The sequence below is a fragment of the Microcoleus sp. LAD1_D3 genome (genome assembly GCF_036702135.1).
Taxonomy (GTDB): Bacteria; Cyanobacteriota; Cyanobacteriia; order Cyanobacteriales; family Microcoleaceae; genus Microcoleus.
In genome coordinates this window covers 1-57,671 of the sequence record NZ_JAUBSB010000015.1, presented here as the reverse complement: position 1 = coordinate 57,671, position 57,671 = coordinate 1, and the positions used below count along the sequence as shown (strand labels likewise).

Annotated in this window: 52 protein-coding genes (1 of these 52 running past the window's edge); 29 read left to right on the top strand and 23 right to left on the bottom strand. The window is 46.0% G+C overall.

The window, feature by feature from the left end:
* A protein-coding gene (locus QUA74_RS11540; protein ID WP_333328399.1) for an alpha-mannosidase crosses the window boundary here: on the bottom strand, positions 1–680 show its 5' portion. 3,040 nt of this gene lie to the left of the window's left edge; the window shows 680 of its 3,720 coding nt (coding positions 1–680); its start codon is at positions 678–680; its stop codon lies off the left edge, out of view.
* Positions 681–862: 182 nt separating this feature from the next.
* Between QUA74_RS11540 and QUA74_RS11535 the strand changes: the two genes are divergently transcribed.
* The 4 genes from QUA74_RS11535 to QUA74_RS11520 all read left to right on the top strand — a co-directional run bounded on the left by QUA74_RS11535 (position 863) and on the right by QUA74_RS11520 (position 6,639).
* Positions 863–2,842, top strand: coding sequence for a hypothetical protein (locus tag QUA74_RS11535; protein ID WP_333328396.1), 1,980 nt, complete (start codon positions 863–865; stop codon positions 2,840–2,842).
* A gap of 78 nt (positions 2,843–2,920) precedes the next feature.
* The gene (locus QUA74_RS11530) at positions 2,921–3,037 is read left to right on the top strand and encodes a photosystem II reaction center protein I (protein ID WP_039887172.1); all 117 of its coding nucleotides are present in this window, start codon (positions 2,921–2,923) and stop codon (positions 3,035–3,037) included.
* Between the two features lie 293 nt (positions 3,038–3,330).
* Positions 3,331–5,859: a DUF3769 domain-containing protein gene (locus QUA74_RS11525; protein ID WP_333328394.1), complete on the top strand. Its 2,529-nt coding sequence runs from the start codon at positions 3,331–3,333 to the stop codon at positions 5,857–5,859.
* Between the two features lie 27 nt (positions 5,860–5,886).
* Entirely contained in the window at positions 5,887–6,639 is a 753-nt protein-coding gene (locus QUA74_RS11520; protein WP_333328391.1) for a hypothetical protein, read from the top strand.
* Between the two features lie 25 nt (positions 6,640–6,664).
* Here QUA74_RS11520 and QUA74_RS11515 read toward each other — a convergent pair whose 3' ends face one another.
* Entirely contained in the window at positions 6,665–7,180 is a 516-nt protein-coding gene (locus QUA74_RS11515; RefSeq protein ID WP_333328388.1) for a phycobiliprotein lyase, read from the bottom strand.
* A 693-nt stretch (positions 7,181–7,873) separates the two neighbouring features.
* Between QUA74_RS11515 and QUA74_RS11510 the strand changes: the two genes are divergently transcribed.
* Entirely contained in the window at positions 7,874–10,117 is a 2,244-nt protein-coding gene (locus tag QUA74_RS11510) for a hypothetical protein (RefSeq protein WP_333328566.1), read from the top strand.
* 113 nt (positions 10,118–10,230) lie between these two features.
* Here the strand turns inward: QUA74_RS11510 and QUA74_RS11505 are convergent, their stop codons facing one another.
* The 4 genes from QUA74_RS11505 to QUA74_RS11490 all read right to left on the bottom strand — a co-directional run bounded on the left by QUA74_RS11505 (position 10,231) and on the right by QUA74_RS11490 (position 15,279).
* Entirely contained in the window at positions 10,231–10,947 is a 717-nt protein-coding gene (locus tag QUA74_RS11505) for a Uma2 family endonuclease (RefSeq protein WP_333328386.1), read from the bottom strand.
* A 126-nt stretch (positions 10,948–11,073) separates the two neighbouring features.
* Entirely contained in the window at positions 11,074–11,856 is a 783-nt protein-coding gene (locus tag QUA74_RS11500; protein WP_333328383.1) for a Uma2 family endonuclease, read from the bottom strand.
* A gap of 236 nt (positions 11,857–12,092) precedes the next feature.
* Complete coding sequence (locus tag QUA74_RS11495; RefSeq protein ID WP_333328380.1) at positions 12,093–13,502, bottom strand: (Fe-S)-binding protein; 1,410 nt, start codon at positions 13,500–13,502, stop codon at positions 12,093–12,095.
* A gap of 361 nt (positions 13,503–13,863) precedes the next feature.
* Positions 13,864–15,279, bottom strand: a complete 1,416-nt coding sequence (locus tag QUA74_RS11490) for an FAD-binding oxidoreductase (RefSeq protein ID WP_333328377.1) — start codon at positions 15,277–15,279, stop codon at positions 13,864–13,866.
* Positions 15,280–15,365: 86 nt separating this feature from the next.
* On the opposite strand from QUA74_RS11490, the gene QUA74_RS11485 reads away from it, so the two are divergent.
* From QUA74_RS11485 to QUA74_RS11475, 3 genes are all read left to right on the top strand, one after another.
* Positions 15,366–16,841 (top strand): ATPase domain-containing protein, encoded by a 1,476-nt coding sequence (locus QUA74_RS11485; RefSeq protein WP_333328373.1) that lies wholly within the window; start codon positions 15,366–15,368, stop codon positions 16,839–16,841.
* 418 nt (positions 16,842–17,259) lie between these two features.
* Positions 17,260–17,631 carry a response regulator gene (locus QUA74_RS11480; RefSeq protein ID WP_333328371.1) on the top strand — a complete coding sequence of 124 codons (372 nt, stop codon included), beginning with the start codon at positions 17,260–17,262 and terminating at the stop codon, positions 17,629–17,631.
* Positions 17,628–18,788, top strand: coding sequence for an ATP-binding protein (locus QUA74_RS11475; RefSeq protein WP_333328368.1), 1,161 nt, complete (start codon positions 17,628–17,630; stop codon positions 18,786–18,788). Before QUA74_RS11480 ends, QUA74_RS11475 begins: the two co-directional genes overlap by 4 nt.
* Before the next feature lie 145 nt (positions 18,789–18,933).
* On the opposite strand, the gene QUA74_RS11470 is transcribed toward QUA74_RS11475, so the two are convergent.
* The 3 genes from QUA74_RS11470 to QUA74_RS11460 form a co-directional block, all read right to left on the bottom strand.
* Entirely contained in the window at positions 18,934–19,170 is a 237-nt protein-coding gene (locus QUA74_RS11470) for a hypothetical protein (RefSeq protein WP_333328365.1), read from the bottom strand.
* 48 nt (positions 19,171–19,218) lie between these two features.
* Positions 19,219–20,751 (bottom strand): MFS transporter, encoded by a 1,533-nt coding sequence (locus QUA74_RS11465; RefSeq protein WP_333328362.1) that lies wholly within the window; start codon positions 20,749–20,751, stop codon positions 19,219–19,221.
* Between the two features lie 306 nt (positions 20,752–21,057).
* Positions 21,058–22,038 carry a DALR anticodon-binding domain-containing protein gene (locus tag QUA74_RS11460; protein WP_333328359.1) on the bottom strand — a complete coding sequence of 327 codons (981 nt, stop codon included), beginning with the start codon at positions 22,036–22,038 and terminating at the stop codon, positions 21,058–21,060.
* Positions 22,039–22,404: 366 nt separating this feature from the next.
* Between QUA74_RS11460 and QUA74_RS11455 the strand changes: the two genes are divergently transcribed.
* From QUA74_RS11455 to QUA74_RS11435, 5 genes are all read left to right on the top strand, one after another.
* On the top strand, positions 22,405–23,238 hold the full coding sequence (locus QUA74_RS11455; RefSeq protein WP_445251655.1) for a Crp/Fnr family transcriptional regulator: 834 nt from the start codon (positions 22,405–22,407) through the stop codon (positions 23,236–23,238).
* Between the two features lie 112 nt (positions 23,239–23,350).
* The gene (locus QUA74_RS11450) at positions 23,351–24,031 is read left to right on the top strand and encodes an HAD-IB family phosphatase (RefSeq protein ID WP_333328356.1); all 681 of its coding nucleotides are present in this window, start codon (positions 23,351–23,353) and stop codon (positions 24,029–24,031) included.
* Between the two features lie 271 nt (positions 24,032–24,302).
* A complete protein-coding gene (gene mtnB / locus QUA74_RS11445; protein ID WP_333328353.1) occupies positions 24,303–24,932 on the top strand; it encodes a methylthioribulose 1-phosphate dehydratase in 630 nt (209 codons plus the stop codon).
* A gap of 84 nt (positions 24,933–25,016) precedes the next feature.
* On the top strand, positions 25,017–26,051 hold the full coding sequence (locus QUA74_RS11440; protein WP_333328350.1) for a patatin-like phospholipase family protein: 1,035 nt from the start codon (positions 25,017–25,019) through the stop codon (positions 26,049–26,051).
* A gap of 216 nt (positions 26,052–26,267) precedes the next feature.
* Positions 26,268–27,080 carry an MlaE family lipid ABC transporter permease subunit gene (locus QUA74_RS11435; protein ID WP_333328346.1) on the top strand — a complete coding sequence of 271 codons (813 nt, stop codon included), beginning with the start codon at positions 26,268–26,270 and terminating at the stop codon, positions 27,078–27,080.
* A 166-nt stretch (positions 27,081–27,246) separates the two neighbouring features.
* Here the strand turns inward: QUA74_RS11435 and QUA74_RS11430 are convergent, their stop codons facing one another.
* Positions 27,247–28,755 carry an SGNH/GDSL hydrolase family protein gene (locus QUA74_RS11430; protein ID WP_333328343.1) on the bottom strand — a complete coding sequence of 503 codons (1,509 nt, stop codon included), beginning with the start codon at positions 28,753–28,755 and terminating at the stop codon, positions 27,247–27,249.
* Between the two features lie 206 nt (positions 28,756–28,961).
* Here QUA74_RS11430 and QUA74_RS11425 point away from each other — a divergent pair, with 206 nt between their 5' ends.
* Complete coding sequence (locus QUA74_RS11425; protein ID WP_333328342.1) at positions 28,962–29,306, top strand: Dethiobiotin synthetase; 345 nt, start codon at positions 28,962–28,964, stop codon at positions 29,304–29,306.
* A 49-nt stretch (positions 29,307–29,355) separates the two neighbouring features.
* Here the strand turns inward: QUA74_RS11425 and QUA74_RS11420 are convergent, their stop codons facing one another.
* Positions 29,356–29,553, bottom strand: coding sequence for a hypothetical protein (locus QUA74_RS11420; RefSeq protein ID WP_333328339.1), 198 nt, complete (start codon positions 29,551–29,553; stop codon positions 29,356–29,358).
* Positions 29,554–29,813: 260 nt separating this feature from the next.
* Between QUA74_RS11420 and QUA74_RS11415 the strand changes: the two genes are divergently transcribed.
* A complete protein-coding gene (locus tag QUA74_RS11415; protein ID WP_333328336.1) occupies positions 29,814–30,206 on the top strand; it encodes a hypothetical protein in 393 nt (130 codons plus the stop codon).
* A 136-nt stretch (positions 30,207–30,342) separates the two neighbouring features.
* On the opposite strand, the gene QUA74_RS11410 is transcribed toward QUA74_RS11415, so the two are convergent.
* Entirely contained in the window at positions 30,343–31,629 is a 1,287-nt protein-coding gene (locus QUA74_RS11410; RefSeq protein ID WP_333328333.1) for a glycoside hydrolase family protein, read from the bottom strand.
* A 288-nt stretch (positions 31,630–31,917) separates the two neighbouring features.
* Positions 31,918–32,577, bottom strand: a complete 660-nt coding sequence (locus QUA74_RS11405) for an NAD(P)H-binding protein (RefSeq protein ID WP_333053110.1) — start codon at positions 32,575–32,577, stop codon at positions 31,918–31,920.
* A gap of 121 nt (positions 32,578–32,698) precedes the next feature.
* Here QUA74_RS11405 and QUA74_RS11400 point away from each other — a divergent pair, with 121 nt between their 5' ends.
* The 4 genes from QUA74_RS11400 to QUA74_RS11385 all read left to right on the top strand — a co-directional run bounded on the left by QUA74_RS11400 (position 32,699) and on the right by QUA74_RS11385 (position 37,360).
* Positions 32,699–33,412 (top strand): DUF1997 domain-containing protein, encoded by a 714-nt coding sequence (locus QUA74_RS11400; protein ID WP_333328330.1) that lies wholly within the window; start codon positions 32,699–32,701, stop codon positions 33,410–33,412.
* Positions 33,413–34,290: 878 nt separating this feature from the next.
* Positions 34,291–36,504: an ATP-binding protein gene (locus QUA74_RS11395; protein WP_333328327.1), complete on the top strand. Its 2,214-nt coding sequence runs from the start codon at positions 34,291–34,293 to the stop codon at positions 36,502–36,504.
* A gap of 168 nt (positions 36,505–36,672) precedes the next feature.
* On the top strand, positions 36,673–36,972 hold the full coding sequence (locus tag QUA74_RS11390; protein WP_333328325.1) for a type II toxin-antitoxin system HigB family toxin: 300 nt from the start codon (positions 36,673–36,675) through the stop codon (positions 36,970–36,972).
* Positions 36,956–37,360 (top strand): transcriptional regulator, encoded by a 405-nt coding sequence (locus tag QUA74_RS11385; protein ID WP_333328322.1) that lies wholly within the window; start codon positions 36,956–36,958, stop codon positions 37,358–37,360. Before QUA74_RS11390 ends, QUA74_RS11385 begins: the two co-directional genes overlap by 17 nt.
* An 82-nt stretch (positions 37,361–37,442) precedes the next feature.
* On the opposite strand, the gene QUA74_RS11380 is transcribed toward QUA74_RS11385, so the two are convergent.
* Both QUA74_RS11380 and QUA74_RS11375 read right to left on the bottom strand, forming a co-directional pair.
* Positions 37,443–39,257, bottom strand: coding sequence for a GmrSD restriction endonuclease domain-containing protein (locus tag QUA74_RS11380; protein ID WP_333328319.1), 1,815 nt, complete (start codon positions 39,255–39,257; stop codon positions 37,443–37,445).
* 313 nt (positions 39,258–39,570) lie between these two features.
* Complete coding sequence (locus QUA74_RS11375; RefSeq protein ID WP_333328316.1) at positions 39,571–39,801, bottom strand: helix-turn-helix transcriptional regulator; 231 nt, start codon at positions 39,799–39,801, stop codon at positions 39,571–39,573.
* 178 nt (positions 39,802–39,979) lie between these two features.
* Here QUA74_RS11375 and QUA74_RS11370 point away from each other — a divergent pair, with 178 nt between their 5' ends.
* Both QUA74_RS11370 and QUA74_RS11365 read left to right on the top strand, forming a co-directional pair.
* A complete protein-coding gene (locus QUA74_RS11370; RefSeq protein ID WP_333328313.1) occupies positions 39,980–40,177 on the top strand; it encodes a hypothetical protein in 198 nt (65 codons plus the stop codon).
* Between the two features lie 595 nt (positions 40,178–40,772).
* Positions 40,773–42,230, top strand: coding sequence for a response regulator (locus tag QUA74_RS11365; protein WP_333328311.1), 1,458 nt, complete (start codon positions 40,773–40,775; stop codon positions 42,228–42,230).
* A gap of 145 nt (positions 42,231–42,375) precedes the next feature.
* On the opposite strand, the gene hisG is transcribed toward QUA74_RS11365, so the two are convergent.
* Positions 42,376–43,020: an ATP phosphoribosyltransferase gene (hisG, locus tag QUA74_RS11360; protein WP_006633153.1), complete on the bottom strand. Its 645-nt coding sequence runs from the start codon at positions 43,018–43,020 to the stop codon at positions 42,376–42,378.
* Between the two features lie 183 nt (positions 43,021–43,203).
* Between hisG and QUA74_RS11355 the strand changes: the two genes are divergently transcribed.
* The 3 genes from QUA74_RS11355 (at position 43,204) to rppA (ending at position 45,018) form a co-directional block, all read left to right on the top strand.
* Positions 43,204–43,464: a hypothetical protein gene (locus tag QUA74_RS11355; RefSeq protein WP_333328308.1), complete on the top strand. Its 261-nt coding sequence runs from the start codon at positions 43,204–43,206 to the stop codon at positions 43,462–43,464.
* A gap of 157 nt (positions 43,465–43,621) precedes the next feature.
* Entirely contained in the window at positions 43,622–44,272 is a 651-nt protein-coding gene (locus QUA74_RS11350) for a glutathione S-transferase family protein (RefSeq protein ID WP_333328306.1), read from the top strand.
* A 59-nt stretch (positions 44,273–44,331) separates the two neighbouring features.
* Positions 44,332–45,018, top strand: coding sequence for a two-component system response regulator RppA (rppA, locus tag QUA74_RS11345; protein WP_333328303.1), 687 nt, complete (start codon positions 44,332–44,334; stop codon positions 45,016–45,018).
* A gap of 220 nt (positions 45,019–45,238) precedes the next feature.
* Here the strand turns inward: rppA and QUA74_RS11340 are convergent, their stop codons facing one another.
* The 4 genes from QUA74_RS11340 to tmk all read right to left on the bottom strand — a co-directional run bounded on the left by QUA74_RS11340 (position 45,239) and on the right by tmk (position 49,060).
* Positions 45,239–46,075 (bottom strand): metallophosphoesterase, encoded by an 837-nt coding sequence (locus tag QUA74_RS11340; RefSeq protein WP_333328300.1) that lies wholly within the window; start codon positions 46,073–46,075, stop codon positions 45,239–45,241.
* Positions 46,076–46,646: 571 nt separating this feature from the next.
* Entirely contained in the window at positions 46,647–47,120 is a 474-nt protein-coding gene (gene msrA, locus QUA74_RS11335; protein WP_333328297.1) for a peptide-methionine (S)-S-oxide reductase MsrA, read from the bottom strand.
* A 39-nt stretch (positions 47,121–47,159) separates the two neighbouring features.
* On the bottom strand, positions 47,160–48,122 hold the full coding sequence (locus tag QUA74_RS11330) for a DNA polymerase III subunit delta' (protein WP_333328294.1): 963 nt from the start codon (positions 48,120–48,122) through the stop codon (positions 47,160–47,162).
* Positions 48,123–48,391: 269 nt separating this feature from the next.
* On the bottom strand, positions 48,392–49,060 hold the full coding sequence (gene tmk, locus QUA74_RS11325) for a dTMP kinase (protein ID WP_333328291.1): 669 nt from the start codon (positions 49,058–49,060) through the stop codon (positions 48,392–48,394).
* 105 nt (positions 49,061–49,165) lie between these two features.
* On the opposite strand from tmk, the gene QUA74_RS11320 reads away from it, so the two are divergent.
* Complete coding sequence (locus QUA74_RS11320) at positions 49,166–49,513, top strand: hypothetical protein (RefSeq protein ID WP_190659999.1); 348 nt, start codon at positions 49,166–49,168, stop codon at positions 49,511–49,513.
* A gap of 197 nt (positions 49,514–49,710) precedes the next feature.
* Here the strand turns inward: QUA74_RS11320 and QUA74_RS11315 are convergent, their stop codons facing one another.
* Entirely contained in the window at positions 49,711–52,344 is a 2,634-nt protein-coding gene (locus QUA74_RS11315) for a heavy metal translocating P-type ATPase (RefSeq protein ID WP_333328288.1), read from the bottom strand.
* 299 nt (positions 52,345–52,643) lie between these two features.
* On the opposite strand from QUA74_RS11315, the gene QUA74_RS11310 reads away from it, so the two are divergent.
* Positions 52,644–52,850, top strand: coding sequence for a DDE transposase family protein (locus QUA74_RS11310; protein WP_333328285.1), 207 nt, complete (start codon positions 52,644–52,646; stop codon positions 52,848–52,850).
* Positions 52,851–53,167: 317 nt separating this feature from the next.
* On the opposite strand, the gene ctpC is transcribed toward QUA74_RS11310, so the two are convergent.
* Both ctpC and ispG read right to left on the bottom strand, forming a co-directional pair.
* A complete protein-coding gene (ctpC, locus tag QUA74_RS11305) occupies positions 53,168–54,523 on the bottom strand; it encodes a carboxyl-terminal processing protease CtpC (RefSeq protein ID WP_333328282.1) in 1,356 nt (451 codons plus the stop codon).
* 315 nt (positions 54,524–54,838) lie between these two features.
* Positions 54,839–56,059: a (E)-4-hydroxy-3-methylbut-2-enyl-diphosphate synthase gene (gene ispG / locus QUA74_RS11300; RefSeq protein ID WP_333328279.1), complete on the bottom strand. Its 1,221-nt coding sequence runs from the start codon at positions 56,057–56,059 to the stop codon at positions 54,839–54,841.
* A 337-nt stretch (positions 56,060–56,396) separates the two neighbouring features.
* Between ispG and QUA74_RS11295 the strand changes: the two genes are divergently transcribed.
* Genes QUA74_RS11295 through QUA74_RS11285 form a run of 3 tightly spaced genes read left to right on the top strand, consistent with a single transcriptional unit; the run spans position 56,397 to position 57,571 of the window.
* Entirely contained in the window at positions 56,397–56,663 is a 267-nt protein-coding gene (locus QUA74_RS11295; protein WP_333328276.1) for a hypothetical protein, read from the top strand.
* Between the two features lie 57 nt (positions 56,664–56,720).
* The gene (locus QUA74_RS11290; protein WP_333328274.1) at positions 56,721–57,131 is read left to right on the top strand and encodes a hypothetical protein; all 411 of its coding nucleotides are present in this window, start codon (positions 56,721–56,723) and stop codon (positions 57,129–57,131) included.
* Positions 57,131–57,571 (top strand): hypothetical protein, encoded by a 441-nt coding sequence (locus QUA74_RS11285; protein WP_333328271.1) that lies wholly within the window; start codon positions 57,131–57,133, stop codon positions 57,569–57,571. The genes QUA74_RS11290 and QUA74_RS11285 overlap by 1 nt, the downstream gene beginning before the upstream one ends.
* Positions 57,572–57,671: the final 100 nt, after the last annotated feature.

Sequence of the window (57,671 nt, the reverse complement as noted above, 5' to 3'; positions counted from 1 at the left end):
CACACCGCCGACCAATCAATCAAACCCATCGCCAAATCAATCTCAGATTTCAGCGTTTCCCCCTTGACAAACCCGGGGCGATTTGCTATTGTTTCGGTGGAGAGGTATTGGGAATTTAAATTTTCTAAATTGTGAGTTAGCGAATTTTGCAAAATCTCTAATTCGGCAGCAACAAAACCCGGATCGAAACAAGAAGAGTCAGCAGCTTCGTACAAACAAATCGATCGCACTAAAGCACCGTTATCGTGACCCGGACTTACCAACCGCAAAATAACTAAAAATTCATCTCCGGGATTTGCCGACGAACTCAACAAAACTCGATCGGCAAAATCAAATAAATCTCCCTGTCCGACTAACTCGCCGTTCACAAAAATTTGAGCATCTTCTGCCCACCAAGTCAAACCCAGCAGCAACCGCAAACCAACCACAGGATAGCCGTGCAAATTGTCAGGAATTACAAATTGCTGGCCCAAATACAAAACTTGTTTCCCCGACGGCCAAGCAATATGTCCTTTGCTGTTAAGTTCAGCAACAGGGCTGTTACAAATATTTACTGAAGAAACAGCAGAGTCAGAATCGCAGTACCTCCAACCAGACTGAACCTCCACTTGGCTGAGGCGGCGCAACTTTTCTACAACTTCAGAAATATTGTTGCTAGCAGGTGACACAGAAGCGCTCATATTTCGCTAAAATAGGATTTGTGTAGGAATCAAAGATCGGATTGAACCGCGAAGACGCAAAGGACGCTAAGAAATAGAGGTTTCAGAGGGTTTGAAGCTGCGATTAAGATCTCGCTTTGATTTTACAGCAATATTCAGCAATTCCGGCGCGAATCAAAAATCTGAATTCAAGAATAAAACTTATGTCTAACGGTTACTACGGCCCATACCAAAGCCGGCTATTAAATTTTATATCGAAACAGTCCCGCCAAGTCGCTGACAATTGCGATCGAACTTGGCGTCAAATTAAAGAAGCAACTCTCACCGCCACCCAAATTCTGCTTTATCCAGCTTATTTGCTGGTGCAAAGTTCCCGACTGCTAGGCCGACAGTTGCGGGAATCAAGTCAAAAAGTAGATTTACCGGAACTGCAAGAATTTGGGGGCGACGAAAATCCCGATTTGCCACAAAATTGGTATCAGGGGGAAATTTCCGAGGAAAGTTCGATAGCCGAAATTTTGCACCTAGCCGAAAATTTACTAAACTCGTCGCAAACTGCGAAAACTTTAGCCAGCTTCCCGCTGTTAATTAATAATCAGGGAAATACTGGTAACGATTTACCTCCGGCAATCACTTTTAAGGGACAAATCACCAAGCATCAAACCACTTCCGTCTTAGAACACCCACTTGCTAAAACTCAATTAAAACCGCAACCGAAAGTGGAGGGAATTGCCAGTTTTATCCCAGCCCGCACTTTAGTATTGGTCGGAAAAGAAAATCAGATATTAGATATTTTGACACCCGAACAGCAGGAAATGCTGGAAGGTCGCATAACTTGGGAAGTAGCAAACTGCGGACCCGAACAACGGGAAATTACCCAAAAAGAATTAAAATTTAATCTCGGTTTGGAGTCAGCGGCGAAAAAAGCGCAGTTGCCGCCGATGCGTCGTTTTTGGGAATTGATGGCATGGCTTCAGACGAGTCCGGTTGCTCTGAAAAGAAATCAGTTTGGAGAATCAATCCTCGCAGTTAAAAAATCCATCGACCGCAATGCCATCCTAGTCCAAAAAGCCCGCGCCCAAATCGAAGCAAAAACCGCACTGCAGTCAATTGCGCCATCGAATTCGATCGACCCCAATACCCCAAAACTAGAAACTAATTTTAACAGCAAGTTCGATCGACCCGCTAATCCTCTCTCCTTTGTTACATTACTCGATCGCGCCGCCGTCAACATTGAGGAATTAACCCTGCCGCCATCGGCAAAAACAATCGCCGCACCCACAGAAGCCCCCGGAGTAAAAATTAATACATCCGGCACAGAAGCCAATGTAGATTTTTCCGCCCGCGAAATCCTCGAAAAATACGCTCGAAACATCGAGGGAATTATTTGGTCGTCAGTAGATCACCTTCTGGGCAAAGAAACGGCAGCCAGTGATAATACTGAGAAATCAGTTGCCATTCAGTATTATTTGAAACAGCGACAAGAAAAAGAAAACACGCAAATAAGCCCAGAGGTCGATCGACCGTGGCTGAACTGGCAAGACTTATTTGGGGAACCAGCACCACAGCATTTAATCGACGACAGTTCCGAACCCCAGGCAGCAGCTCAAACCCATGCAGCACAAGCTAGTCCAAAAGTCAAGCAAGAAATTGCAGAATTAGGAGAATTGTCAGAAGGTCGATCGACCGCAGTCTCAATATCCCCGTACCCCGAAGCACTTCACCGCCTGCTGGGGCAGCTAAAACAGAGCTTGCTGACAAAAAGCCCAACAAGTCAACCCCAAACAGCATCTGATTTAGCAGTTACTCAAAAAAATAGCTCTGCACTCGCAGCAGAATCAACCCCAGGGCGTGCACAGGAAACCCAAGTGCCAAAAAACACAAACCCGAACACCGCACAAAACAACCAATCCCCAGCAGCAATCACCGCCCAAACTAGCAGATACACGGCCGCAACCCCCGCCGCAGCCGAGCCCAAAAATCCCAGCGCAGGCGTCCAACCCGAGGGCGACTACTTAGAAACAAAAGCCGAATCGATGGGATATATTAAGCACCCCCTAGAACAAGTGCTCGAATGGCTCGATCGAGTTATGCTGCGGCTAGAAAACATCGCCGAGCAACTCTGGAATTGGGCAAAAATCAACTTGCCAAAAATCCTCAAAAGCAAAGATAAAATTGACTAATCTTTAGCTTATGATAAAAAAGTTGCTGCAACAGCAGCAAATCAGCTCAGTATTATGCCATCTTTGGAGACTCCCACAGTGCTAACCCTCAAAATCGTAGTTAATGTAGTTGTTTTATTTTTTGTTTCCCTGTTCATATTTGGATTTTTGTCCAATGACCCAGCCCGGAACCCCAACCGCAGAGACATGGAATAAACAAGCTATCCCGGCCGCTTGCTGGGGGCGCGTCACCGCAGCCCCTGCAACAGCCGACAAACCCGCAAAAATTAGTTGAACAATACTTGACCTCGCACCAGCAGCGAGGTTATGTTGTGGCGAAAGCAAGTTCTGAAAGCAGCCAGGTTTCGGCGCGCCAAAGCCACTGCAAATTTTAGATATCAGATGAATGTTTAAACAGTTGCCTTATTAGATGCAAAATTTTCAATAATTTGCACCCTATAAAATCTAAAATCTAAAATCTAAAATCGGATGACTTACCTATTGTAACTATGCCCTATCCGGTACCGCCGCCAGAACCCCCTGGCATCATCTACATCGCAAAGCCCAAAAAAGTCGCTCTCACTGTCGCGACCGGCGATGGAGACACCCGCAGCAACCCCGCAGAAATACCGGAACCAAGCCCAGATATCGTTCAGCCAGAACCCACACCAGCCCCAGCAGAACCAGCAGCCACACTCCTCGGCACTACGCCAGCCACCGACCAGCCTCCAGAAATCGCCGACCCCCTAGCAGCAGTGGAAAGCGGCGACGCAGTGGTGGGATTTCAGCGTCGGCCTTCTGTGGGAGAACCCGAAACAGCGGAAACTCCGAAAGATTCCTCGTTTACGGCTTACCAATTAGGTTCGGTAGAAAATGCCGTTGCCATTCGCAATCGAAAACGAACCGCAGAGGCGCAGAAACAACAGCAGAGAAATCTTGTCGGAAAGCAGGAAAGTTGGTATCAGGCCCAAGGCCGGCAGTTAGAAGATAACTCTCCCGAACCTGCGGAGATTCCCGTCCCAGAACCCGCGCCAGAACCAGCACCAAGCGGGCAACAGCAGTTGGACATTCCCACACCAGGCACGGCCCCCGCACCCAGTACGCCCCCTGCGCCGACACCGAAGCCTAAACCAGCCACGCCGGGAGTCCGCACCGCACCTTCTGGGCGGACGGTTCCGTTTCCGGTGAGTCCGGCCGATACTATTGAAGTTAAGGCCGACAGCCAAGAATTTGACGACAAGCAGCAAATTGTGACGGCGGTTGGTAATGTCGTCGTGCGGTTCCGGCAAACTGTGATTGATGCCGATCGAGCGATCGTCAACTTAGTCACCCGCCAAGTGGTAGCATCCGGCAATGTCGCCTATACCCGCGGCCAACAAGTAGTGCGCGGCCAGCGGATGGAGTTCAATCTCGGCCTCAACAGCGGCGCAGTCGAACAAGCCAGGGGGGAAATATTCCTGCCCGCAGCAGGTAGCGAATTGACCCCCACACTGCCTACAGATATCAGTGCTGGGACGATTCTGGAACAGCCCCTGAGCGATCGAATTACCAGCCAGCAGCCCCTGCGCGGAGTCAAATCCCCCGGCGCTGCAACAGTCACTCTCGGCGGCGGCGGACAGCTAGCGGCCCCCCAAGTGGTCGGCGCCGTCAACCGCATCCGCTTTGAAGCAGAACGCATCGAACTGCTGCCAGACGGCGCGAGGGTAGCAACCAACATTCGGCTTACTAACGACCCGTTTTCCCCGCCGGAATTTGAATACAGGGCCCGGACGGCGACGATTAGAAGGATTTCGCCCACGGCTGAGGAATTGGTCACAACTAAACCCCGCTTGGTGTTCGACAACCGCGTGAAAATACCCGTGTATCCCCGCAGGCAAGTGTTTGACAGCCGGCAGCAAAACGGCCCGTGTTTGACCTTTGGCTACGACGGGGGCGAAAGAGGCGGTTTGTATGCCGAGTGCGGTTTTGAGGTGTTGCAAAACGGGCCAGTGCGGCTGACCCTGACGCCCCAAATTTACCTGCAGCGGATCGTGGCAAAGAACGGCGGTAATCCGTTTTCTCCCGATAGCTACGGGCTGAAAGCGAGGTTGGGGGCTAGTCTGGGCCCGCGCACCAGGCTCGACGGATCGGCAATATTTCTGAGTTTTGAAGATTTCCCGAACTTGCCGGAAGACAGCTTTCGGGGCAATTTGCGCCTGCGACAGTTGATCGGCACTCACACTCTGGCAGCAGAATACAGTTATCGCGATCGACTGTTTAACGGTTCTCTGGGCTATCAAACCGTGCAGAGTAGCCTGGGGGCAGTCCTCACTTCCCCAGTCATCCCACTCGGAAGCACTGGTATCAATCTCAGCTACCAAGCTGGGTATCAATTTATCAATGCTGACACCGATCGAGCAGACTTGCTCGAACCAGTGCGGGAAAACAACCGCATCGATCTGGGGCGTTCCCAACTCAGCTTTGCCTTGAGTCGCGGCTTCAACCTGTGGGAGGGCGAACCGCTGCCCCGCACTCCCACCCAGGGTTTGAGGTATACGCGGACGCCGGTGGTTCCTTTCTTGCAACTGGCCTTGGGAGTCCGGGGAGTTGGCACTTCTTACAGCAGTGGCGATCGACAAAATTCGATCGCCGGCAGCGTCGGCATTCAAGGGCAGTTCGGTCATTTCTCCCGCCCTTTCCTCGATTACACTGGGTTTAACCTGACTTATACCCAGGTGGGCCGGGACGGTATATCGCCGTTTTTATTCGATCGCTTAGTAGATTTGAGAGTCCTGTCTTTTGGGCTTGTCCAGCAAGTTTACGGAGGCTTTCGAGTTGGATTTCAAAGTGCTATTAATTTAGAAAGCGGGGAAGCAATCAGTACGAATTACACTTTAGAATACAGTCGCCGCAGCTACGCAATTATTTTGCGTTTTAATCCTGAGCGTCAAGTCGGCAGCCTGACTTTTAGAGTTAGCGACTTCAATTGGAATGGGACTCCCCAACCTTTTTCCGGGGACGCGCGAACTGTAGAAGGAGGCGTGCGTTTATCCGATTAATTCAATTGTCTAATTGGGAATTGGTCATTGGGAATTGGTCATTGGGAATTTGGAACCAACAGAAAGCAGTCAACAGTCAACAGACAACAGTCAACAGTCAACAGACAACAAATGACAGAAGTGACGGCAATATCTGCACAAGCAGCGGCTCTGCTGGTTCACTACGGTTTTGACCTAGGTGGCAAAAAAGCCGAGAAATTGGCGGGTGAATGGCTGACCAAATATCCCGGCTATTGGCTGCGTTTAGCAGTGGTTGAAGCGCTTTACCAAGGCCGCTACAAGGCTGTTTCTGTGGGACAGCTATTGAGTATGTGGCATCGGATAGGTCAACCTCTTTATCATTTCAATCGCGAGTTTGAACGCTTGGTATGCAATAATTTTCCTCAAAATTTAACCGGAGAAAGTGCTGCTCAACTACCACCGGAAGATATACTTTTATCGAACCAGGAATCGGAAGTAACTGTCGCAGAGTTAGATTTGGTTGAGCCGTCCGAACCGCCGCTCGATCGCACACCAGATGCAGAAGTACCGAACACAGAAGCCCAGGAAACAGGAAAATTGCCCGCCGACGATCGCACAAAAGAAAATACAGAATTTGTAGTATATGAAGATGTGGCTGTTACCGCCCTCGCCGATCGAGCCGAAACTGAGCACAAATTAGCGGACAAACCTGTGGCCAAATCATTCCCAGTTGTCAAACACACTGATTTTCATACCAAGTTAAAAGCGATTGCCAGAGAAGGCAGAAGAAAGAAGGGAGAAAGCAGAAATAGGGTGTAAACTTTGAGAACTAGATAGTTATTTGTCACTCTTCACTTTTAGGAGTGCCTCCCATCCGAATTTCCGAACAAAAAGATGCTTGTTCAGTACCGTTAGCTTGCTTAACAACGCTAGTCCGCAGTCGCAAGTTAGGCATGAGATACCACAGCCTTTCTTCTGCATGGAGGGTGTCTGATTCTGTAATCAATGTCAGTACGTCGTCGCCCATCACGTAGCGGCTATTACCCTTGTCTTGCAACACTTGGCCTTCGCTGGGATTGCCGGGATTTGGTACGATCGCTAATATTGTAGAACCGATTTGTTTAGCTTTGTCGCGATCGGGAATACCGTCCCAACTAATCCGAACGCCCTTTAGCCCAGTTGAAGCCGGGTTAATCGAGTGTTGTTGGCAAAGTTTGACGACTGCTGCATCGCTAGCTGTCAGTATTTCTATTTTGAGGTCAGATTTACCGGCCTGCAATTCCCCAGAATTGAGATTGTGTACGGTACGCTGGGAAAACCATTTGCCTGCACTTAACTCGAAAAACTCAATAACATCCATGAAATTTGTCTCTAAACTCAATACTGCTTTATTTGCGATCGTGACTTGCGCGCTATGGAGTCAGAAACCCGGTTTCTTCCTGCGTACCTAGCGGTCAAACCAATGATTTTGTCTAGAAACCCGGTTTAAGAGTGCAAGTCCTTTTCTATATTTTAGAGGAAGGGGGCGCACCTGCAAAGCTTTCTGAGAGCTTTGGGTGAAACAGATTGCAGATGCCGTTGAGGTACGAAACCCAACCAGGGGGACATCTGCCTTGCTGATGCGGCCGACTTGACAGAAAATTAGAGCATCCGCCATCATATTTCGTTATAAAAAGTCTTTTTCGCACTTTAAATAGGATTGCGATACCTAAAAATTATTAGCTTTGACAGTGTTGATCGATCGACTCTCGTCGCCAAAATACCAGCTATGTTAAGAAAAACAACGATATATGTAAGCTTTTGTAGATTGCTCGGTAAATTGGGCGTTGCTGAGTTGAATTATATTTGCGGGAATTTATTGTAATCGCACTGCTTGAAAATTCTCAAAGCAGACTGCGACTAAAAAACCAGCAATTCATCGAACCCTCACTAAACCGAGGACAGCAAGCCCGTAGCACATAGCATTCAAATATGTCATGCTAAGTCAAGAGAAAAAATTCTCGCTCGGATTTCCAGTAGGTGCAGCTAGCGATCGTATACATTTAAAAAACACATCCGTAAATTTATGACCGAGTTTACACAAGGGCTGGATAAAATGCAGCCCGCAGAACAGACGCACTACCTGGGAATCCTGCCAAGTCAGCTAGCAGCGACTTCTGACTCAGAAAAATTATACAGCTTACTAACAGATTACAATTTTATTGAAGCCAAGCTGTCCGCATCGGGAGTACAGGCGCTAATAGAAGATTACGATTTAGCAACAAGTTCCGATATTATTATCTCCGATCAAAAAGCCGACCAACTCAAATTAATCCAAGAAGCAATTCGGCTGTCGGCCCACATTCTAGCCACAGATAAAACCCAACTAGCTACCCAACTAATAGCCCGATTGATGTGCTTTGAAAGTCCAGAAATTCAAGCACTGTTAACACAAGCAAAACAACAAAAAAAACCGTGGCTGCGACCGATAACTGCCAGTTTTACCCCTCCTGGCGGGAGATTGCTACGCACCCTCACCGGCCATACAGATTGGGTACAAGCTGTAGCAATCACCCCCGACGGCAAGCGGGCAATTTCTGCGTCCTCCGACCACAATCTCAAAATTTGGCACTTAGAAACAGGAGAAGAACTTTCCACCCTCAAAGGTCATCTTACCTACGTCAATGCTGTAGCTGTCACCCCCGATGGTACTAAAGTAATTTCCGGTTCTTGGGACAATACCATTAAAATTTGGGATATAGAAACTGGGACAGAAAGATTTACCTTTGCAGGCGATACTTTTGCCGTAGAAGCAGTAGCAGTAACTCCCGACGGCAAGCGAGTAATTTCAGGTTCTTGGGATGGCAGTATTAAAGTTTGGGATTTGACAAGCAGGGAAGTAATTTTTAACTTCAAAGGTCACAGCAGTTTTGTGCAGTCCGTAGCAATAACTCCTGATAGCAAAGGGTTGATTTCTGGGTCAGGCGACAATAGCATTAAAGTCTGGAACATAGAAACCGGAAAAGAACTTTTTACTCTCACGGGTCATGAAGACTGGGTAAAAAGTGTAGCAGTTACTCCCGACGGCGAACACATAATTTCCGGCAGTTACGACGGAACTGTTCAAGTCTGGAGTTTGTCAGAAAGAAAGCAACTTTTCACTTTAGGAAAACACGGCAGTTTCGTTCAAGCTGTGGCAGTCAGTCCCGACGGCAAACGGGTAATTTCGGCTTCCGGCGACAAAACGCTGAAAGTTTGGAATCTGGAAACAAAAGAAGAACTTTTCACTTTTACCAATCACATCGCCCCAGTGAATGCTGTGGCTGTTACCCCCGACGGCCAGCGGATAGTTTCTGGTTCCTCTGACAAAACTCTCAAAGTTTGGCACTTAGAAAGAGGCAAAGAAAATTTATTATTTGCAAGTCATGCTGACTGGGTAAATGCTGTAGCAGTGACGGCGGACGGTACGAAAGCGATTTCCGGTTCAGGAGACAACAGCATTAAAGTCTGGAATCTCAAAAACGGACAGGAAATTTTTACTATTCCCGGTCATAAAGATTGGGTAAAAGCGATCGCAATCACACCGGATAGCAAGCGAGTAGTTTCGGGTTCCGGCGACAAAACTGTGAAAGTTTGGAATCTAGAAACCGGAAAGGAAATCTTTACTTTTACTGGTCATACAGACTGGGTAAATTCTGTGGCAGTGACGGCAGACGGAACGATGGCGATTTCCGGTTCTGGAGACAAAACTATTAAAGTTTGGAATCTAGAAACAGGAGAGGAACTTTTTACTTTTTCAGGTCATGATGACGGGGTAAAATCTGTGGCAGTTACTCCCGACAGCAAGCGAATTATTTCGGCTTCCGGCGACAAAAATCTGAAAATTTGGAGTTTGGGAAAAGAAAAGAATATTTTGGCATATTTATGGAATTTAGCCGTCAAAAATCTACTTTTTACTCTCAAAGGTCATGAGAGTTTTGTGAATGCTGTGGCAGTTACGGCGGATGGCAAATGGGCGATTTCTGGCGGGCGGGAACACAAGTTGAAAGTTTGGGATTTGTCAAGTAGAAAAGAAGTTTTTACTTTGGCAGGTCATGCTGATGCGGTAACATCTGTGGCGACTATGGGAACAAAGGCAATTTCTGTTTCGGACGATAATACTCTCAAAGTTTGGGATTTGTTAAATCGAGAAGTAATTGCTAGTTTCAGGGGAGATAGTGCTTTAAAAGCTGGCGCTATTGCACCTGATGGGGTGACAATCGTAGTGGCGGAAGCTTCGGGACAGGTGCATTTTTTGAGGTTAGAAGAGGGGAAATAGTCATTAGTGAGCAGTCATTAGTCATTAGTCATTAGTCATTAGTTATTAGTTATTATGCCGATCGCACTTTTGCTAAAATTTAAAAGTGCGATCGCTCTTTTCCCCCGTCTAGTTTACAATTGTTCCGGGTCAATTCCCATCGATCGCAGTCTTTCTGCTAGGACAGCAGCCCGCTGTTCGGCTTGTTCTGCCCGCACTCGTTCTTGTTCTGCCCGCTGTTCGGCTTGTTCTGCCCGCTGTTCGGCTTGTTCCAAGCTGCGAGAAACCTCCTCATAACTTGCAAACGGTTCCCCGTCAGGGCGATAAATTTGCAACTCTTCACCCGACAAATCAAAGCGAATTCCTAGTCGGGGACTGACCCAATTTTCGATCGCATCAATTACGTCCAAACGCCCCTGTGAACGCATCCAACCACTAAAATCGTTGCGTTCCGGGTCGTACAGGTAATATTCCTCTACGCCGTGGCGATCGTAAAATACCTGTTTTTTATTCATTTCTGTTAGCCTGTTACCGGGAGAAAGAATTTCAAACACTACTTGCGGCGCGATATTTTCTTCTTCCCACTGCTTGTAAGAACCCCTATCTCCTTTCGGTCTGCCGAAGACTACCATCACATCCGGGCCGACGCGAATCTTGTTATCTCCTTCGACGGGATACCACAGCAAATCCCCCGCGACAAATACATTCGGGTCATCGGCAAATAGCCACGCTAAATTTTGTTGGATGATGAGTATCCAGCGAAATTGTTTGGTATTGTCAGACATTGGTTTGCCGTCGCTGTCGGGGTAAATTACATCAGGTTTTTGAGGAGACTTGAGTTGAGTTACCATAACTGTTGTCCGGGGTTAGGGACTGTTTAATTTAATTTTAGCTTGTGGGAAGGGTGAGAAGTGCGATTCCCTACGGGATAGCTACGCTTCACGAACTTTTTCATCCAACCCAAAATACCCAAATTTTTAACTTAATTCATCTGGGTTAATGCCCATTTCTCGCAACCGTTCCATCAAAATCTGCGATCGGCGTCGTTCCTCTTCTAAAACGGTTTCTGCAAGTTCGGCCCGCTGACGTTCTTCTGCTAAAACGGTTTCTGCAAGTTCGGCCCGCTGACGTTCTTCTGCTAAAACGGTTTCTGCAAGTTCGGCCCGCTGGCGTTCTTCCTCTAACAGTTGACAAATCTCAACGTAGGAGAAAAACCTCGTTCCATCCGGTCGATAAATTTGCAATTGATCGCCCGATAAATCGAAGCGAATTCCCAATCGAGGACTCGCCCAATTTTCCATTAGTGCGATCGCATCTAACCCATCTTGTCCCCGCAGCCAGCCTCGCAGTTGGTTATTGCTAGGATTGTAAATGTAATATTCTTCAACTCCGTGGCGATCGTAAAATAGCAATTTCTTGTCCATTTCATCCTGCGTGTGGCCAGGAGATAGAATTTCAAACACAACTTGCGGTGCAATTCCTGACTCATTCCACTGCTGGTAAGAACCGCGTCTCCCTTTCGGTGTGCCGAACGCAACCATCACGTCGGGCGCGTTAACAATATTCGGTCTTCCCTCGATTGGATACCAAAACAAATCACCCGCTACGAATACATTCTCGTCATTAGCATACATCCATTCTAAATTTTGTTCGATGACGAGAATCCAGCGAAATTGGTCAGTATTATTTGCCATTGGTAAGCCGTCGCTGTCGGGGTAAATAACTTCTTGCTGAGGAGGGGATGGGATTTGAGTTACCATAACAGTTGTCCGGGGTCAAAGACTGTTGAATTTAATTTTAGCAGTTTGGGAAGTAGTCAGAAGTGCGATTCCCTACGGGATAGCTACGCTTCACGACTTCTCAATACAAAAGCCTATTCCTCCTTCTCTTTTATCTCTCTATTCTCGAACTCTGCGCCCTCTGCGCCCTCTGCGGTTCATTAAAAAACATCTCACTCAGCATCAAAAGCAGGGCGGACACCGCCCGCCCTACAAAACTACTTCCTCAGCAACTTCACCCCGCGAATCGAATAATCCAAAAGCTCAATTGGGTGCATCAAAGTAACTTCCTTTCCCTGCAACTCCAAATGCTTCTTAATTTGCAAAGAACAACCCGGATTAGAAGAAGCAATCAACTCCGCCCCAGTATTCAGCAAATTTTCCACCTTTTGCACTCCCAATTCATCAGCAACCTCCGGCTGAAGCATATTGTAAACCCCCGCACTCCCGCAGCACAAAGCCGCATCCACAGGTTCTTTCAACTTCACCCCCGGAATTTGTTGCAGCAACTGACGCGGCTGCAAACTAATCTTTTGGCCGTGCAACAAATGACAAGCATCCTGATACACAATTGTCAAATCTCCGTCAATCAAAGGATTGAGTTTCGCCGTAATTCCCGCACTTGCCAAAAACTCTTGCACGTCCTTCACATTAGCAGCAAATTTTTCAGCTTTCTCCCGATATTGCGGGTCATCTGCTAAAATATGACCGTATTCTTTCAAAGTGTGACCGCACCCAGCAGCGTTGATAATCACAAAATCAACACGCGTATTTTCAAAGCTATCAATCATTTGTCTCGCCAAAGCTTTTGCCTGTTCCGCTTGGCCTTGGTGTTCCGGCAAAGCAGCACAGCATCCCTGACTTTTGGGAACCACAACCTCGCAACCGTTAGCCGTCAAAACACGCACAGTAGCCTCATTAACAGGCGAAAATAACAGCCGCTGCACGCAGCCTAAAATCACGCCGACTCGATAGCGTTTTTCACCTATTGCCGGAATTACCTCTGGTAAATTATCCCGGAAAGAATCGACAGTAACTTTCGGCAAAATTGATTCCATCGCCGCCAAGCGGGGAAATACTTTTTTCAGCAAACCTGTTTTGCGGACAAGTTTTGGCAGTCCTAATTTTTGATAAATAAACAGCGGTACAAGCAAAGGCCGCAATCTGTGAGGATAAGGGAAGAGATTAAAAATCAGAGTACGAATTACATTGTCGGAAAAAGTGCGTTCCTGATTTCTAGTAACTTGGTGGCGTGTTGCGGAAATTAATTTGTCGTATTGAACTCCAGAAGGGCAAGCTGTTACGCACGCTAAACATCCCAAACAAGTATCGAAATGCTGTGAGGTTGCTTCGTTTAAAGGTGCGTCGCCTTCGTTAATTGCATCCATTAAATAAATGCGGCCTCTAGGCGAATCCATTTCTTTGCCGAGTACGCGATAACTCGGACAAGTTGATAAGCAAAAGCCGCAGTGCACGCAAGTATCGATTAATAGGGGATTCGGCGGATTATTAGCATCAAAGCCCTGTAGTTCGGGAGTTTGTAAATGGGGATTTTGTGCTAGAAAATTGCTTTCTTTAGCAGGTTTTAACTCGTCGCTGGGAACTTGAGATTTTTCTGAAGTTTGCATATATGGAAGAAAGAAGAAGAAAGTTCGGCAACGGATTCTGTAACGGATGTAACGGATGTCACGGATGTCAGGAAGAAGAAAGAAGGAAGAAGAAAAAAGGATTTAGTTATCTAGGAGAGAAGTCAGAAGCAATCGACCGCTTATATTTCAGCAATTAAGAAAAGAACTTCCTAACAGTCAGGCGCGGTTGCTATGCTTAGCAAGCCTAAATTCCTCAAGCAAACAAAAACTTCTCTTCTTTTCTCTTTCTTCGGGGTCTAGCGCTAACGCGCCTTCGCGGTTCGTTAAAAAACAAGTCTAGTTAACAAATGAGTTAGACCGGGATTCAATAAAGACCAAACTCCTGACTACAAACTTTAAATTAAATACCGCTTATAAAACGACTGGGACTCAAAAGATTTTCCGGGTCAAACTGCTGTTTAATCCGGCGCATTAAATCGATCGCACTTCCAGTATAGCCCCAAACATCTAACTGTTGCTTGATGTCGGTCGGCGCTGCTAAAACAGTCAGAAAACCGCCTTTCGCTTCGCACCCTCTGCGTACCTGCAACAGCGTTTGGGCCGTCGCATTCTCAAACCGCAAAACCCCCAAACCGCTGCCTGCATGAATCAAAGCGTCCTGTACCGGCAATTCGTTAATTGCTGTTACAGCTTCCGAGGGTCTGATTCCTATTTTGCAAATAATTGCCGACTTTGTGCCAGAATCCCACATTGTTTCTGGCAATCTTTGCCATAACTGATGCTCATCATTTTCGCAGCAGCTAGTGCCTTGCAAACCCAACTTTTTGCCAACTTCCAGTAAGCGGGCTGATTGTTGTTTAACACTTTCTGCGATACTTTGAAATCTGACGATTAATCCCGTGCCCTTTCCTAAGCCTAATTGTGCTACTAAATCAGGTGACACCAAATCAACGGCTGTTGGTGTCAAAGCAGAGGATAATAAGATTTGAGCCGTTTGGGACAAAGCATTAATTTCCCCTGTCAGCACTACGGTTCCCGATGATTCAGGCAGCGGATAAACTCGGAAAGTTACTTGACTGATGACGCCCAATGTGCCGTAAGCACCAGTAAACAGTTTCATCAAGTCGTAACCGGCGACATTTTTAACAACTCGACCTCCGGCTACCGCAATTTTACCGTCCGATCGCACAAAGGTAATTCCCAACAGCAAATCGCGCACCCCGCGATAGCGATGCCGCAAGGAACCCGCATCAGCAGTAGCGACAATGCCGCCCAAAGTTGCCTGTTGCGGATACGCTGGGTCGATCGGCAAAAATTGACCGGCAGCAGCTAAAATTTGCTGCAAATCCGCAAACTTCATCCCCGCTTCTGCAGTCACGGTTAAATCGCCCACAGCGTGTTGTACAAGTCGATTGAGGCGCGAAGTGCTGACAGCCACAAGGCCCGCTGCATCAGGAGATTCCCTTAAATCCCCCTTAAAAAGACCCACTTTGACAACATCTTGCTCCTCCCTTGTTAAGGGGGGCCGGGGGGGATCGGAGTATAATTTAACTAAACCGCCCCAATCAAGTTTGCTGCCACTGCCACAAGGCAAGACTGCACAGCGATTTTGCTGTGCCCAAGCAATGACAGCCGCCAGTTCTTCCTGAGTATTCGGGTAAACGGTACAATCTATTTTCGTGTCGGGAACAACTGCTTTTTCTACCCGTTCTTCCCAAAATGGCTCTGAATCTTGCCAGCGACAGATGCCAGCAGTGCCGACAATACTTTCTAATTCTTGTGTGCTAACGTAATTTTCGGTAGAAAAAGATTTCATGAAGGTTATGAGACGCCCGGTAAAAAAAAATTATCAAAACACTGCCTAAAACCATTAAATATTAATACGGGCCGGATATTCAAAACATGAAAAAACAAATGTCTCAAAACCGACTTTCTGTAGGAATTACCGGTCTCAACGAAGTGATTGGCGGCGGCCTAATTCCTCAACGCTCTTATTTGGTGCGCGGCGGCCCCGGTACTGGCAAGACTACACTGGGCTTTCACTTTTTGGCAGCAGGTGTGGCTCTGGGAGAAACGCCCCTGTTTATTACTTTAGGAGAACCGGAAGCGCAATTGCGCGCCAATGCCGCAAGTCTCGGTTTTGATATGGATGCGATGGCGTTCCTGGATTTGAGCCCATCGTCAGAATTCTTTACAGAAGTTCAGACTTATGACATTTTCTCCCCATCTGAGGTTGAGCGAGAACCGACTACACAAAAGATTATCGAGCGAGTCCAAGCTGTCAAGCCACAACGGGTGTTTTTGGACGCGATCACTCAATTTCGCTACTTAGCTGCGGATGAGTTCCAATTCCGCAAGCAAGTTCTGTCTTTTCTGCGGTTTTTGGTGGAAGGGGGGGCGACGGTGGTGTTCACCTCCGAAGGCACTTCAAGTGCTCCCGATGACGATTTGCAATTCATCAGCGACGGAGTAATTTACTTGGAACTGCGCCCTGAAGGGCGCACCCTGTCTGTCACCAAGCTGCGAGGCTCCAACTTCCGCATCGGCCGCCATTCGCTCCGCCTGACTCAGGCTGGTATGGAGGTATTTCCGCGACTGCTTCCGGACAACTTTCAACAGGATTTTGTGGCTGAAGCAATTTCTTCTGGGGTGCCAGAAATCGACGAACTGCTGCACGGGGGACTGGAACGGGGGACTGTCACGGTGATTACCGGGCCTAGCGGCGTGGGTAAAACGACGGTGGGGGTTCAGTTTATGAAGGAAGCTGCAGGAAGGGGGGAGCGATCGGTAGTTTACATTTTTGAGGAGTCAAGTTCTACTCTGCTGCAGCGCTGCGAATCAGTTAACATCCCGGTTGCGGCGATGATTGGGCAAGGAAGTCTTTCCGTGATACCCGTGGAACCTTTGCTGTACTCCCCGGATCAGTTTGCCTGTATGGTACGCCAGGAGGTGGAGCAGGAAAAGACGCGGATTGTGATGATTGACAGTATTTCTGGCTATCAGCTTTCGATGCAGGGGCAAGATTTGGTGAACAATTTGCACGCTTTGTGCAAGTATCTGAAGAATATGGGAGTCACCGTTATCTTGATTAATGAGGTAGAAGCCATTAGCGGAGATTTTCGGCTGACCGAGATCGGGATTAGCTATTTGGCGGATAATCTTGTGTTTATACGCTATCTGGAACGCCAACTGCAGAATAGGACAGAAATCCGCAAGGCGATCGGAGTAATTAAAAAACGAGTCAGCAACTTCGAGAGAACTCTGCGAGAACTCGAGATTACTCGCTACGGCATCAAAGTCAGCAAACCGATAGCGGGGCTGCGCGGCATTTTGAGTTCGGCGCCGGTGTGGATTGAGGAGGGAGGGGAGGAAGATTGAATCGGGGTTTGTCCTGCTGTTTCTGGGCAATTGGAGCTAATTTTGCAGTCGTGAATCTACTAATCAGTAGGGTGCGCGACGCGCACCTCACCACTAGCCTAAGTCCTGGACAACTTAAATATATGGGTAAATTTGTGTATTTTTCGACTTTTATAGCAGTTTTCACTTCTATGAAATACAGTAGGGGAACAGGACACGGGGCCGTGTCCTGTTCCCGAGCATCTGTACTTTATTCAACTGAAAACCAATGTAATCCCTCCCCGAAAAATAAGCTAATACCAGATAAAAAAAGAATCCAACTTTAGGCCACCTCCCCACCCATATATAATCACTCACTCCCCATTCTAAAATCTAAAATCTAAAATCTAAAACCTAAAATCTAAAATGGTTATAACCCGTATTCAGAGGAAGCTGATAAATGACTGGCAACTCAATAATTTTAGCCGTAGACCGCAATCATCGAAACTTGGAACTATTAGCACAATTTCTTAACAAAGAAGGATACCAGATGATCGCGGCTTATAACTTTGAAGATGTTGCACAAGCTATCAGTCAGCCTGCTAGGATCGGGATGGCTTTAGTAGATATTTCTGGTTTCGACCGCCGGATTTGGGAGTGCTGCGAAAAACTGCGAAATCACCAAATCCCTTTTCTAATACTCTCGCCCAAACAAAGCGCTGCCATTCAGCACGAAAGCCTCTGCCACGGTGCTCGGAATATGTTGGTAAAACCTTTGATCGTTAGAGATTTGCTGGGAATTGTTCACAGCTTGCTAGGAGAATCTGCGTGAGTCAAATTTTATTGCTTGTCGAACAGAAAGAAAATCGCCGCCTGTTATTAGAATGGCTAGCTGTTTACTATGAGGTATTGCTGCCCAACTCCACAGAAAATAGTGAGGAGTTTTTACCTTTTAATCAATCTTTTGACCTGGGGATAATTGACGCTCTTGCCTTGAAACGCCACTGGCAATGGGTGGCAGCCCAAAAAGAGGCAGAACACCCGGTATGCTTGCCTTTTCTTTTGATTACATCGCGCTCGGATGTAGGGATGGCAACGCAATTTATTTGGCAAAGTATTGACGATTTGATTATCGCTCCGATCGAGAAGATTGAATTGCAAGCGCGGGTGGAGATTTTGCTGCGATCGCGCCAGTTGTCTTTAACTCTCAAATTGTCTCACGACCAACTCGATCGCACTTTGCAAACCGCCCAAGAACTCAATGAGATGAAAACATCTTTGCTGTACATGATTGCCCACGACGTTCGCAATCCTTTGAATTTCATCATTGGCACTACACAACTTCTTAGCAAGTACAAGTTGACATTAACAGATGAGAAAAAACAAGAACTTCTAGACAAAACTCAAGCAGCCGCAAAAGGTATAGATTTGTTATTAGATGATGTGCTGCTGCTGGGGCGTGTTGAGTCAGGAAAAACAGGCTTTTCCTTGCTACCCATAGATTTAGCCAAGTTTTGTTATGAGTTGGTAGGGGAATTTCATAGCAGCCTGAAGTTGAAACCTGAAAATGATCGGGTAACGCTGATTTTTGTAAATCACAGTCCATCGGCGATGGCGTGTTTGGAGGTAAGCTTGCTCCGGCGAATTCTGGGCAATTTGCTGTCCAATGCTATTAAGTATTCTCCCCCAAATACCGAAGTAATCTTTGAATTAAAACTTACTGAAACCGAGGCAGTTTTTTCGGTACAGGATGCAGGAATTGGCATACCTGTAGCAGACCAAGAACGGCTGTTTAATTCATTTTACCGCGCCAAAAATGTCGGTCGCATTCCCGGTACTGGACTGGGGCTGAGCATTGTTAAAAAATGCGTGGACTTGCACGGTGGTGAAATTACTTTGATCAGTGAAGAAGGCGTCGGCAGTACATTTACCGTAACGCTGCCGATCGCAAAACCTGGAAAAAATAAAATCTCGCCTGCAACGCCTTAAACTAGATGCAGGCCTTATCTTGGGATAGTCATCGATGAATTTGACGCCCGGGTGAGGCTATACGTGGTAGTGTGAGCATGAGATGTATCCTCAAAAAACTTAAGAAAACTCTCGCTATTTTACCCGGCAAGAATTTGAAGAAACATTAACGACCGATCGTCAACTGATGAAATTGAGCATCGTCGTTCCAGGAGCGATAGACGAGCGGGAGAATTGGCGATCGTTCCTCAAAGCTCGATCGCCATCCTAAAAAATTTTGAACGCACCCAAAAATAATTAGATACCATTCAAAACTTATCCCGAGTTGTCCGATTTTATATTTCTGAAAAAAAGCTACCCAACAACCGTCACATCTGAGATTATCTGAGGAGTATTTTAACACTTTAAAAATGGTTAATCAACTCTTTTATGAATTATTGTCGGACTACAATCAATCAAGAGTTGAAGAGCGATCGCATGAGCTTTCAGGCGGACAGTGCAACTCTTCAACTATTAATGGTTGAAACCTGATGTCTCCAGGTTCAATCGCCACTCTTCTCCACCAAGCTGGCAACAAGAGCAGCCAAAACTTACCCAAAGACACAGAACGCTGCTCGCGAACAAAAACCAAGGTCAGGAGAGCCACCAGTCGTAAAACGGCTGAGAGGGCAAACACCCCTGGCAAGCCACCGAGATTGGTCAAAGTGGCGAGAAAGCCACCAACGGTGATTCCCATTGCCCCCGTAACACCAGGAACCGCGGCTGCGATCGCAAAGTATATCGACTGATTCAACAGCGGTGCCACTCCCATAAGAAGATTGTTGCTGCACAGGTCGATCGCCGCCCACGTCCCACCGCCGATTATGTGCAACAGCGGGAACCAGACCCATAGGAAAATTGGAGCCGTTCCACCTTCTAGCCAGAGTAAAGGGGTCAGAGCCACCAAAACTCCCACTACTAGCATAATCGGGCGATTCCCAACCCGGTCAGCCAGCTTCCCCCAAAAAACCAGCATCAGCAAGTTAGCACCAGCACCTAAGCTGCTATAGAGCGTTACCACGCTGACATCTATATTTAGGTCATCCAGCAAGTAAAGGTTAAAGAAGGGCGCGCTGACGTTAACGGCAAAGCTCCATAGACCAGAGTAAAGCAAAAACTTTAAAAAATTGGCTTCCTTGAGAAAGCTAAAAATTGTCCCTGTGGATGATTTTTCGCCTGTATCTAAATGGACGTGTACAAGCTTTGGGTTCACATCGGTCATAAAGAACTGACAACCTATACTGATGAGGCCAAGCACAATTCCTAAAACCAAGATGGCGCTGTAACCTTGGAGCTTTCCACCTGGCCAGTTCGATACCGCTAGAGCCATCAACGGCACACCCATGAGATTTGTCAAGCTGACAGCACTATTGCGAAAGCCAAAATACCGCCCGCGCAACCGCTGAGGTACTAACGCCGCCAACCAGCTCAAGAAGGAAGCACGACCTAAAGATTCTAAGACTTGACTTACCCAGATGATTGCCAATGTCAACTGCACTAGCTGATGTCGGGCCAAATGAAATGAGCCTCCCAACCAAAGGGCTGGCACGAGAATCAGCCACAGCAGTCGCGACATTCCGAAAATCCAGAAGGAATACCAGTGGCGGCTCTGTGTTCGGTCTGCTATATAAGCTCCGAACGGTTGGAGCAAATTTACCAGTTGAGGAATGGAGGCGAGCATACCAATTTCCACTGGACCAGCCCCCAAATCGAGCAAGAAATTACTGAGCAACGCGCCACCGATGATGCTGTAAAAAAGCGTAGCGAACACACCGTCCAAAGTTAGTGCTCTGAGGCTTGACCGAGTTTCCGGTTTGGAAAGTTTTAGAGGTCGATTGGTCAGAAGTACCGTCTCTGGTAAGGCTATATCCTCTTGGATTTCTTCCTGAAGAGGGAGAGGATTCGTTCCTACTAAGCTGTAATCTTCTTCTTGTTTTTCGAGCATACTGGATAGCCAATAGATAAGCTGCTACGCAGCTTAATTGTATAATATAAGATTAAGTATTTTAAGGAGCACAGCCATAGATGCCAGCTAAAAATTCTCGGTCTAAAAAGCAAAAACAAAGATTACTTAAATAAATTAGATAAAATAAAAAGGCCTAACTTAGAGATTTTTTTTTTAATTTTATTAATGAAGGATCGTTCATGGTGTTCTCGATAAAATAGAGATTTTTCCGAGGGAATAAGTCAAGTAAAATTTCGGAAATCCACCTCTGAGTATGAATAAATGTTGCTAAGAATGAGGATAAAATCAAAGTTCTAAAGGAGCAATAGCGCTCAATGACTCTTTTAGGATAAATCGCAACAAAGATTGAGTTGCTAATATTAAACCTAATCGGGCTTGCGCGAGTTTTGGCTGTTTTATTTTGACTTCTCCCCAAATTCGGCAGTGGCTATAAAAAGTCTGAAATGATTCACTCAAACTATTGGCTAATTTGAAATAATTGACAGGTTTTTCGCCGTTTTTTACCTCATAAATAGGATATAAATTGTCTAGCACAGTTAACAGTTGCGAAATTAAATTGCATTCGGCTGGATGCACTAACCGCAGTCGATCGCCCTCGTCAATCCAAGGGATAGGATTTGGACTCGCCAGCGACCAAATTTGCGAGGCTGTAGTGACATCTGGCTGCGCGATCGAAATTATGCGATCGCGGTGGGCCATTCGCAGCAGGGAACAGCAGCGCGCGTGGCTGTACTGAATGGGAAATAGCAGATCGGCACACACAACAGGAGATATTACTCTAGATTCTGGAACTGGGAGGTTCGTTTGAGCTAAACGCTGCAACCAGACGGCTAAACCTGCATCAGTCAACTCCAACTCAATAATTCCCGTCGGCGCGACTTTAACTGCGAAATCTGGGCAGCACAGCGGTTCGAGTGTTTCGGCCAACTGTGCCGCAATTGTCTGCGGTGTCTGCTGCCAAGTTTTAGCCAATTTCAGGGCGATCGCAGACACGTACAGCACCCGCGCGCTATCTTTACTCCGATTTAACGGAAATATTGCACCATTCTCAATTACTTGTTTAGGAACAGGCAAGATGCCTGTTCCACAAGAAAATTCATCTCTTGTGGAACAGGCATCTTGCCCGTTCTTGAGAATGGTGCCACCTATGAGATTTAACGGAATTTGGGCTAGTGTTCCCTGCTGGGCGATCGCGCTTTGGAACCTTGAAAGCAAGAAACACTTCACTGTAACTTCCGGGCACTGCTCCATATTTGTTGTATCCATATCGGCTCATCCTACCGTAACAGCGATGATCGACTGTTACCGCTTGCATTGTTGTTCTACGTTAAACCGCTGATGTCAGAGATGCTCGATCTGCTCCCCCAAGCGGGGCTACATCGAATTAATCGGCTTTCTAGCGATTTGTTTGCTAACTATACAATAATTTACGACAAATTTTTTGCTGAACTCTACCATTTTGATGTATTTTTTGCTACATTGAATCTTTCGGTAAAACACAGAAAAGTCAGCACAGTTCAGCACAGTTAAGAAGCGTGCAAGCTCGATCGGGGGTTGGTTGTCTCACTTTGTATCGCGCTGCTAGCAAAAGCCGTTTTTCTCACTGATTAAATATATCCCAGAGCCTTACCTATGCAATCAACTTCCACACCTCTAGATACTATCGATCGACCTTTTATCACTTGGCAGCGAATTATCGACTGGGCCCAGGAACACTACCGCTGCCGGACTTTTAGCAAAGATGAGCGGATTCCCGCAAGACCCGGACTGCTGTATTTAGTCCAGAAAGGTTCTGTGCGACTCGTAGGTAGCGCTCAAGTTAGCGCTGCGGCGGCGAAGTCGAAATCCGTTGACAAAACTACAGAAGAAGCTTTTTTGGGCTTCGTCGGCGCAGGCCAGCCCTTTGAACTGGTTGCTCAGTCTCCGTTTACTCTCCAAGCTTACGCCCACGCCGATCAAACTCACGTAGTGTGGATGTACTGGCACGACTTAGATAATTGGCCTCACTTCCGCAGGGAAATTTTGGATGCGTTTCGCTACCAACACCAGCGGAAACTTCTCTGGCTGAGCACTTTGGGACAGCGCCGGACGATCGACCGACTGTTGGGATTTCTCACATTGTTGATTGAGGAGTTCGGCGAACCTTACGTAGGTGATGGCGAACCGGATGTGGTTCGGGGCTACCGACTGCCTTGGGCATTGACTCACGCTCAAATTGGCAGCGCGATAGGGTCAACGCGGGTGACGGTGACGCGGCTGATGGGTAAGTTGCGATCGAAAGGTTTGATTAATACTGAGGATGATAATTTAATCTGTTTGCCGGCTAAGTCTAACCCCCAAAAGACAAAAAACCAACAGCAGGACTTAGAAGATTCTCTGGAAGATTCCCTGGAAGATTCTCTGGAAGATTCCCTGGAAGATTCCCTGGACGATTCCCTGGAAGATTCTCTCGAAGAATCTGCATAAAATTCTGCGGGAAATTGCCACCAAACAGCACGTCACTATTAGTTTCGGGGCGTCGCGCTCGTTCGCTAGACAGTGTACGATGAATTGTGTAAATTTTTCCCGTTCTTGAAAGATGCGACTGACAATGACCGATGACAAGCAAAAATCTTCAATCCCGAACAATCAGCAACGGGTGGTATTCTGCGACTTTGACGGCACGATAACTGTTGAAGAAACTTTTGTCGCAATGCTCAAGCATTTCGCACCGGAACTGTCGTCTCAACTGATGCCTGAAATATATGCTAGAAGGCTGAGTTTGCGATCAGGAGTGCGGCAGTTAGTAGAGTCTATTCCCTCGGAATGTTACGGGGAAATTGTGGAATTTTCTAGGGGAAAGCTGATGCGACCGGGATTGTTGGAATTGCTGGATTTTTTGGACGAGAAACAGGTAGATTTTGCGATCGTTTCCGGCGGTCTTCGGATCATGGTAGAGACGGTAATGGGCGATTTGGTACACCGGGCGAGCGTTATTTACGCTGTGGATGTGGACGCTAGCGGCCCTCGCTTGCAAGTCAATTCTGAGTTTGAAGGAGATGAGGAATTGGTGTCTAAGGTGCGGGTGATGGGCCAGCACCCGGCCGAGGAACAGGTGGCGATCGGAGATTCTCTGACGGATTTTAACATGGCTTTGCAGGCTTCGTCGGTGTTTGCGCGCGATCGGCTTGCCCAGTATCTAGACGAACAGCAAAAGCCTTATACTAAATGGGATAATTTTTTTGACGTGTTGGAAAATTTGTCCCACAAATGGAAGTGAAACTATACCCTTTCTCAAGAAAAGCTATGTGTGTATTGCTAAAGTGTGCACTGCCCACCCTGCGTTTAGATAAGCCAGGGCAATTCCTATTAACTGACATCTTGCACCATTGTCAATAAGCCTTTCACGAGCGGGCTCTCCTGCCCAACCCCTACTCCCCACAAGAAAGTTTACTCTTTGTGGAACAGGCCGGAAAGCCTGTTAAGCGAGAATGGTGCAAAATGTCACTATTAACGTAAAAAGTAGATTAAAAGCTGAGGATTTGTAAAGAATGAGTGGCGATTTGAGATCGGATTTAATTGCAGCAGCCAAACATTTTTACGATCGCGGTTGGATGGTTGGGACTGCTGGCAATCTTTCAGCCCGCTTACCAGATGGCAGTTTTTGGATTACTGCTAGCGGCCGCGCGAAAGGGCAGTTAACTGAAGACGATTTTATCAGAATGAACTCAGACGGCGCAATTGTCGAGCAACCTGTTCCCGACAGCCGCCCTTCGGCCGAAACCAGCATTCATTTAGCCGTTTACAATTGTTTTCCAGACGCCAAAGCTTGCTATCACGTCCACTCGATCGAGGCAAATTTAGTTTCTCGGCTAACCGCAGGAGATGCAGTGCCTTTACCGGCGATCGAAATGCTGAAAGGTTTGGGGGTGTGGGAAGAAAACCCGCAGGTGGCGATACCCCTATTTGCAAATTATTTGGAAGTGCCTAAAATAGCCAAGGAAATTCGCGAATTCTTTGCCGTTTCAGCGGCGTCTGTACCCGCTTTGTTAATTCGCGATCACGGAATCACAGTCTGGGCAGACTCGCCAGCGGCCGCCTACAATTACGTCGAAATTGTAGAATACATTTTTCGCTATACGATCGCAGCCCGCCAATTAAATTTAGATGTGAAATTTTAGAGGAGAGATTGAGCGGTGCATGAATTCCGAGGCTTGGGAATTTGAGATTAGGAAACGAGCAAACATCGAGAAGAGACAACAATTATGGCTAAATATACGAGAATTTTATCCCTAGATGGAGGCGGAATTAGAGGGATTATCCCCGCGCAAGTTGTAGTTAGCATTGAGTCAAAGCTGCAACAAAAAAGCGGCAACCCAGAGGCGAGAATAGCTGACTATTTTGATTTAATCGCGGGAACAAGTGCGGGAGGAATTTTAACTTGCATCTATTTGTGTCCCGATGCCGAAAATCCCACCAGACCTCGCTGGACAGCCCAAGACGCTCTTAATTTTTCGATTAACAGCGGTCGCGACGTTTTTAAGAGTTCATTTTGGAAAAAACTCAGATCTATAGACGGTTTGATAGATGAGAAATATCCGAGCGATAGCTTAGAAAAATTCTTTTTGGAAAACTTTAGAGATTGCCAACTCAGCCAACTGCTAAAACCTTGTTTAATTTCCAGTTACGACATCGAAAGGAGAAAAGCTCACTTTTTCGATCAAATAGATGCTAAACAATATCCAGCAGAAGACTATTTTATTAGAGATATCGCCAGAGCCACATCTGCCGCTCCCTCTTATTTTGAAGTTCCCAAAATCTACTCTTTGACAAACGAATCCTACGCTTTAATTGACGGGGGAGTATTTGCAAACAATCCCACACTTTGTGCCTATGCAGAAGTTAGAAATAAATTCAGAATTCCCGACGATCGCCCCGACAAAGGCCCGACAGCAAAAGATATGGTAATTTTATCGCTGGGGACAGGAGAAGCTCAGAAAAAATTCCCCTATGAAGAAGCGAAAAATTGGGGTCAAGTTGAGTGGGTTGAGCCTTTGATTAATATCATGATGACGGGAGTGGCTGAAACTGTAAATTATCAACTAATTCAAATTTATGATGCGGTTGAAAGACCGAATCAATATTTGAGAATTACTCCCGATTTGAGCCACGAAGAACCGCTGCCGATTGATGATGCCTCGGAAGAGAAAATATCAGACCTGCTGAGAATTGGCAAGGAGCAAGCCGAAAAGAATAATGAACAGTTGGATAAGTTTATCGACTTGTTACTTGCGGAGTAGTCCTAGAGTTTTAGTCATATTGTAGGGTGGGTTGGGCGCGGCGATTAAGTTAAGTCACCAATAAATAAATCTTAAACCGCGCCTAACCCACCAACCGCAGGGCTGAGAGACAAAAAATATATGTTGACAAATCGTGCAATAATTGCTGTACAATTGCGTAAATCTCTATTTAGTAATGCTTCGCCCTGTTTGCAATTAATCGCGAGCCGTCAGTAATTGGTTAAAAAATACCAAGAAAAGCGCGATCGACATTTAGATGAAACCTTCAATAACAGGTGGTTTCAGCGTTTTTTTGTGACGTTGTTCCTGGGTGGCCAAGTGCTGCTACGCATCATCCAAGGCAGAATTGACCGCCGCAAAATCATGGAACATTTAGTAACAGTAGGCCTGGATTCTTTCCGATCCGTGCTGCTAATAGCCTTTTTTGGTGGCATGATTTTTACCTTTCAATCAGCCAGAGAATTGGTTCACTTTGGGGCGGTTGGGGCGGTGGGAGGTGCTTTTGCTGTGGCATTTTGTGGGGAATTAGCACCACTTTTAACGGCGGGCGTGGTGGCGGGACAAGTGGGTTCGGCTTTTGCGGCGGAGATAGGAGAAATGCAGGTGACGGAACAAATAGACGCCCTGTATATGTTAAGAACAAATCCGGTTGATTATTTAGTAGTGCCGAGGGTGATAGCTTGCTGCATCATGCTGCCGATTTTAACAATTTTTGCGGTAGCAGTGGGGATTTTGGGCGGGCTGTTTGTGGCGGTGAATTTTTATGAGTTGGAACCATCAGTATTTTTGGAATCGGTGCGGACTTCTTTGGGGCCTTGGGATTTAGTAACTGTGGCGATTAAGAGTTTTATTTTTGGGTCGATAATTGCCCTTGTCGGTTGCGGTTGGGGGTTGACGACGGCGGGCGGAGGGAAGGGAGTCGGTCAAGCTGCAACGGCTGCGGTGGTGACTTCGTGGGTGTTTATTTTTGTAGCGGATTTGTTTTTATCGCTGTTGATGTTTTACGAGTTGGGGATTATGAGAAGTTGATAATCTTGGCGATTCTAGCAGGAGTCAGGAGTCAAGATGCTTAAATATTAAGGGCTTGAACAATCATCAACGCCCTACGCCGCCAAGGCGATTGCTATAAAATAACATGAAAATTTTTTTAACCGCAGATGAACGCAAATAAACGCTGATAAAATTGCATCAGCGTTCATCCGTGTTCATCCGCTGATATCTGCGGTTTAAAACTCTCAACTTTAGATGGTAGATTGGAGAAAGGAGGGCGATACACTCGAATTGCCTCAATAGGAACTTTCCCATCTGTTTCGGGGACGATTTCGAGGATGTGTTTGGAGTTGCTCAAATTCTGAGCCAATGTTGTAGAATACTCGCGGCTTGAATCTGTAATTTGTGGAGGAACGTATGAATCAACAAACATTGGTCGTACCTGCCAGGAAATTTCAAAGCCTTTAGGCGTCGGTTTTTTAGAGTATTCATAAGAATTTTTCAGCCACCAGTTTCTCGGTTCAATCACGACGCGGCCAGAGTTTGAGACAAACATTTCGTCGTTTGTACCGCTGCCGTCGTAACCTGTTTTAGAACCTACAATGTCAAATTTAAACTTGCTGGCGTCGCTGTTAATCTCAGTAATTATGGCTTTCCAATCTTCTACGATTAGCGGTTTTTGGCTGGATACTTGGAGAATAGCGGGCCAAGGAACGCCAAGGCTAGCGCTAGGTCTGGTGATGCTGTAAAGTTCAGGAAATTCTGAGGGTTTTTTGCCGTCGATCGCAATTTTAGCAGAAATTCCCTTGCCGTTGAAGGTTTTATCGGCGATCGCATCTATTCTATTTCCTTCCAATTCTAAAACCAACTTGCCATCTTGCCACTTAACATCGCGGCCAACGGTATAGGTTTTAACTAAATCCTGCGGCGGTTGAGGAGAATTTGGCTTGTATCGCAGGTGTGGTTTAATGAGAGCAGCTAGGAGAAAATTTCCCCAATCGTTAAGGTGAATTTCATCGCTCAATAGCTGTTTTGGCTGCAAGCGATTGTCTTTCAAATACCGGAGCCAAGGTTCACGAATTTCGGCGATTTCGCAGCCGTATTTATCGGCCAACTCAGGCAGCCATTTAGTAGAATGAGTGTTGTGCCATTCGTATCTTTTGACTTCTTCGGGCTCGTCGTTGTTGCCTGTCGGCAGCCACTGGATGTGGTCTGAATGCAAGAGTATTTCGCTAGTAGTGCGGCGGCGGACATTGGCAATTATGGCTTCGTAATCTTCACCGCCTCCGTAGACGTGAAAAATTAGTAAGTCTGGATAAAAAGGATACAAATCATGTTCGCTGGAACGGATTAAAATTGGGGCGGCAAATCCTCCGATTGCCCGATTTTCCACAATCAAATCTGCATTGGGAAATCGCTGTTTCAAATCCTGCGCTACATCTTGCCACCAATCTTGCTGAGTGATGGATTGACCGTAGAATAGGATACGCACTTGGCGGCGGTCTGTTGGAGTGCTAGCCGCAAGTAGCCCCATCGTCCTTTGAATTTTCGCTCCAAAACTAGCATTATTTGCAATAGGAGCGGGTGGGGGGAATGGCGTATCGGCGGCTATTTTTTTGATGAGCGGAACTAACAGAAAGCTCATACACAAAAAAAGCAGCCACAAGTAGCGATAAATCTTGGATTTTCTGCTATTTCCTTGTTGTTTTGCCATTGTTTTATTTTTCCCTGTCCGTTTCACTTCGCTCAAGGCGACTGTGGGATGAATGCTAGGCTTCTATCAGTAGCTGTAGCCTGCTTATGGGCGCACCTCACCAGTAGCTGTAGTTTAGCCTGTATGGAAATATATTACCAAATTGAGCGAGACAAAAGGTGATATAATGCCAGCTAATTAATTGCAGGAGATCGATCGCACGTCAAATGGATTACAAAACAGCCCGCAGTTTTCTGATCGACCAAGGAACCGCCCTGGAAACCAAGAAAAATCCCGACGCCTTCCTGATGCGTCTCAAACAAGGTCAACCGCCCGTACCCGGACAGGTGACATCGATTTTATTAGCTTTAAAAATATTGTTTGAGGGTTTGCAAGAATCTCCCATGCTCGATCGACAATTAATCTCGGCACTGCATTTACTGTCAGTAGAAGGTTTGCAGCAATTTGAAGCTGGACTCCGCAGAGGAGTTGCTTGGCCACCGCTGCTGAAGGAAGACTTAAATCGAATTGCGATCGCAGTCAGGAATATCTTTTCCGGCGTCTGGCAATAATTTAACTGAGTCAACTCCGATGTTTAATAAGAGAAATTGTCACACTCTACTACTCGCGAAAGCTTTCGAGGGATGCCAAAAGATCTGGCAGTCCCGCTAGCGCCGCCGACACCAAAGCCTCATCTTTGTAAACTCGCGATCGCACAATTCGGATACTTTTGCACACAGAAGTGATAGAGCCTCGCTGTTCCGAATTTGCAGTTTCAACCTGCCCTAAATTTTTTGTTTCTCGCGTCAGGCTAAACATAGCAGTATCCTCAATTAGTCCCTAGATATGCGCCCGTAAAATTTCTCAGGGCTTGCTCCATATTTTTATTATTACTCAGATAGGTAACAGAGATGAAACCATGAAATAATTATTCACGATAGTCAGGGATGAACTTAAACTACATAACTACTTTTATTGATTTGTTACAGGGCGCGTTTGTTTCAGCCGATCGCCCACAGCGACTCAGACACCAGGCAGCAAAAGCAAAATCACCGATTTCACAGGAGGAACGCGGATCAATGATGCTAACTCTTAGTCCAGCAACAGTTATAGCTCAAATCAGGCCGACTGTCGAAAGCTTGCACGACGGAGACTACCGCTACCGAGACTCCTTTGCGATCGATCAACCTTTCAGAGAAATCCAATTTCGCAAACAAGACAGATACATCACCGGCAGCGATTCAGACAAACGCACGGGCAAAAGTTACTGCTTCCGGGGCATCCCCCAGCAGAACAACATTATTAACATCACGATAGCGATCGAAATTTCCCCAAAAACAGCACAGCAAACCCAGTGGAAATTAGCACCGGGAAACCCCATTAATTTCGACAGGCTTTATCCCCTGCAAGCAGGGCCGGGATTAGAATTGTACAAATGTTTGACAGCATTTTTACCAAACTTGAAGGATTAGTTATTCGTTACTTATTAGTGGTTATTTCTTAATCGCTTTGGCTTGTTAATAACCAATAACATTCTTTAAGAATTAACAGTTAACAGTTAACAGTTAACAGTCAACAGTCAACAGTCAACATTCAACAGTCAACTCCCTAAGAACCAGCATTTTCCAATTCTTCCCGCAGCATTTCCCGGTAGACTTTCGGCAAACGAGAACTCATAGAATTATTCTCTATTCCATATCCCAAACTCGTCCAAGTTCCCGAAAGCATCCGCAATACGTCAGTTAATCTTTCCTGCCGCAACATCTCAGGAATATCAGCTTTCCAAAACTTGCGATCGCTCAACCAAGCATAAACCACAGCATCCTGATCTTCTGGTTCAAAACTGTAATCTTCCCAGAATAAAAAATTAGCACGACGCGCCTGATAGCGCTTAGCCTTCTCCTTCCAAGTCGTAGTCAGAAATTGATACCTGCCCGCTGCCGTAGTACACTTACCTCGATTCGGGCCATTAACAATCTTCACGCACCAGTCAGGATGGCGGCTCAAATCTAATATATATTTGCCACCGTAAACAACGTGATAAGGTCGAGCAACATTCGACTCGCTAGCAGAAATAGTACGCATCAGAGCTCGAATGTAAGGATCTCCGGTTTTTATAGCCAGCGGCGGCAATTTTCCCACCCCGCTTGCCGACTGCGACAACTGCTGATTTCCCCGCAAACTGTCAACCAAAAAAACACCGCCGCCAATCACAGCGCCGATTAAAAGTATAAATCCGAGGATTTGAATCTCTGATCGCCTCAGCAAACCTCTTTTTCGACGACCCAATTTCTCAGCTTCTAGCCAAGTCATTTCCATTTCCGAAATTTCGACCCATTTTCGAGCCACCCGCATCCGGCGCACCCGAAAATCGTATTGATATAGGGGGGCGGCTAACAGCGTTAAACTCGATAAAGCGCCCGCCAATTTGCTCAGCCAGAAATCTAATTCACCGGCTATGGCAACATTTGTCAGAGTAGATATTCCTGTTAGTAACTGGGTCGGATCGATCGAGCGCGCGGGCCAATAAAAAATCGCAAGTTGCACCAACAGCGACAGATTAAATGCAAAAAAAATCACTACAACAGCATTCAAGCCTTCTCGCAAGTGCGATCGAATACCAGTGTGCCTGCGCTTGAACTTGCGCGCAACGCGAAAGCGCCCCGGCAGCATAATTAGTAAGGGATTTAAGATTTTGACTGCTAAAAAGTGACAAACAAAAAACACCGGCAACTGAATCAGCCAAGCCGCCAGCAGTAGAGTCAGAAAGCCGATATCGTCGCTGACAAAAGGAATGCCCCTGCGAAGGACAAAACTAAAACTCAGAGCGAGAGCAAATGCCCTTAACCACGAAATCGGATAGGGGAACCAAGCTGGCCACTTGAGAGTTTTCATGCTGGGAGAGGGAAATTTCAACGGCGAATCGTAAAACTATTAAGATTTTGCCAGATTTGGCGATCGGAAAATTGTTGTAGGGTGCGTCAGCCCCAATCTTTGATCCAAATCACATCTTGCACCATTCTCGATAAGCCTTTTTTGGGCGGGCAGGATGCCCAACCCACAAGAAAATGCACTTTTTGTGGAACAGGCCGGAAAGCCTGTTCTTGACAATGGTGCAACATCTCTGATCCCAATCAAAGTGTTTTTTGTCTGACGCACCGAACCCAAGCGAGGCTAATTCAATCAAATCACACTGGCAAACAACTCCTCAAAACTCTTTTGCGGAGCCTCCGACTTCGCCACAATTTCCACAACCTTGTTGCGAGAAGTCGGCTGAAACAGCGCCTCCACGCACACTTGGGCTACCTTGGTGCGGGGAATGCTGCTCTCAAACATTTTGTCCGCACCAGTCATGACGATCGCATCTGAATTATCCTCATTTTTGAGACCGCCCGGACGGACGATCGTATAAGTTAAGCCGCTTTTTTGCAAATACTCCTCGGCTTGCTTCTTCCAAACCAGAATCAGCCAGAACAAATTCAGCGGGTGAAAAAACTGAGAGACGCACAGAGAAGTCACAAGCACAAAATGCTCAATGCCCTTAGCCTTAGCTGCATCCACCAAATTTTTAGTACCTTCAAAATCCACCTTGTAAGGCGCTGTCGGGTCAAAACCAGGGGCCGCCCCTGTCGCGCACAGCAATACCGTACTATCGCCGATGGCATCGCCCAGGGAAGTGGCATTTAATACATCCCCAGTCACTAACTCTGCCTCCGGTGGTAAAATTTGTCTAGCTGTGTCTAGATTTCGGACTAAGGCGCGCACGGGAATACCTCGCTTGACCAATTCTGCGACGATGCGGCGGCCAGTCTGACCTGTGGCTCCTGCTACAAATGCTTTCATAAGTCGAGTTATGCTGAACTAGGGTAAGTTTTGTTGCTATCAATTTCTCAATTGTAGGGAGGAAACTCCCTTAACACATCCCCAACCCGATCGATTGGCGTGCACACCAGGAGAGCATACGATGAAGCAGGATTCCGCTGAATATCAAACTGTTGAAGCTTCTGACGAAAATTACTACCCAGATGCGAGTTTCGGGCAGTCCGAAAGTGGAAGCGCGGATGCAGGAGAGGAAGTTGAGCCGATTTGGTTTCACACCCATTTTGAAGACAGCATGGAGATGTACGCGGATGCGGAGACGGTGGCGAACCATTTGAACAACCACAAGAGTTGGTTTTGCCAGTGCGCTTCGCCGATGAAGGCCGAGCCGATCGGCGAAAACGGCTACGATTTATTAATCGGGCGTTTTGGGGCTTTCGGCTACCGTGTTGAAGCGAGAATTGGTTTAGAGTTGCTGCCGCCGGATGCTGAGGGCTGCTATTTGATTAAGACTATTCCGGTTCCGAATTATACCTCGCCTGGGTATGAAGTGGATTTTCGATCGGCGATGAAGCTAGTGGAGATGCCATCTCAGGAGTTTGCCGCCGATTGGCCGAGCTCGGAACGTGCTAAGCTGCCGCCTGCGATTACCATTACTACCTGGAAGCTGGATTTGGCTGTGGGGGTTTGCTTTCCCAAGTTTATTCGATCGATGTCTCAGCCTTTGATAGAAAAAACCGGCGATGCGCTTTTGGAAAAAATTATCAAACAAGTTAACCGGCGCTTGACTTATAAAACTCAGGTTGTTTTTCACGAAAGTTTGGGCATTCCTTTTCCGAAAAATCCTAAGAAACATTAACAATACTTACGCTTTAACCTGTACTGCATTTAAATTGTATGTTAAGTGCAGGAGCTCCTGCCCAGCCCCTACTCCCCACCAGAGTAAAGATTTATTTTACTCTGCAATTTAAATGCGGATTAGCTTAACTCACATTTGTAGGGTGTGCACTGCACACCTTACTCATAAGTGCGATCGTAATAACTCATACCATTGTAGATTTTAGACTTCGGCGTGACCGCTCAGTCGCACAATTTTAGATTAAATTATTGGGCATAACTGATTGTGTATGGGTTGGGATCACGAGCCTACAGTTGCTTTTTTGAAACTGATATCACTGTCTCCGGGTGCTTAGGGCGCGCCTTATGTTTATGTTTTTGAATCCAACACTTGCTTGAGCAGTTAATCCAAATAACCAAGTTATTGCTAATAAAATTTAAGGGTAATGTCATGATTGCATTTGACATATAGCAATCCTTGCAGGAGTCGTATTTTTTTTACCCCACCCCAACCCTCCCCGAACCCGCAGGGAGAAAGTAAGAAATTCACAAATTATTTAGGATTGCTATATGCTAATTTCTTATCAGCGGAATTAGTTTTTATTATGATGGGTCAATGTAGCACAGGGTTGGACACCATAGTTTCAAGTCAGATGCCATCAACTTCGACAGCATTGTTATTAAAAGATTTTGCTTTTATCATGATGCTTTCCGTCCTTATTACCTCATGATTAAGCAGTGTAGCCGATGCAGTCGAAAAGCCGTTCCGATCGCCCTCAGAAATTAGCAAGTGTTTCAGATCACAAAGCCGATCGATCGCCCTCACTGCCAAAAAACCTAAAATTATGTCACATTAAGTAAAAGGTGATCAAAGCAGTCTTGCCATATCCGTAGAAAGTTATGACAACAAAACTAAGAGCTACAGACACAAAGAAAATGGAGATAGATTGGCAGGAGTGGAGGGGAGACCAAGAACTAATTCTCAATCAAGTAGACAATGCGATCGCTCTGTTCGACTCGTCTGACTGCTTAGTTTTGTTTAACAAAAAATTGGCGGGAATCTGGGAACTGTGCCCAGAATGGCTGGAAACAAAGCCGAAGTGCCACTTGCTGTTTGCGGAAATTGTCGATCGGGGTTACTTGTCTGTTCAACAGTGGCAAGAGTTTCAGCAAGCACTGGAAACATCTCAGGATCAAAGTTTATCATTTTATTTCGAGCAATCCAATGCGGTTTGTTTGGAGGTGTGCGCCACGATTACCAACAGCGGCGGACGGCTGTTTACCTTTAGAGACGTTACGGTATACCAAAACTCCCAAGCTAGTTTGAACGCAGAAGTCAGACGGCTGAGATTTCTTTTAGGTTTAACCGAACGCCTGCAAAACTCTGACAGTTTGCGAGAAATAGGTCAGTTTGCCCTCACCTATCTGGTAGAGGCAATGAATGCAGCTTTCGGAGATGTCAAGGTGATTAGTGGCAAGGGAAACGATCGACAAGCGGCGGCGATTTCCAACCAAGTTTCTAGTCAATTTTTGGCTACTTACGGGGAACCGGTTGCCGCAGGAATGCAAGAATTGCTCGACAAAGGTATTCCCTACGGCAGAGGTTTGCTGTGGGAAGTGGTGAAAACTGGAAAACCTTTGTTCGTCGAGGATTATGCCCAACATCCCAATGCCGTGCCGGAATTTCGGCATCCGGGAATCGGACAACTGGGCATTTTTCCGATCGCAGCCACCGACGGTACAATTATTGGCGTACTGACGCTGGAGTCCCGCAACGTCAAAAAACTGCAAACCGCCCTCCACCAAGAAGTCCTGGAGGCTGCTTGCCGGACTCTGGGGGCGGCGATCGAGCGGGCTCAGACACAAGAAAACCTGCGCCAAGTTAACGAACAATTAGAGTATTCTTCTCAGTTGAAATCTGAGTTTTTAGCATCAATGTCCCACGAATTGCGGACGCCTCTCAACAGCATTCTCGGCTTTTCTGACTTGCTGCTGCGCCAAACAGCCGGACAGTTGAGCGATCGACAACTAAACTATACAGAACTGATCGAAAAAAGCGGCCAGCACTTGTTGCAGCTAATCAACGATATTCTCGACCTTTCTAAAATTGAAGCGGGTAAAGTAGAACTCCATTTACAGCCGGTGCGCGTTCACGAACTCGCCACAGACTGTCTGAAAATGATGCAGCCGCGCGCCGACAAAAAGCGGATAGCTTTGTCTTTAGAACTCGACTATCGAATTACTAAAGTTTGGCTCGACGAACGGCGAGTACGACAAATTGTGATTAATTTACTTTCCAATGCCATCAAATTTACCCCAGAACAGGGACAAGTTAAACTCATCGGGCGTTTGGCCTACGGCAGCGAAATAGAGGGCGACTACCGGCCCGATTGTTCTCCTGTAAATGCCAGCACTCCTTATTTTTGTTTTGAGGTAAAAGACTCCGGTATCGGCATTTCTCAAGACCGCTGGCACTTGCTATTTCGACCTTTTCAACAGGTGGATTCTTCTCTGACTCGGCGCCACGAAGGTACAGGTTTGGGTTTGGCTTTGACTAAGCGACTGGCAGAATTGCACGGGGGGACTGTTTCTTTTCAATCTGTTTGCGATCAGGGAAGTCTTTTCCGCGTTTGGCTGCCTTTGACGGAGATGCGTCAAGAGTTGGGAAATTTTGCTTCTTGTGCGTTGGATTCCAAGTTAGTTCCTGCTTCTGCTATTGCTTTACCAATTGGCAACAAGCGGATTTTAGTTGTCGAAGACCAGCCTTTTAACCAAATGTTAATTTCTGAGGTGATGGAATTGGAGGGGTACGGGGTAGAGGTACTCGCGGATGGGAAGGCGATGGTCGATCGTATTCTCGCCGCCTCTGCTGCCCCGCAGTTGCTGCCGGATTTGATTTTGATGGACATTCAGTTGCCGGATGTTGACGGCTTTGAGTTGATGCGCCGAGTTAAAGCAGATCCTGTCTGGGATTCGATACCGATGATTGCAGTGACGGCGATGGCGATGCCCGGTGATCGCGATCGATGTTTGGAAGCTGGCGCTTCTGGTTATTTGAGCAAGCCGCTGGATCTGAATTTGACGATCGCTACTATCCGTTCTTTTCTCACTTAAACAGCATTTATACAAAGCTTGTCAAAGTAACTGTTAGCTTGCGCGGGATGAGAAAAGCTTGTCCATCAAAGTGCCAATAAAAATTTGCTTGAAATGATTTAGACGCGCTATATAATAGATGATGAGGGGATTCAGACATCTAGAAAATAATATCCCCATGATAGCTAAATGCACGTTATCAGTCGGAAAAAATTAAGAGACTACTGCCAAAGTCACGCTGATTCCTGCGAAGCGCTCGATGACTGGTATAAAATTGCCAGTAAAGCAGCCTGGACTAATCTTGTTGAAGTTCAAGCTGTTTATCTCAAAGCTGAAGCAGTTGGAAATTTTACAGTTTTTAATATCAAAGGAAATAAATATCGCTTAATCGTGAGTATTAACTATGAGAAGCAAATTATTTATGTAAAATACGTTTTCACTCACGCCGAGTATGATAAGGAAACCTGGAAAAATGACTATTACTTTTGACCTAAAAATTTACAGTAGCTTGCTCTCTCAATATCAGCCTCGAATTATCAAAACTGAAGAGGAAAACGAGATATTTTTGGAAATTGTTGAAGAATTACTCTCACGTCCAAATCTGACTCCAGAAGAAGATGCGCTGTTGGAACTGCTGGTAAAACTGATTGAGGATTTTGAAGACCGGCACTATCAACTTAATACATCAACGCCAAAGTCAAGGCTGCTGCATTTGATGGATGCTCGGAGTCTAGAAGCAGAGGATTTAGTAGAAATTATGGGTTCGAGTGAGGCGGTAGTTGAGGTAATTAACGATCGGGTAGAAATCAGCAAGAAACAAGCTGAGGCTTTGGGGAGGTTTTTTCACGTCGATCCGGGGTTGTTTTTGTTTAATTAAGCGATCGCACTCTGTAATGTCTCGGAGGGCGATCGCTTCCAAGTGTATTGATTTGATGAGGGTGAGGGCGATCGCGTCTATATTACTTGAAGAGATTGTAAACTGCTGCTATCTGCTCACCAGCTACTTCTTGCGGTACATCTTGCGATTTCTTTTCATGTCCATCACGGATATACAGCTTACCTCCATACCATACTGGCTCATCACCAGCCCTTACCTCAATCATTAATACTGTGTGATCCATATATGTGATGGGAGTTACCTTTGTATTAACCGCTGTTTTTAACCATTCAGGTAATTGTGAATCACGAATTTTTCTAGTAATGAAAAGACCGTAATCATCAATGTCAGTTTTTTTAAGAGATGCTTCTCTCTCTAAACCCACGATACCAAATGAGTAAAACCGAGGGGCTACAATATTGTCTAAACTTTCAATAAGTTGAGTATCTTTTTCTTTGTCAGACACGCCGATAAATATGTACCCTTTCTGTCCTTTGCCTAAGTTTGCCATTGCAGCAATATTTTGTAGAATTTTATCAAAATTTTTATCATCAAATTTTCTATTCTTTTCGTCTAAACTATAAAGCCCTTGTTTAAAATCATAATTAGGAGCCTCAGTTTTTGATCGTCTCAAGTAAACTTCAAAATCTACAGCATATGACCCACTACTACGAGTCGAACTATTTGATGGTTTAAAATAATTTTGCACCAAGCCTTTAGTAAGATTTATGTTTTTAATTCTATTTTCTATTGTGGTAGTTGGACTCGTTTTAATCTTTGTAATCAAGCCCGATACAGCCTTAAAAATTTGCTCATAGTCAAATGGCTCTTGTGAGTTTTTTATAATAAGATCGTAAAAGGTCATAAACAACGTATAAAAAGGTTCTTTTACGGGATTTCCTACTCCTGACCTACGGCTCAATTTATTTCTTAAAAAGTTCTTTTCATTATCTAATGCTGACGCCTTAATTGCATTTTTGATGTGGGATAGAACCATTTTAATATCTTGTGTCAGATTGTCTGCTCCATATTTAGCAATTCCTAGTTGGATTTCATCTAAATTATTATCTTCACCTTTTCCATAGTAAGAGTCGAAGTTTTCTTTACTAGCTGCAAAAGGCTTTCCCAATGCTACAGAGAGTATTATGTCTGCTATTAGCTGCTCATCCTCGCTGTCCCGTAAACCAGAAACACGTAAAACGCCTTGATGACACCAAAATGTATCTTCCGCAAGCACTCCATAGCCTAGATCGATGGATTTAGCATCAATACTAATTTCGGGCATATCCGTGAGTGGCAGTTCTTCCTTGGAGACATCACCACGAATTTCAGAAGCAAGTTGTCTCACTAATCCTGAAAATTCTGTTGTCACTCCTGCCTGTCTTACTTCTTGAGCTGATAAATGTTTACCATTGGAGTTAATTCGGTTAAAGATATCTTCAATTTCTGTAATCGAATTTGCTCTATAACTTGTGACCGCGAGGGAATATTCTAAAAACTTAGCACACTTATCAGCATCAAAAAAAGTTGGAGGCTTGTTTTCAGGGTATACAGCTTTAAATTCGCCTTTTTGACATAACTGATGGGCCAAGGGATGGTTAGTTAAATCAAAATATTTTTCTTGAACGGTAAACTGATTTTCAATAAAACTGAATATTGCATTAAGTCTCTGCATTCCATCAATTATTTCATATATATCTTCTCCATCACTACTTTTGACTTCTCCAAGTAAAATCAATGGAATTGGATAATTCAGTAATAAACTCTCTATGAGACAAGCCTTTTCCGCTTTTGTCCATACAAGCTTGCGTTGATATCTACGGTTGACGATTAACTTTTGCGTTCTATAAAGTCGGTACAACTCTAAGACACTTATACCTTTTGGAGTAATGCTCATAATATCTCTATTTTCACTATGAATAGTTAACTCTAATTACAGCCATTGAGCTAATAGTTAGACGCTACTTCTCTTTCTCTCATACAAGTATGATATCACACACCTCATAACAGGGTTAGCTATTTTCTTATTTGTGCAAGCATTACAGCGTACTCATCAGATAAATCATCCACACATTGGCGCTTAGTAGACATCACAATTTCAGCAAGAAGCTGAAAAAATTAACATTAATTTCATTTCCACGCTCAAAGCAATCGTCCAGATAGCGATCGCACGCCTCATCCCTCCTATAAAAATGCAACAGCGATCGCACTCACTCCTCAAAAGAATTATCTCCAAGCAATTCCAACAACTCATCCCAAGAACAGCCAAACGTTTCCTTAATCCGACTAACTGGGTCTATTTCTATCTTCGCCATTGGCTGCATTGCATAACGGCGAACGGTAGTGTATGTGACACCAGAACGTCTGCTTAGTTCGTTAAGGCTCCAGTTCCGCTCTTCGCAAAGCTCTTTGACTCTAACTTTTACTCGATACATACCCATTAGCTTATGAGTATTTCAGTGTCAGAACTAGAACTTTCACACCTATGTACTTAAGTATATACGTTGACATATATGCGCTAGCGCTATAAAATGAATAATCAAGTCAAAAGCCAGCGCCTCTACCTACCAAGTGTCCGCGCTGGCTCTGGCTCCCTTATGCAATGGAGATAAAACCATTATGACTTACAAAGAGTGCCTCAAGCCTTGGGCGGTTGCCCGTTTGCTTCCCAATTTGCAATGGGCGATTGTCGGGCGATACCGCAATCGATCGGACGCTGACGGACATCTTCAGTTGTGTCGCCAGCGAGTCCCCAATATCCGATTGAAAGTTGTGTTTGCTTTGCCCGATCACACTGATTTGACACCTCATGACTGATAACCGATCATAGGAATCGGTTTTTTTAGGCAGAACTTACGCACCCCCGACAAAGAAACCGGGTTTTTTACCTAATCTGCGGACTACAGCCGAGGATTTGCGTAAAAAAACCCGGTTTCTGGCCACCCGTGCGTCCAGGACTATTAGGGAAAAGGAAAACAGCCCTACGTGAGGCTGTCTTCGATCGCACTATTGTATTTGCCACTGCTGGGCCTCCTACTTTTCCAACTGCCACTAATGCTGGGTTCACTGCCACAGAGGTGTAATTTATTACATTTTATGACGCGAAACGCTAAACTCAATAGTAGAGAAAGTTTAGATTGAATGTAAAATCAACTTCTATTAACCTAACTCAACTATTACGGCGATCGGGGGCATCTCTTTTCAGGAACGAGGGGAAAGGGTCAAGAATACAGCACAATCAGTTCTGGACGCTATTAGACTAAAGAAACCGAGTTTTTTACCCCGATTAAAAGTCTGCATGCAGTATTTTCGGAAAAAATCCGATTTCTAGGCGATCGTGCGTCAATCGTAGCTAAATAGCTAAATCCTTCGTCCTTGCCGATCGGTGGCCAAACTTTACCTATCATATTCCATGTCAAACAAGTCGCCCTGCATCATGTTGGTTGATGACGAGCCAGCTAATCTGATTTTACTGGAAGAGTTATTGCACATGAAAGGATACACCACAGTATCAGCGCTATCTGGCGATGAAGCGCTCTCCCTCGCCCGCGCATCTCGACCCGATTTAATTTTACTAGATATTATGATGCCCGAGATGGACGGTTTTGATGTGTGCGATCGCCTGCGGAAGGATACGGCATTGCAAACTGTACCGGTGATTTTTTTGACGGCCCTCGATGACGATACCTCTCGCATCAAAGGGTTAGAAATGATGGCAGATGATTATTTGACCAAGCCTTTTAACAGCCGCTTGTTGCTGGCGAAAGTTGAAAATATTTTGCAGTTGAGTCAAATGCGATCGCAAGCTGTATCTTCCCAATTCCACCAGCAAGTCAGAGAGCAAAGCAAACGCCAAATCGCCGCAGCTTGGGAAGCCAACGAATATCTTGCCCAAAAATTTCAGCTATTTGTGCCAGAGCAAATTCTTGGACGGATTGCACCGCAAGGAATAGAATCTATTCAGTTGGGCAATGTCACAGAAGAAGAGCTGACTATTTTATTTTGCGACATTCGCGGGTTTACTGCCATCGCAGAATCTCAAGAAGCTCGCGAGACTTTTGAATGGTTGAACGCTTTTTTCACTAAAATGAACGATTGCATAACGTCTCACGCTGGGTTTATTGATAAATACCTAGGCGATGCAATCATGGCAGTATTTGACAAGCCGAATTCTCACGCTATGGATGCGATCGAAGCCGCAGTAGCAATGCAAGAAAATTTGCAAGAATTTAATGCCAGTCGCCACAAGTACAATTTAGAATCTCCCCTCAATATTGGTACGGGAATTAACACAGGTATCGGCATGATCGGCACTTTGGGTTCCGATCGCCGCATGGACTCTACAGTCATCGGCGATGTGGTAAATACAGCTTCTCGGTTAGAAAATTTAACTAAAATATACGGTTGCCAAATTATTGTTAGCGAAAATGCGATCGTTCATGCAAGAGAATTTCTAAATGGCATAAGTCTGAACTCACACTCAAAAGAAAGTCTATTATTAAAGTGCGACTTGGAAGTGGAAACACAGGAGAGTATTATTTCTACTTCTGGGGCGACTGCGGCAGGCAGCTATTCGCCAAGCAACAATTATTACTATCGCTGGATCGATCGAGTAACCCCGCGTGGCAAGCAGCAAGCTATAGAAATCTACGAAATCTGGGCCGCCTCCTGTCCCGACTCTGAAGCAAAGCAGCTTACCCAGGGTTTATTTGACAAAGGAATTCAAGGATGGCAATCCGAAAAAATTGTCGCCGCCTTGGGATATTTTCAGCAACTAATCGAACAAAACCCTGCGGATACAGTTGTCCGTTTTTATATAAATCGCTGCCAGGAAAAACTAGGTTTTATACCGGGAAATAGCACTTCCTAAAGATTTAACTTGTAGGGCGGGCTACAAGCCCACCCTACAATAGTTTAGACCTATTATAAAAGTAGCTAACTATCCTGCGTTGTGTTTGTGGTTTCCCTATCAATGAAAGATTTATCCAATAAGTCTACTCTAATTAGAGTTGGCATCAAACTGTCGTCAAAACTTGCTCTCTCAACTTCCCGATCAACTCATTCACACCTCCGGTATTCAAACGGTAACTCAAAGGATGACCGATCAAATAAGCCGAACTTTCAAACAAAACATCAATTTCCACCAAACCATTTTCCCGCAAAGTTTTGCCAGTCGAAACCAAATCCACAATAGCCTCCGACATACCCGTAATCGGCCCCAACTCCACAGAACCGTAAAGTGGCACAATTTCCACCGGCAAATTCAAATTGTGAAAATATTCCCTTGCACAGTGTACGAACTTAGAAGCAACTCTACCGTGAGGAGGCAAATCCACCGTTCGTCGGTAAGAACTAGATTCTTTCACTGCCACCGACAGCCGACACTTGCCAAATTTTAAATCAATTAAATTGGCAACTTTCGGCTTTTTTTCCCGCAAAACATCATAGCCAGCAATCCCCAAATCAGCTTGACCGTATTCCACATAAACCGGCACGTCGTGCGTCCTTACTAGCAAAGCTTTTGCAGTGCCAGTAGGGTCATAAATTTGAAGCTGTCGGTTAGAGGAATCGAGAAAAGCACTGAAGTCTAATCCAACCGATTTAAACAGCCGAATGCTATCTCCTAATAATCCGCCTTTGGGAAGTGCAACAGTAATCATGTCAATTTTTAGAGTCTAAATTGCTTAATTTGGCAAGGGGACGATCGCGGCACAAGCATAAACAGCTTTTGCCCAACTCAGAATAACACATAGAGTTCATAGCAAAAAATAAATTTATGGTATTGCTCGCTCCTTTGTTTGGGTATATATTATATTAAGTCACTTTTTTAAAGGGCGGTCAGTATGGAAAACGATCGAGAGTTTGACAGTCAAGAATTTGACGGAGAATTTCCCAGTGTAGACCCGGATTACCTGAAAATTACAGTAGATGAAATCCTCTCAGGCGGCGGTGTAGAGGCCGAGGAAATGGACTATACAGTAGCCGTACCTACCCCTAAACACGCCATAACCCGAAAGACCTCAGTGGATGTGAACTCAAGCGTGTTCGATGACGCCGCCAGATCGCTGTTTGCAGAAAAACGCGGAACGCTGGGAGGCTGTTAATGTAAAATGCTTGCAGAGGCTGGTGCACAGAACTGGACGATCGCCTGTTAGCGAAGCCCTCGAAGAGGATCGCCATTCAGTATCACGCCCCTAGCAGTGTATTCAACTCTCAAACTTAAAATTTAACCGGCGATTGCAAATAGCTGACAGCTAAATTATGACCGAATTGACACTTGTTATTGGCAACAAAAATTATTCCTCTTGGTCGCTGCGTGCTTGGTTGACAATGAAACAAGCTGGACTAAAATTTTCCGAGGTGAGAATCCCCTTAGACTGGCCGACAACCCATGAAGAAATTCGGCGCTATTCTCCTTCGGGAAAAGTGCCAGTTTTAATCGACGGCGATCTGAAAGTGTGGGAATCTTTAGCAATTTGCGAATACGTTGCCGATCGCTTTGCAAATGATTTGTGGCCGGCGGATGTAGCGGAACGGGCGATCGCCCGTTCTATTGCCGCCGAAATGCACGCGGGGTTCCAAAATTTGCGCGAAAATATGCCGATGGACTGCCGCAACCGCTATCCGGGAGAAGGGATGACTCCCGGTGTAGAAGCAGAGATCGATCGCATTTTTGCCATTTGGCGCGAATGCCGCCAAAAATTCGGGACAGGCGGCAATATGCTGTTCGGAAAATTTACAGTTGTTGACGCTATGTTTGCCCCAGTCGTCATGCGTTTTGTCACCTACGGAGTCAAATTAGATTCAGTAGCAAAAGCTTATGCGGATGCGATTGTGGCCTTGCCTGCAATCCAGGAATGGGTAGCAGCAGCTTGCAGCGAATCGGAAAGTATTGCCCACTTGAAAATTTAGCAAAAATCAGTTTACTTAACTTAAAATCTCAAATTTCAAGCCTCAAATATGAAATCAGGATGCGGATTCTTTTAGTTGATGATGAAGTTGAGTTAACTGACCCTTTGAGTCGAGTTTTAAGCCGCGAAGGTTATACAGTTGATGTGGCATTTGACGGAGAAATTGGCAGCAATTTAGCCATGCAGGGCAATTACGATTTGCTAATTTTGGATTGGATGCTGCCGAGACAAACTGGACTGACAATTTGCCAGAAGTTGCGATCGCAAGGACGGAGTACGCCAGTGCTATTTCTCACCGCCAAAGATACCGTAGACGATCGCGTACAAGGACTCGACGCCGGTGCAGACGACTATTTAGTCAAACCTTTTGAACTGCGAGAACTCCTAGCCCGAGTCCGCGCATTATTGCGGCGGCCTCCTACTTTTGATGCCGAGGTTGCTGTCGGGCGGCTGCAAGTGGCAGATTTACAGCTAGACTACGACAATCAATTAGCTTATCGCGGCGATCGTACAATTGATTTATCAGAAAAAGAATGTCAGTTGTTAGAATACTTAATGCGCCATCCTGGTCAATTGCTAACACACGAACAAATCCACCAGTATTTGTGGAGTGAAGCAGAAAAACCCAGCAGCAATGTATTAGCCGCTCAAATTCGCCTGCTGCGGCGCAAAATAGAAGCACCGGGCGAATCTGTGCTAATCCACACAGTCTACGGCAGAGGCTATCGCTTTGGAGAAGCCAATTAAAAATAATAGCAATTGTACAAAAATCCCTCTTCCCTCTTCCCTCTTCCCTCTTCCCTCTTCCTGACATCCATTACATCCGTTACACAATCCGTTGCCGAACTTCCCTCTTCCTGACATCCATTACATCCGTTACATCCGTGGAGCGAATCCGTTGCCCAACTTCCTTTTTCCCTCTGCTATATTGTCTATTATCGGGAAAGTGTGCACCCTAAACCCGCCCTTACGGATGTTGAGAAACTAAAGTAATTACTGTCACCTCCGGCGGACAAAATAGCCTTCCCGGCGCATAAGTTCCCAAACCGCGATTCACGTACAGCAAATTACTCCCAACCTGATGCAAACCGCTAGCCCATTCCCAGTGAGTAACTACTCGATCCCAAGCCGACATAAAAGGAATGAACTTTCGGATTGGTTGAGGAATCCAATAGCCAATTTTTCTGACCCAAGCGTACAAAGGGCCGATACCGGGAATAACGATTTGACCGCCGTGAGTGTGCCCAGACAACTGCAAATCAATCCGCCAATTTTGCAGTTTTTCCGCAGTATCGGGATTGTGAGACAAAACAATCCGAGGAATCGCGGGATTTATTGATGCCATTACAGGTTTAGGCGCCAAATCGCCCGACCAAAAATCTGCCAAACCAACTAAAGCCAATTCTGACCCCAAAGGATAGACTGCTTCGTTGTACAAAACCCGAATTTCGACGCTATTTAAAGCCTTAGTAACCTCTCTTTTTGCCTCCGGCCAATAGTGGTCGTGATTGCCCAAAACCGCGTAAATTCCCACCCGACTTTGCAAGTTTTTCAATCGCTGCACTAAGCCGTAAATAGGTGCGGGGTCATAGCTAATAAAGTCACCAGTTAAAAAAATCAGGTCTGGTTCGGCTTCATTGGCTGCTGCAATCGCCTCTTCTAGCAACCATTCCGACAGTCGCACCCCGTCATAGTGAAAGTCAGTAAGCTGTACAATTTTAGTACCGGATAGATTTGCTGGAAGATTGGCGATGGGTATTGTTAAATACTCTACCCGCAATTTTCCAGTTAATAACCTGTGCATAAATCTAATGTTTCGTGATAACAGAGCGCCACCTCTAGCTTAGCAAATAAACAGGCGAGACTGCCAAACTAGATATTATTTCCTTTTTGTTTTGTTATCGGACTAAGGGCTACTAATTGCTGACTAATGACTCCCGTCCTAGATGCCAAAAGTGGGATTACGTCAATTTAATTTGAACATAAATTCCCAAGCTTTATTTAGGCTTTCTTGCAAAATTATTTGGGTGTTACGTCCCCAACTAATACAGCATTTTTATAAAATTATGACTTGCGTAACAATCTGTTTAAAACGCTATCAATCCTCTTCAGATTAGCATTCCCCGCCCCGCATCTATATTCTTTTGGCAATTGTCAAAGCTGAGATTTGTGTCGCCTCCCCATCGCATCGGCTTACCACAGGGGGATTGCCCCTACCAAACACTATCTCATCACTAATGATTTATTACTGAGTAGGTGGAAATAAACATAGCTTGGGGGAGCCCGGGTTTTGCATTAATAATAAACTGTGGCTAGTATATAATTGCCTTAGCCGCCCCTAATATCTTTTATTTTTGGTCGCGTCTGCCTACTTGTTAACTAATAACTTTTGACGAATGTCGCTTCTTCTCAATATATTGCTGGTGGTAATCCTCTGCCATATAAAATTCAGCAGCAGGTTTGATTTCGGTAGCAATATCTTTGTTGTATTTACCGGAAATTTGCAATTTTTGTTTGGAGAGGCGAGCGGCTTTTTCTTGTTCGGAATTATGATAAAAAATCACAGACCTGTACTGTTCGCCTCTGTCGGGGCCTTGGCGATTGATTTGGGTAGGATCGTGACAGTTCCAGAATACATCTAGCAGTGCTTCGTAACTCACCTGCGATCGATCGTACTCTATCAGCACAGATTCAGCGTGACCAGTGACTCTGGCGCAAACATCTAGGTAGCAGGGATTCGGCCAGTGACCTCCGGTGTAGCCCGCAGCAGTCGAGACGACACCCACAACGGCGCGAAACTTGTGTTCCACTCCCCAAAAACAACCGGCGGCAAATGTGGCTTTTTCCATTGTGTGACTCATCGTATTGGGATAAAACTTGGCACTAAATTATGCTTGACATATTCCCATTAGTGTGCATTCCCAAACCAATCGCGGTTGTACGTAGTTTAGCAAATATTGTCGTGCTTTTTCCAAGGGTTCTAAGGGCGATCGACTAATTCCCCCTGCCAAAAATTGCTGCCAATAACAGTGTTGTAAATAATCGATTAACCACAACTGAGATTCAGTATCTAAAGTTTTATCAATTTCCTTTGCCAATTCCAAAGCAGACCGCAGATTTTGAGGCAACTGCTTCACCTTTTGCAGCAAATCATCGGGTATTGATTGCAGTTGCTGCCAAATAGCAATTGCCTCGCCAGGACTGCCTTGAGCCATCCCCAGTACCTCGGGATGGGATAAAATCTCTGCGAATCCGGCTTGCTGCAAAACTTGTGCCATTGCTTCGGGATTCAGCCGAGAAAACTGGATTTTTTGACAACGGGAAATTAAAGTTGGCAGCAAACCTTCCACAGTTGGAGCAATTAAAATTAAGGCTGCTTTTCCCGGTTCTTCCAATGTCTTCAACAAACCGTTAGCGGCTCCCTCACCCATTGTTTCTGCTTGTTCCAAAACTACGACAGAACGCGCCGATTCTAGGGGCGGTCGGCTGAGAAAATCACCGATTTCTCGAACTTGTTCTAAACGAATTTGTGGTGGTGCTTTCCGCTTTAAACCGGCTTCCTCTGCTTCCTTTGGCGTAAGCCGTTTACCTTGGTTCATGTAAGTTGGTTCTACCCAAAGTAAGTCTGGATGATTGCGCTGCTGCACGCGATTTTGCACGGAGGCTATTAGTCTGGTTTCAGGAAGATTGGCTGAGAATAAAAGCTCGATGAAAGACTGAGCCGCTAAACTTTTGCCGATGCCGTTAGAGCCGACCAATAAATAACCAGGAGCAATTCGGTTGCGCTCGACTGCTTGTGTTAGCAATTCTACTGCTCGCTCTTGTCCGATTAATGATGTGAAATAATTCATGTTTGCTCAGGAAGAAGAAAGTTCGGCAACGGATTATGTAACGGATGTAACGGATGTAACGGATATGAGGATGAAGGATGAAGGATGAAGGAAGAAAATCTAGGGTTTCAGCAATTAAGAACATCTTAACCGTCGGGGGTGGTTGCTATAAGACCAAAAGGTTATTGTGGTTTAATGGACTGCTAAATAATTGTTTTGAGTTAAGAACGTAAATTGTAAGTTGCCGGAGCCGCACACAGCATTGCCGTGTCTCTACACATTATCTAGCGCTATTTTTCAGAATTGGTATTATTTAAATATCCCCAAGCTTCTAACCTGCTAGTTACAATAGCTTGAATTTCCTGAGCGACTTCATATTCAGGTCGATCGGCATTTATCCGGACAATTCGAGATTTATTTTCCTCGGCTAACTCCGCAAAACCTTGCTGCACAAGGCGGTGAAACTTCAAATCGGCTTGCTCGATCCGATCGCACCCTCCCCGGGCCCTTACCCTAGCCAAACCCGCTTCCACATTAATATCCAGCCACAAAGTCAGATCGCTTTCCAAGCCGCCGGTGGCAATGTCATTCAACTGCTTAATTAAATTTAAGTTAAGACCGCGGCCGTAGCCCTGATAAGCAATCGTAGAATCAGTAAAGCGATCGCATAAAACAATCGTTCCTTTCGATAACTCGGGTTGGAGAAAAGTTTCGACGTGTTGAGCGCGATCGGCAGCATACATGAGTAATTCTGCTCGATCGGATACAGATTCGCCCCCATCTTGTTTCAGCAGCAAATGTCGCAGTCCCCTTCCCAGCTCAGTACCCCCCGGTTCGCGAGTAGCCACCAAGCGGACTCTCAGACAGCAACTTGCTTGCAGGAACTGTATCAACCGCTGCATTTGCGTAGTTTTACCCGCACCTTCAACCCCCTCAAACACGATAAGTTTGCCCTTCATTGCCCTAACTTTCCACCTGAATAAAATAAATCCATATTGTTCTGTTCATCGGTTCTAGGTTCGGTATGATAATAAAGTCTAAATGCCTCACGGCTGGAGTTTTTTATGGCTCGCTATACTGGTTTTTTTATCGTTGCCGTTCCCATCGACCGTCTCCGTCAGTCCCTGATTGAAATTTTAGAGTCATGCAATCTTGATATTATCTACAATACAGGAGATTCCGTCATGGCTCGCGAGCTCCCAGGTCAAGTTTCGATTGCCAAACTTGTCACCGCAGAAGTCCTAATTGAGAAAAACACGGCTAGCGACTCAGAGGTTCGCATGAACTTCGTGATTAAAAACGAAGAACTGCCACTGCAAACCAACAACCACTGCCGTCAAATGTTCGAGCTAGTGAGTCGTTCAATTATGAACAACAATAACTGGCGGCTCTTGGAAAGTATGGCACTGTAGCCATCAGTCAGTCAATTTGAGGTGTGAGATTTTCGATTGATTCTACAGATGAATCAGGGGGTTCTAACTAACGTCGAAACTTCTTGGCTTTCGACTCCTGGTGTGAGGGGTTTGTCACCCTCTTGGGATGAGGTCATCAGTCATTAATTTCTAACTAATGACCGATGGCCTCCGACTTTTATATGCAATCCCTAAATTTAAGCTCGAAATCCCCGGCGCAAAAACAAAGAATTTGTAACCACGCTAACAGAACTAAACGCCATAAATGCTCCGGCCGCGGCAGGACTGAGTAGAATTCCGGTTGCAGGCAGCAAGATACCCGCTGCTACCGGAATTCCCAGAGTATTGTAACCAAAAGCCCAAAATAAATTTTGGCGAATCTTATTAAAAGTAGCGCGCCCCAGCTCGATCGACTCAACAACATCCATCAAAGCATTTCGCATCAGCACAATTTGAGCAGTTTCAACTGCGACATCAGTGCCACAGTGCAAACCGATACCGACATCAGCTTGAGCCAAAGCCGGGGCGTCATTGATACCATCCCCCACCACAGCAACTTTACAGCCTTGGGCTTGCAAAGTCGCGATCGCCCGAGCCTTCCCCTCCGGCCGCACTTCGGCCAAAACATCAGCCGCCGTCAAATCTAGCTGCTGCGCCGTCGCCGCCGCCGCCGACGCCGTATCCCCCGTCAGCATCATCACCCGCAATCCCATGCCCCGCAAACGTTCCACCGCCGCCTTAGCATCCGGCCTCAGAGTATCTTTTAGCCCGATTACCCCCAGCAAAACGCCCTCAGAAGCCACGTAAACCGCCGTTTTGCCTTGCAAAGACCCCGACAATTCCGTCGCCACAGCGACCCCCTGCTCCTTCATCCACTCAGCATTCCCCGCGAACACCCGCCGGCTCTCCACCAACGCAGAAACCCCGAAGCCCGGTTCCGTGCAGAAATCCTCAGCAGCTAGCAGAGGCAAACCTTGCTGTTGAGCTTCCCGCAAAATCGCTGCGGCGATGGGATGACAAGCGCCCCTTTCCACCGCCGCCGCAATTTGCAGCAGTTTTGAGTCAACCCTGCCAGAAACTCCATCAATTGTGGAACAGGCATCTTGCCTGTTGCCAGAAAGCCCATTAATTGTGGAACAAACATCTTGTTTGTCTCCAGAAACCCCATCAATTGTGGAACAGGCATCTTGCCTGTTGCCAGAAACCCCATCAATTGTGGAACAAACATCTTGTGTGTTGGCAACATTAATCTCTGAGTTCAAATCCAACTCCGAATTCTGGAAAATCGGCAAATAATCTGTGAGTGTGAGATTTCCAGTTGTCAGAGTGCCAGTCTTGTCAAAAACCACCGTATCTAATTGATGCACCCGTTCTAAAACATCACCACCGCGAATTAAAAGCCCGCGCTCCGCCCCGATGCCAGAACCGACTAAAATAGCAGTTGGGGTAGCCAGTCCCAAAGCGCAAGGACAAGCGATGACTAAAACTGCGATCGCCAATTTCAAACTTAAGAGCAAAGGCGATTGATAATGGATAATTGGCAATTCATTTCCCATATTCATTGCCCCGTGTCCCATATCCATTGCCCCGTGTCCTAAAAGCACAGAAGGCCAAATATGAGTGCCGGCAAAATACCAAAATAGGAAAGTTAAAACCGATATCGCCATTACCCCATACACAAAATATCCCGCCACAGTATCAGCTAAATTTTGAATGGGCGCTTTGCGAGTTTGGGCTGCCTGCACCAAAGCCACCATTTGAGCTACAGTTGTTTCCTTACCGGTGCGAGTTGCCCGCATCACCACTGCCCCGGATTTATTGATAGTTCCCGCCGCAACTGTATCTCCTGGTTGCTTCAAAACCGGCATTGATTCGCCTGTCAGCATCGACTCATCTATGGTTGTTTTGCCTTCGCAAATTTCGCCGTCTACCGGTATTTTTTCCCCCGGCAAAACTTGCAGCCATTCTCCGACTCGAACGCGATCGGCGGGAATTTCAATGTATTGTGGATCGTAGACCTCTGATGTCGAGTTTAGAGGCAATTGTTCCGATCGCAAATCTAAACTCGGGAGTTTAAAATCAACTAAGCGGGCTTTCGCCGGCTGCAATGCGATTAAAGCTTGCAAAGCTGATGCAGCGCGCCGTCTGGCTTGCTGTTCGAGAGTTTTGCCCAACAAAATAAAGCCCAGCAGCATCACCGGTTCGTCAAAAAAGCATTCCCATCCCATCCGTGGAAACAGCAGCGCCGCGTTGCTAGCGGTGTAAGCTGTAACAGCGCCTAAAGCTACCAAAGTATTCATGTTGGGTGCATTTCGCCACAAACTGCGGCACCCATCAACGATAATCGGGCGGCCCGGTAGCAGCAAAGCTAGGGTGGCGAGTCCCCAGTGAAACCAAATATTGCTGAGAATTGGGGCTTTTGTGCCGAGTACGTGACCTAAACCGGATAAAATAATTAGGATAAGGGCGATCGTCAATTGCTTGATTTGCTGTCGAATTTCTTGCCCCCGCCGTTCAATTGTTGCCGCTTCTGCTTCCTGCTGATTTTCACCTAAACGAAACTGAGAGGGAAATCCATTATCAGTCAACTTTTTCGCTAAAGCTTGTGCATCGACAGCCCCCGGTTGACACTCAACCGTCGCGACTTCTACGGCCAAGTTAACGCAAGCTGAAATTACGCCTGAATACTGCATGAGTTGGCGTTCCACAGCTTTCGCGCAGCCGGCACATTTCATCCCGCCGACATCGAAAGTAACAAGTTCTGGCGATGATTCTTTAACTGGTATGATTTCTGGTTGAATTTCGGGGATTGTTTTGGGCAAAAATTGCATGGTTTTTTTGGTATTGATTAGAATATTTCGGTACTTCTGAAAGGGTTTAATGCACTGTTTAGACAAATGTCTATATTTTGATCATAGATAAATATTGTGGCATCTTCCAAAAGTGTTAGTTTTTTTTAATTCTTATTAGTTGTAGGCGGTTAAATCCGCAGCCCGTCAGGGGTTTCAACTACTGTCGGACTGCGAGTTTAATGCTAAGACACACTTGGGACACCGCATTGCCGTTTCCTTATTTGATATAATGATCCATTGCCTAGTTAGTATCCAGCTTTTATTTGACGAATTTAGCTATGACAGAAACACCAAAATTTTATATTGTCAAACGTCCTGCCGGTAATTGCGAAATTTTGCCGTTGGCGGAGCCCTCGCAGAGGATCGCCCAACTCGAACAACAAAACCCCAGTATTATTGAAAAGTGGGGCCCTTACGATTCGCCCGAAGATGCCATCGCCCGTCGCATCGGATTAATTCGCGCCGGCAAATGCCAGCCGCAATGACGAATTACTATTACTTTCCTCCGCATCGCGAAAGCTAACGCGATCTCAAATCTGTTAGCATCGAAATTATTCCTATCTCTCTTCTCTTAATCTGCGTGAATCAGCGTTAATCCATTGTCATCTGCGGTTAACACATTCTCTTTTTTTAAGCGCAGATGAGACCAGATTAACACAGATTAACGCAGATGAATTATATAAATTTCGGTTGCACTGGACGGATTGCCAAAAATAGCGAAGCATTCGAGTTTAAAATCTTGGCTTTTAGCCGTAAATCTTCCCCCGAATGCTTTTTTAAACTGAAACCTTACACAGGTTTTCTATTTAGATTTAGAAGGTGCTGCACTAGGTTTTGCTTGCGCTGCATTTGGCTTAGGTGGCGCTGCATTCGGTTTCGACTCCGCCTTATTGTTCCCTGTTTTACCAGTAACTTGCTGTGTCAAAACTTCCATAGCTTTCGCGTACTGCGGATCTGCCGTCGTAGCGATTTTATCGCGATCGCGCCTCAATTCCTGTTTTTGAGCGTCAGTGAGTTCTACCTTAAAATCCGGTTCAATCCCGGCCTTGTTGATATCAGTGCCCTTGGGAGTAAAATACTTGGCAATTGTCACCGCCAAACCGGCACCATTTCCCACGCCGCGTACAGACTGCACCAAACCTTTACCAAACGTCTTTGTTCCCACTAAAACCGCGCGTTTGTTGTCTTGCAAAGCACCGGATAGAATCTCGCTAGCACTTGCTGAACCGCCGTCTACCAGTACAACTAACGGTTTGTCTGTGAGATCTGCCTTATTTGCCGTTTGTTTATCGGCCTCACCGACTCGATCGACCGTCGAGACGATCGTACCTTCTTTGAGCCACATCCGAGCAATTTCAATACTTCCGTACAGCAACCCGCCGGGATTGGAACGCAAGTCTAAAATATAGCCCGTTACCTTTTTCTGTTCCAAATCCTTAATTGCCGATCGCATTTCCGATGCAGCATTCGCACTGAACTGATTTAAGCGAATATAGCCGACTTCTCCGATGGGAGTTTTCTGCACCGACTTCCGCACAGGATGAATTTCAATTTTAGCGCGTTTCAGCTTAAATTCTAATTCCTTGCTTCCCCGCAAAATAGTCAGCGTCACCTCAGTATTCGCCTGGCCGCGAATCAAAGTTACCGCTTGATTCGTATCCATGCCTTCTGTGCTCTTGCCGTCAATCTTAATAATGATATCTTTTGCTAGAATACCAGCAGTAAAAGCAGGGGTATCTTCGATCGGCGAAATCACCACCAACTTCTTAGTTTCCTCATCTTGAGTCAACTGAATCCCCACTCCTGTCAGTTCCCCAGAAGTTTCAACCTGCATATTTCTGAACTCTTGAGGGTCCATAAACCGCGTATAAGGATCGTCCAGCTTCTTCAGCATTTCCCGAATTGCTTTGTAAGCTTCGTCGTCGCTGGTATAAGTCCGGTTCAAATAATCATTCCGCACCGCTTTCCAGTCAACCTGGTTAAAAGTGCCATCAACATAACTTTTGTCAATAATTTGCCAAACTTCATCAACCAACTCTTTAGGGCTTCCCCTAAAAGAAGCCAGAGATTTAGAACTGCAACCAGTGTTCGCAAGAGTTACGGCAGTGAGTACCACCGCTGCTGCACTTAGAACAAGCCCTCGTTTTGTTATAACCATTTGTGTGACGCGCGGGAGGAAAAGAGTTCAGAATAATTACGCTCAATCTAACACAGGCAAGGCCCGCTCGCCTTTGGCGTACATATATTATTCAACTTTGCCGAGTTCTGCGGTGTCAACTTAAGACTGAAACCTTCTATCTCCATGTTTGTACCGAAGCCTAGATCCCCCTAAATCCCCCTTAAAAAGGGGGACTTCGAGCCCTCTTGTCCCCCCCTTAACAAGGACTTTGAGCGCTCTTGTCCCCCCCTTACTAAGGGGGGCTAGGGGGGATCTCCGGGTTTAACAACAGGCATTAGGAGCGATCGACAGCAATTAAGGATCAACCCAGCGATCGTCCGATTTAATCAAGTCAATCAATTCTGCCACGCCTCGGTCTTCCGGCACCTTCTTAATTTCTTCCCGGCCCCGGTACAGCGAAATATAACCCGGTTGCTTCCCGACATAGCCGTAGTCAGCATCAGCCATTTCTCCGGGCCCATTGACAATACAGCCCATTACTGCTATGTCCAAACCGGTGAGATGCTTGGTCGCCTCTCTCACTTTGTGTAAAACTTCCTCTAAATTAAACAAAGTGCGACCGCAGGAAGGACAAGCGACATACTCAACCATCGTTTTCCGCAGTCCCAAGGCTTGCAGAATGCTGTAGCAAACCGGAATCTCCTTTTCTGGGGCCTCTGTCAGCGAGACGCGGATGGTGTCGCCGATACCGTCAGTCAGCAGCGGTGCAAGGCCTGCGGTGGATTTGATGCGGCCGTATTCGCCGTCTCCTGCTTCCGTCACGCCCAAATGTAGCGGGTAATCCATGCCGAGTTCGTCCATCCGGTGCACCATCAAGCGGTAAGCAGCAACCATCACGGGTGCACGGGAGGCTTTCAGGGAAAGTACGATATTTCGGAAGTCGAGGGATTCGCAAATTTTGATGAATTCCAGGGCCGATTCCACCATGCCTTCGGGCGTGTCGCCGTAGGTAAACAGCATCCGTTCGGCGAGGGAACCGTGATTAACGCCGATTCGCAAAGCTTTGCCTTGGTCGCGCAGGGAAATTACCAGAGGTTCCAGGGTTTCGCGGATTTTTTCGCCAATTTCGGCGAATTCGCTGTCGGTGTATTCGCTTCTGTCGGCTTTCGGCTTCTCGAACACGTAAAGTCCGGGATTGATTCTCACTTTGTCTACGTGTTTGGCGACTTCCAGGGCAATTTTCATGCCGTTGTGGTGGACATCGGCAACGAGGGGCACGGGTTGGTAGGTGGCGTGCAGTTTTTGCTTGATTTCGGCTAAAGCTTTGGCGTGGGCCATGCTGGGCACGGTGACGCGGACTATTTCGCAGCCAATCTCGTGCAAGCGCCGAATTCCGGCGACTGAACCGTCGATGTCGAGGGTGTCTTCGTTAATCATCGACTGTACGACGACGGGGTAGCCGCCGCCGATGGTGACGCTACCGACTTTGACGGGCCGGGTTTTGCGGCGTTTGATGGTGGTGTCGAAGGTTGGTTCGGTGGTGAGGGTTTTAGTGGGGTTCGGCAGAGTTTGCATAACTGGTTGCTAGTGTTCTGTAATTAGAGTTTATAAAATTGTGTCTGCTGTTTTTTAGGTTTGCACAGAAAGGGTCTGTTTGGGCAATGAGGTTTTGGGATTTAGGATTTTTGATAGAAGTACGATCGAACTTGTAACTCACTTTATGTAGTTTTGGGCGATCGGGCGATCGATTTTTTAGTATTAAAATTTAACATTCCGGGCTGCCAGGATACCCATTCCACAGATGAATCCGGGGGCTTGTTTAACGGTTGATAAATTTCAGGTAGAATAGAAAATTATTGTGGGCGATCGTATCTAGCAAAAATATCTAGATAGTTGGGAGTCTTAAACACTTATGCCAGATGAAACGATTTGGATTGTGACTGCCGATACTTCGGACGAGTCTCCTCAACTTGTTACTGCTGATGGTGGGAAGACAGCCCTCGGAATGGGAGGAGCGCCTTTCTTAGATGTGGACGCACCGCCGAAGTCTTCTACACCGCCCCAAAAGTTGCGAAAGAAACAGGTGAATTTAGAATTCACAATTTTTGTGAGGGCACCATTGTGGGGAATAGGGGGAATAGAGAGTCTCTTCTCTCGCGTCGAGACTTGCAAGGTCTAACATCTAAGCGTTTCAGAACTTTGTTAACTACGGATAGATTAAAGCCACTCGAATACAATGTTAGAAAAAGGTGCAATAAGTGGCAGACCTTTCACTCCCTCAAAAGCTGGCGGCAAGATTCTCAACTTATCTTATCAAAATGTTAAAATTACTGATAAAGGCGTTGGCTTAGTTGAAGCTCATGTTCGCAGATTTAAGCCAGTTGGTGAAGCTGAGCTAAAAATGGTTGAAAGGTTAAGAAGTATCGCCACCCAAACCCTTGTAGCTGAGCCTGTTGATTTACGCTTTTATACTCACGAGTTACGCGAGTATCTTAGGTATAAAAAGCTTGGCTACCCAACAGGACAACCCCCTGACCCGGATCAGGCTTATGAACTTTGGAACAATGCTCACACAGCTACTCTTGAAGATTATAAATTAAAAGAAGGATTCGGCGTTTTATTTCATCCGAGCGTAGAGGAATTTTGATGAAAAACCTAACTCAATTAACCCAGCTTGAATTAGTGCTGCTGCAATTAGTAGCTAAAGGTCAAGGAAAGTGGAGTTGGTACGAACTCGCGAATGCACTTTCCCGTAGAGATGTACCGCGAGAACCTGACATGATGGTTGTCTTAAAAAAACTGGCTGCTGATGGCTTGGTTAAACGATATGTAGAAACAAATTCGCCTCGCGACAGATGGGAATTGACTCCAGAAGGGTCTATTGTGTTGGCAAACCCAAAAGCATATACTCAAAGCAGAATTAGAATTTATGCAATTGGCATCCAGAAATCAGAAAGCAATTCTTCGACTTATTTTACCATAGTTCCCGGGATGCCTAGGAACAGGAATTCTTCGGCTTATTTTCCCAGAGATCCCCGGAGGCCTAGGAACAGGAAGAACAATCGAGGAAGTAGAACAGCAAATTAAAGCAGCAATAGTTTTTCATTTAGCAATACTCCGGACAGTTTTTAAAGAGGGATGCGACGCCTACGGCAAGCAACGCTTACGCAATAAATCACAGAAGCGA

Bases quoted from the DNA above. Each gene is read 5' to 3' on its own strand.
- rppA (WP_333328303.1), top strand. From the start codon at position 44,332: ATGCGGATTCTTTTAGTTGATGATGAAGTTGAGTTAACTGACCCTTTG.
- QUA74_RS11480 (WP_333328371.1), top strand. From the start codon at position 17,260: ATGACTGGCAACTCAATAATTTTAGCCGTAGACCGCAATCATCGAAAC.
- QUA74_RS11455 (WP_445251655.1), top strand. From the start codon at position 22,405: ATGCAATCAACTTCCACACCTCTAGATACTATCGATCGACCTTTTATC.
- QUA74_RS11440 (WP_333328350.1), top strand. From the start codon at position 25,017: ATGGCTAAATATACGAGAATTTTATCCCTAGATGGAGGCGGAATTAGA.
- QUA74_RS11320 (WP_190659999.1), top strand. From the start codon at position 49,166: ATGGCTCGCTATACTGGTTTTTTTATCGTTGCCGTTCCCATCGACCGT.
- QUA74_RS11370 (WP_333328313.1), top strand. From the start codon at position 39,980: ATGACTTACAAAGAGTGCCTCAAGCCTTGGGCGGTTGCCCGTTTGCTT.
- QUA74_RS11465 (WP_333328362.1), bottom strand. From the start codon at position 20,751: ATGCTCGAAAAACAAGAAGAAGATTACAGCTTAGTAGGAACGAATCCT.
- QUA74_RS11375 (WP_333328316.1), bottom strand. From the start codon at position 39,801: ATGGGTATGTATCGAGTAAAAGTTAGAGTCAAAGAGCTTTGCGAAGAG.
- QUA74_RS11380 (WP_333328319.1), bottom strand. From the start codon at position 39,257: ATGAGCATTACTCCAAAAGGTATAAGTGTCTTAGAGTTGTACCGACTT.
- QUA74_RS11430 (WP_333328343.1), bottom strand. From the start codon at position 28,755: ATGGCAAAACAACAAGGAAATAGCAGAAAATCCAAGATTTATCGCTAC.
- QUA74_RS11400 (WP_333328330.1), top strand. From the start codon at position 32,699: ATGAAGCAGGATTCCGCTGAATATCAAACTGTTGAAGCTTCTGACGAA.
- QUA74_RS11525 (WP_333328394.1), top strand. From the start codon at position 3,331: ATGCCCTATCCGGTACCGCCGCCAGAACCCCCTGGCATCATCTACATC.
- QUA74_RS11515 (WP_333328388.1), bottom strand. From the start codon at position 7,180: ATGGATGTTATTGAGTTTTTCGAGTTAAGTGCAGGCAAATGGTTTTCC.
- QUA74_RS11310 (WP_333328285.1), top strand. From the start codon at position 52,644: ATGACAGAAACACCAAAATTTTATATTGTCAAACGTCCTGCCGGTAAT.
- QUA74_RS11355 (WP_333328308.1), top strand. From the start codon at position 43,204: ATGGAAAACGATCGAGAGTTTGACAGTCAAGAATTTGACGGAGAATTT.
- QUA74_RS11350 (WP_333328306.1), top strand. From the start codon at position 43,622: ATGACCGAATTGACACTTGTTATTGGCAACAAAAATTATTCCTCTTGG.
- QUA74_RS11295 (WP_333328276.1), top strand. From the start codon at position 56,397: ATGCCAGATGAAACGATTTGGATTGTGACTGCCGATACTTCGGACGAG.
- ctpC (WP_333328282.1), bottom strand. From the start codon at position 54,523: ATGGTTATAACAAAACGAGGGCTTGTTCTAAGTGCAGCAGCGGTGGTA.
- QUA74_RS11365 (WP_333328311.1), top strand. From the start codon at position 40,773: ATGTCAAACAAGTCGCCCTGCATCATGTTGGTTGATGACGAGCCAGCT.
- QUA74_RS11490 (WP_333328377.1), bottom strand. From the start codon at position 15,279: ATGAAATCTTTTTCTACCGAAAATTACGTTAGCACACAAGAATTAGAA.
- msrA (WP_333328297.1), bottom strand. From the start codon at position 47,120: ATGGAAAAAGCCACATTTGCCGCCGGTTGTTTTTGGGGAGTGGAACAC.
- QUA74_RS11330 (WP_333328294.1), bottom strand. From the start codon at position 48,122: ATGAATTATTTCACATCATTAATCGGACAAGAGCGAGCAGTAGAATTG.
- QUA74_RS11385 (WP_333328322.1), top strand. From the start codon at position 36,956: ATGACTATTACTTTTGACCTAAAAATTTACAGTAGCTTGCTCTCTCAA.
- QUA74_RS11505 (WP_333328386.1), bottom strand. From the start codon at position 10,947: ATGGTAACTCAACTCAAGTCTCCTCAAAAACCTGATGTAATTTACCCC.
- QUA74_RS11405 (WP_333053110.1), bottom strand. From the start codon at position 32,577: ATGAAAGCATTTGTAGCAGGAGCCACAGGTCAGACTGGCCGCCGCATC.
- QUA74_RS11415 (WP_333328336.1), top strand. From the start codon at position 29,814: ATGATGCTAACTCTTAGTCCAGCAACAGTTATAGCTCAAATCAGGCCG.
- QUA74_RS11485 (WP_333328373.1), top strand. From the start codon at position 15,366: ATGAAAAAACAAATGTCTCAAAACCGACTTTCTGTAGGAATTACCGGT.
- QUA74_RS11500 (WP_333328383.1), bottom strand. From the start codon at position 11,856: ATGGTAACTCAAATCCCATCCCCTCCTCAGCAAGAAGTTATTTACCCC.
- QUA74_RS11390 (WP_333328325.1), top strand. From the start codon at position 36,673: ATGCACGTTATCAGTCGGAAAAAATTAAGAGACTACTGCCAAAGTCAC.
- QUA74_RS11285 (WP_333328271.1), top strand. From the start codon at position 57,131: ATGAAAAACCTAACTCAATTAACCCAGCTTGAATTAGTGCTGCTGCAA.
- QUA74_RS11290 (WP_333328274.1), top strand. From the start codon at position 56,721: ATGTTAGAAAAAGGTGCAATAAGTGGCAGACCTTTCACTCCCTCAAAA.
- QUA74_RS11495 (WP_333328380.1), bottom strand. From the start codon at position 13,502: ATGCAAACTTCAGAAAAATCTCAAGTTCCCAGCGACGAGTTAAAACCT.
- QUA74_RS11425 (WP_333328342.1), top strand. From the start codon at position 28,962: ATGGATTACAAAACAGCCCGCAGTTTTCTGATCGACCAAGGAACCGCC.
- QUA74_RS11315 (WP_333328288.1), bottom strand. From the start codon at position 52,344: ATGCAATTTTTGCCCAAAACAATCCCCGAAATTCAACCAGAAATCATA.
- mtnB (WP_333328353.1), top strand. From the start codon at position 24,303: ATGAGTGGCGATTTGAGATCGGATTTAATTGCAGCAGCCAAACATTTT.
- tmk (WP_333328291.1), bottom strand. From the start codon at position 49,060: ATGAAGGGCAAACTTATCGTGTTTGAGGGGGTTGAAGGTGCGGGTAAA.
- QUA74_RS11460 (WP_333328359.1), bottom strand. From the start codon at position 22,038: ATGGATACAACAAATATGGAGCAGTGCCCGGAAGTTACAGTGAAGTGT.
- ispG (WP_333328279.1), bottom strand. From the start codon at position 56,059: ATGCAAACTCTGCCGAACCCCACTAAAACCCTCACCACCGAACCAACC.
- QUA74_RS11535 (WP_333328396.1), top strand. From the start codon at position 863: ATGTCTAACGGTTACTACGGCCCATACCAAAGCCGGCTATTAAATTTT.
- QUA74_RS11395 (WP_333328327.1), top strand. From the start codon at position 34,291: ATGACAACAAAACTAAGAGCTACAGACACAAAGAAAATGGAGATAGAT.
- QUA74_RS11450 (WP_333328356.1), top strand. From the start codon at position 23,351: ATGCGACTGACAATGACCGATGACAAGCAAAAATCTTCAATCCCGAAC.
- QUA74_RS11420 (WP_333328339.1), bottom strand. From the start codon at position 29,553: ATGTTTAGCCTGACGCGAGAAACAAAAAATTTAGGGCAGGTTGAAACT.
- QUA74_RS11340 (WP_333328300.1), bottom strand. From the start codon at position 46,075: ATGCACAGGTTATTAACTGGAAAATTGCGGGTAGAGTATTTAACAATA.
- QUA74_RS11410 (WP_333328333.1), bottom strand. From the start codon at position 31,629: ATGAAAACTCTCAAGTGGCCAGCTTGGTTCCCCTATCCGATTTCGTGG.
- hisG (WP_006633153.1), bottom strand. From the start codon at position 43,020: ATGATTACTGTTGCACTTCCCAAAGGCGGATTATTAGGAGATAGCATT.